Raw genomic sequence first — 55467 nt, 5'->3', positions numbered from 1 at the left:
TCTACACGGGTTCGAATCCCGTCTCCACCTCTGCTACGCAAGGGCGATTAGCTCAGTGGGAGAGCGCTTCCCTGACACGGAAGAGGTCACTGGTTCAATCCCAGTATCGCCCACCAGTTGTGCAGCGCCTGTCCGGCTTCTCGCGGACAGGCGCTTTTTGGTTTCCTCCGGCCGCAGATCCAGCGTTGAGTGCGGGACAAAACCCCACACTCGACGTCGACTGCGGGATAAAGTCCCGCACTCGACGAAAACCCACCCCCCCCGCCGACCAAGATCAACCACGCTGCCGCGGCGCACGAATTCCGGCATACTGTGCCACCAGGACGGTCACCAAACAGCCAGCGGAACAACAGACCAAACGATGTCCGATTTGGACTAGACCGAATTGCCGGCGACAGTCTAATCTCGACCGCTAACGGGGCCTGGCGGAGTTCCTGCGAAAGGTGGAGGGACCGATGACCGTGCCGGCGCCTTCCTCGGCCGCTGCCCTTGACCTTGATGTGGCGGTGTCGCAGTCCGGCTGGAGCCTTCGCGAGGTGTTGTCCCGGTTGTCGTGTGTCAGCGGGACTTTCGACCGGGTAGCGGACCTGCCCGGCGGGCTGACGAACCGGAATTTTCGGGTCACCGGCGCGGATTTCGATCTGGTGGTGCGGGTCTCGCCGGCGGACGACTCACCGCTGCCGATCGACCGGCAAGCCGAGCACCGGAACAGCCGGCTCGCAGCGGCCACCGGCGTCGGCGCTCAGGTGCTGGAATATCTGCCGGGCGAAGGGATCATGGCCGTCTCGTACATTCCAGGACGGACCCTCACCGAGGACGACATTCGCGGCGGTGCGTACGCCGAAAGGATCGCGGCGGCCTGTCAGCGGCTGCATGCGGGCGAGCGTTTTGTCAATGACTTTGACATGTTCGTGGTGCAGGCGGACTATCTCCGCATCATCCAGGAACGCGGTTTCGCGATCCCGGACGACTATCTGAGTTTCGCGCCGGCGGTCGAGCGCATCCGGGCCGCACTGGCCGCGCATCCGGTACCGACGGTGCCGTGTAACAACGACCTGCTGGCTGGCAACATGATCGACGACGGCACCTCGATCCGGCTGATCGACTACGAGTACGGCGGGAACAACGACCCCTGCTTCGAGCTCGGCAACATTTGGAGCGAGTCTGCTCTGGACCTGGAACAACTGGACCGGCTGGTGACCGCCTACTACCAGGGCCACCAACCGGACAAGGTGGCAAGGGCCCGGCTGCTCGGGCTGATGTCGAAGTACGGCTGGACGCTGTGGGCCGCGATCCAGCATGCCAGCTCAGATCTCGACTTCGATTTCTGGTCCTGGGGAATGGAAAAGTACGAACGGGCGCGACAGGAGTTCACTCGCGACGGATTTGACCGGCTGCTCGACCAAGCGGCACGCAGGACCTGACCACCGGAGGCGACATGCCGGATCCGACCAGCACCGACACCGACGACCTGGCCGGTTTCGGCTATCACCAACGGTTGTCCCGTACGTTGGGCAGCTTTTCCTCGTTCGCGGCCGGATTCAGCTACATCTCGATCCTCACCGGGATGTTCCAGCTGTTCGGCTTCGGGTACGGGTTCGGCGGCCCTGGGCTGTTCTGGACCTGGCTTTTCGTGCTGGCTGGCCAGTTCGCGGTAGCGCTGTGCTTCGCCGAGCTTGGCGCGAGGTTCCCGATCGCCGGTTCGGTCTACCAGTGGTCGAAACAGCTCGCCGGCCGGGCCGGCGCGTGGATGGCCGGCTGGGCGATGCTGGTCGGATCGATCGTGACGGTCGCGGCGGTTTCCATCGCACTGCAGATCGTGCTGCCGCCGATCTGGTCCGGTTTCCAGGTTTTCACCGACAACACCGTCAACGCGGTGTTTCTCGGCTGCTGCCTGTTGATTGTCACCACGATCATCAACATCCTCGGCGTGAAAGTGATCTCGAGGGTCAACAACATCGGGGTCTTCGTCGACTGGTCGGCGCGGTCGCCATCATCGTGCTGTTGCTGTTCTCTGCCCGCCGCGGCCCGGATGTCGTGCTGCACACCCAAAACGCTGGTCAGGGGCTCCCCGGCTACGGTGTTTTCGGCTATGGGGCGGCACTTGTCGTCGCGGTCATCATGCCGGCGTACGTGATGTTCGGCTTCGACACCGCGTCCTCCTTGGCTGAGGAGACCAAAGAACCCCGCCGCCGGGTGCCGCGGGCGATCCTCAACGCGCTTGCCGCGGCCGGGATAGCCGGCGCGCTGCTGCTGCTTTTCGCGCTGATGGCCTCCCCCACCCTGGATCTGGCCGCGCTGCAAAAGGGCGGGCTGCCGCTGGTGCTGGAATCGGCGCTCGGCCCGACCGTCGCCAAGCTGCTGCTGGTAGACGTGGCCATCGCGATTTCGGTGTGTACGCTCGCGATCCACACCGCGAGCATCCGGATCATCTTCTCCATGGCGCGAGACAACAACCTGCCGTTCTCAGCGGGGCTGGCGCACGTTTCCGCACACCGACGGTCGCCGGTCGTGCCGGCGATCGTGGTCGGCGTGGTCGCGGCGCTGATCCTGCTGGTGAACATCGGCACTCCGCAGATCTTCACGCTGGTCACCAGCGTCTCGATCGTCATCGTCTATGTCGCCTACCTGCTGGTAACCGTGCCATTGCTCAGAAAACGGCTCCGTGGTTGGCCGCCGGACGGCCCGGCAAGCGGGCTTTTCGGCCTCGGCAGGTTCGGGCTGGCGATCAACATCGTCGCGGTCTGCTATGGCGCCTTCATGGCGGTCAACCTGGTTTGGCCGCGAGAAGCCATTTATGGCGCCGGTGGGTACGCCTGGGGTGGCTTGATCTTCGTCGTCGTCGTGCTCGGCGTGGGCGCCATCTACTACTTCACCGTCCAACGCCGCCGCACTTTCACCGTACTGACCGAACATCGCGCTGTCGCCGGCGCGTTGCCCATCGCTGCCGAAGACTAGAACCGAAGGAGTTCGCGCGTGCCGCAGGACCAGTCCTTTCCGTCCGCTGCCCGGATCGTCATCATCGGCGGCGGGGTCGGGGGGGCGCGAGCGTCGCGTACCACCTCGCCCAGCTCGGCGAGCGCGATGTGGTGGTGGTCGATCGCGACGAGCTGACCAGCGGGTCGACTTTCCATTCGGCCGGGCTGATAGGGCAGTTACGGGCGGATCCGACGCTGACCCGGATGAACATGTATTCGGTGGAGCTGTACCGGAAACTGCAGCAGTCCGAGCAGCCGCCGGGTTTCGTGGAATGCGGCGGTATCAAGCTCGCGTCCACCCCGGAACGGCTGGAGGAGATCCGCCGGCAGATCGGGTGGGCCCGGACTTTTGACTTGCCGCTCACTGAGATCTCCGCGCGGGAGGCCCAGGAGCTGTTCCCGTTGATGAACACCAGCGGGGTGGTGGGCGCCGCCTACCTGCCGACCGACGGGTACATCGACCCCTCCCAGCTGACTTACTCGCTGATGGCCGGCGCCCGGGCGGGTGGCGTTCAGGTGCACACGCACACCCGGGTTCTGGGCATTGACACCGAAAAACAGCGGGTCTGCCGAGTGCGTACGGACCGCGGCGACATCGAGACCGAGATCGTGGTCGACTGCGGCGGAATGTTCGCCGCCGAGATCGCCCGAATGGTCGGCGTCCGGGTGCCGATCGTGCCGATGTCCCACCAGTATCTCGTGACCGAAGGTTTTCGTGAACGTACCGGCAAACCGCTGCCCACCCTGCGCGATCCGGATCTGCTGATCTATTTCCGTGCGGAAGTCGACGGGCTGATCATGGGTGGGTACGAGCGCGACGCCCGGCCGTTCGCGTTGGACCCGTCCACATTGGACGCCGTGCCGGCCGACTTCAACGGCAAGCTGCTGACCGAGGACTGGCCGCGGTTCGAGGAAATCATGGAGAACGCGCAGACCCGGCTGCCCAGCGTCGGAGACGTGGGGATCCGCAAGCTGCTCAAACGGGCCGGAGGAGCCTTCACCCCCGACAACGAGTTCTGCCTGGGCCAGACCGCGGTCGGTGGGTTCTTCGTGGCCGCCGGCTTCTGCGCGCACGGCATCGCCGGCGCCGGCGGCATCGGCCGGGTGATGGCCGAATGGATCGTCGAGGGCGAGCCGTCGTACGACGTGTGGCACATGGACATTCGCCGGTTCGGCCGGCATTACGAGTCACCGTCATACACTTTGGCTCGTACGCTAGAAAACTACGAAACCTACTACGACATCCGGTATCCGAACCACGAGCGCTCCGCGGGCCGGCCGCTGCGCACCTCGCCGGCCTATTCCTGGCACGTCGAGAAAGACGCGTTCTTCGGCGAGAAATCGGGCTGGGAGCGGGTGAACTACTACAACTCGAACGCGGCACAGGGCGACGAGACGCTGCGCCCGCGGGGCTGGGCCGGCCAGCACTGGTCGCCGGCCATTGGCGCCGAACACCTCGGCACCCGCCGAGCCGCCGGGCTCTTCGACGAGTCGTCGTTCTCGAAAATTCAGGTCACCGGGTCCGGTGCGGCTGAATTGATGGAATGGGTCTGCGACAACCGGGTCGCCCGCGAGATCGGCGCGGTGACGTACACGCAGGCGCTCAACAAACGCGGTGGCATCGAATGCGACTTCACCGTGACCCGAGTCGCCGAGCAGGAGTTCCTGGTCGTCACCGGCACCGCCTTCGGCACTCACGACGCGGCCTGGATCCGCCGGCAGGCGCAGCGGGATCCATCCGTACGGGTCACCGACGTGACCGGCCAGTGGGCCTGTTTCGCCTTGTGGGGGCCCCAAGCGCGAGACATCCTGAGCAGCCTTACGCCGGCCGACCTGGATGCTTTTCCTTTCATGACCATGCAGGAAATCCCGGTCGGGTCGGTGCCGGTACGAGCGTTGCGCGTCACTTTCGTTGGCGAGCTGGGTTGGGAGCTTTACTGTCCCAGCGAGTACGGCGCCACGCTCTGGCGGACGCTGTGGGCGGCCGGCCAGGAACACGGCCTGGTAGCCGGCGGCTATCGGGCGATTGACAGTATGCGGCTGGAAAAGGGCTACCGGGTGTGGGGCGCGGACATCGGACCGGCCCGCAACCCGTACGAGGCCGGCCTTGGTTTCTGCGTCAAGCTGGACAAACCCGGTGGCTTCCTGGGCAGGGACGCGATCGCTGAGGTGCGTGACCAGCGCATCAACTCTCCCCTGCAGGGCGAGCGGCTGCGCTGCCTGACGCTGGCGGACAAACGCGCGGTCGCCCTGGGCAACGAACCGGTCAGCATTGGCGACGCCGTCGTTGGCCGCATCACGTCCGGTGGTTTCGGCTACACAGTGGGGAAATCGATCGCGTACGCGTATTTGCCGACCGATCTTTCCAAGCCTGGCACGCCGGTCACCGTGGAGATTTTCGGTGAGGCGGTGGCCGGCGAGGTGGTCGCGGAGCCACTTTTCGACCCGCACGGCGAACGTATCCGGGCCTGACGTGTCAAAACCGACGGACGCGGCGACCACCATCGTCGGTGCCGGCGCGGTGGGATGCGCGGTGGCCTTGCACCTCGCCCGCGCCGGCTGGAAAGACGTGCAGGTGATCGAGTCCCACGATGTCGCCGAGGCGACCACTGGGCAGGCCGCCGGGTTGGTCGGCCAGGTGAGGTCCACTGTGGACCGGACCCGGTTGGCGATGGCTTCTGTCAACTTGTTTTCCCGGTTGGAGAAGGAGACTGGTTATCCACCGGATTGGCGGCAGACCGGCAGCATCCGGATCGCCTTGACCGCCGACCGGGCCGCCGAGTTCGAGCGGATGGCGGCGATCGCGCGGTCGGCCGGGCTGGAAACGGAATTCCTGTCCAACGCCCAGGTCACCGACCGGTTTCCCTTGCTGGACACCACCGCCATCCGCGCGGCACTGTGGTGTCCAACCGATGGCTATCTCCAGCCACACAGTTTGACCACCGCGTACGCAAGAGCCGCCCGCGATCTCGGCGTCACGTTCTGTCCACACAACGACAGTGACCGGTGTAGACGTACGAGACGGGGTCGTCGAAGGATTGCGTACGAGCGCGGGCGACATTCGGACCGACCTGGTGATCAACGCGGCCGGGCCATGGGCCGCCGGACTCGCCGCCATGATCGGCGTCGACCTGCCGATTATCCCAGTCCGGCACGAATACTTCGTCAGTACGCCGACACCCGGTTGGTCGCCGGACCTGCCGGTCCTGCGGATTCCGGACCTTCACTTGTACGTAAGAGCCGAGTTGCGGTCAGTTTTGTGTGGTGGGTGGGAAGCGCGGGCGCTCAGCCGTGACCCGCGACGAGATCCGGTCGTCCCGATCGAGCCCGACTGGGACGTGTTGACCGGCTTCGCCACCGACCTCGAGACGGTCGTGCCGGGCGCTTCGCAGCTCAGGGTGGCCGAGGTTTTCCGCGGCTGGCCAGCGTTCGCGCCGGACGGCCGCTTCGTCGTCGGCCCGGTGCCGGGCGTACGAGGCTTCGTGATGGCGGCCGCCTGCAACGCCCACGGCGTCTCCGGATCGGCGGGTTTAGCGGAATACGTCATGGAAAGCATGCGGCCAGACCCGTCACCGTACGTGCAATCCCTTAGCCCGGCCCGATTCCTGCCCAACACCTTCGACTGGACCGATGCGCAGACCAAGGCACGCGCGGTCTACGAGAATTACTACGCCTTGACTTCATGAACTTGACGTTTTGGTAGTCATCAATCGGCGACTACCACCTTGTCGAGTTCGAGAAGGGGTTAGGTCCTTGCCCGCCGGTTTGTATAGTCCTCTACCGAGGCGGGTGGCGGTAGCGATGCTCAGTTTGGGAAGCGTAGTTCCTTGATATCGGCGAGATTGATGTGGTGTCGTGCGTATACCTTGACGGTGTTTTCGCCGGTGAGTTGTTCCTCGCCGATTGCCAGCTTGCGGGCAGTAGCAATGACTTCTTCGGGTGAGGTGCTCTCGATTTCGAGGTATGGCGGGATGAGTGGCCATTGGTCGATTTCGAGTTGGGCGTGGCCGAAGGCGAAGCTTGTGCGGCGGTTTTCTTGATACGACTTGGCGTTGAATCCGAGCTTCTCCAGCAGGAGGTTCGTGGTGGCGAAGTCGTTGACCACGATTTCGGTTTCATCGGTGCCGTCGATGTTGTCGTTGCGGATTTCTTTGACTGTGAGCGTTGTCTGGTTTCCGTTGTCACGTAGGCGGATCCATCGGGTGGCGTCGGTGGGATCGATGTCGTAGACGTAGCGTCGCATGGTGGTGATGGCTCGCGTCAGGGTTCCGCCGGCAACCAGGATGCGCGCGGTCATCTCGTCTGGGTCGATGTCGAGGACCTTGGCTTCGAACTCGGTGGCCATGCACTGTCTCCCGGGTGTGGTGAGTGTCTGGTCCATGAGGTGTATTCGTCTTGTCGCAGGGTCATGATCTCATCGCGCAGGCTGCTGGTCGCGAACTGTTCGACGCGCATGCAGAGGTCCATCCGCTGGATACAGACGCCCACTTGGAATCCGCCGGCGCGGTCTCGGTAGAGCCGGACACCGTAGTAGCCCTCCTGACAGTCGGTCGGGTTGTTGAATCGGCATCCGGTGCATGTCTGCGGCAGCCGTACGGATCGGATTCGCTTCACCCAGATCGCCCTGCCGGTTGGCAGCCGGTATCGCGTGCGCCACCCCGACGCGCCCGCGGTGACGTAATGCGCTTCGGGTTCTGCATGCACCTGGTCAAGGACCGCGTCGATGGCCTGCAAAGATTTGGTGCCGGCGTCCAGGGAGTTCAGCAGCCGCACGGAGAGCCGTTCGGAGTAGTCGCACAGCAGCCTCAGTACGCGCGGGATATGGGTGGAGTCCGGTACGACGATGTTGGCTCGGGCGTCGATGCCCGCGCTGAGTGCTGTCTCGATGGAGCGGCGGAGCGCGTGGATCTTGCGTTCGGCACGGGTGGCGTCACGGTATCGATCGTCCTGGACCTGCGCCAACTCCACTGCGGTGGTGCCGAAGATCGAGAAGTTCACCCGTTTCAGGCCCGCCGCCGCACACGCCGGCAGCACTCGGGCCCCGTTCTCGCCGTTGGAGGTCATCGCCACCCCGAAGCCGACCTCGCGAGCGAGCGACGTGATGACCTGGTCCAAGCCGGGATGCAGCGTGGGTTCCCCGCCGGTGAGATGAAGCTCGCGAAGGTCCAACCTGTCACGCAGCACCCCCCCAGAGCGGTCGCGAACTCCCGCGTCGGCCCGACCGTCGCTGGCAGGAAACGCGCCCCGTTGGACCCGAGATAGATCGACCGCCGGCCCGACCTGCCACCGTCAGTAAAGGCGCCGGTGCGGTTGCCGAGATTGTCGGCGACCACCGGTGTTCCCTCGTTGTGGCAGAACGTGCACGTCAAGCCGCATGCGTCGATCACCTTGACACGAAGTGTGCGGTCCACGTCGACATGTACGGGTAAGTCGTCCACAGGTTCACCATCCCTAGCGATGACCGCACGCAAGCCTGGAGAACCGACTCACGTCAGATGCAATAGATGTAGCTCTATTGCATCATCATGGATAAGTGAAGTCAATAGAGCTAGCTGTATATGCTGGTCGGCGTGGCACACATGGGTTACAGGTATCGTTATCTGGTTAAATGAGTTGGGTAGATAAGGGGATGCAGTGGCCACGGGCTACCGGGAGCTCGCGCAGACGTTGCGCGGCAGGATTCTCAACGGCGAATACGAGCCAGGAGCGACGCTGCCCAAGCAGGAGGAGTTGGCGTTGAGGTTCGGCGTCAACATCGGCACGGTACGCAAGGCCGTCGGGCTGCTGGAGGCTGAAGGTCTAGTGACGCCCGTCCGGCGCCGAGGCACTGTCGTACGCGATCGGCCGCCAATGCGCAGGCTTGGCGTTGAACGCTACGCCAAACACAAGTGGAAGTTCGGCGACGTTGTTGCTTTCGCCGCTGATCGCGAGGCGTCCGGGCGCACCTGGCGACCAACTGACCAGACCCAGACTGTCCACCAGGTCGAAGCCGACGCCGAGGTGGCCGCCGCGTTCGCGATCCCGCCGGGCTCCCCGGTGTACGAGCGAGCGCGACTCATCCTCGACGACGGATCACCCACCCACACGCTCACCAGCTACTACCTTCCCGCACACGTCGAAGGAACACCACTGGTGAACCCGACACCAGGACCAGCGGGACGCGGCGGCGGCTTCGCAGTGCTCACATTGCAGGGGCTAGAACCACACCACATCACCGAAAGCCTGCACGCGCGCATGCCAGTTCCCAGCGAGGGCGAACAACTCAAACTCCCCGCAGGGGAACCGGTGGTCGTCCTGGAACGACGCACGTACACCATCGACGATCAGATCATCGAATTCGCCCGCGGAATCCACGCGGCCAGCCGATTCTCCTGGACGTACAACTTTCAACTCCCCGACTGACCGCCGCGAGGACATCCATCGCCATGCCAGCACCCGAGCTGACCGCCGAGCAGTACGCCGACGTGGAAACCCTGTGGGACTACCACCAACTCGGCCACCAGCTGCGACCCGCCGACATCGCCATCGGACTGGGCAGCCATGACCTCGGCGTCGCCACCCACACCGCGCAACTGTTCGACCAGGGACTGTTCCCGCGGATCGTCTTCACCGGCGCCAACGCCCCGACAACCATCGAACGATTCCCGCGCGGCGAAGCCGTCCACTACCGCGAACACGCACTGGAACTCGGCGTACCCGACAACGCCATCCTCATCGAAACCAAAGCCCGCAACACCGGCGAGAACTTCACCCTAACCCGTGCTCTGCTGAAACAACTGGATATCCAGGTCCGCTCGGCGATCGTGGTCAGCCGGCCCTACCAACAACGCCGCGCCTACGCCACTGCGAAAAGACAATGGTCCGGGCTGGACATCATCTGCTCATCCGAGAAAATGCCGCTCACCGACTACATCGCGGCCATCGGGGACACCAAACGCGTCATCGACATGCTCGTCGGCGACACCCAACGCATCATCACCGTCCACGCCCATCAAGGATTCGCAGTCGCCCAGGACATTCCCGAGCACGTCCAAGCGGCTTACGAGCGCCTTCGCGACGCCGGCTTCACCAGCCGAATCCTGCCCTAGCCCAGGTGTTTCGTGCCGACTGCGGGCCACCGGCGTGTAATGCACGGGATTGCCTGTCCTGTAAGGGAAACTGAGCTTGTCGAGGTTCTTCAGCGCCGGCACATCCAGGTCTTCAGCGCCTTCCCTGGCCGTCACCCTGACTTCGGGGGCTCGGCACTCCCTTTACCCACCCCAAAGGGCTTTCGACACTGGGCTTCGACCAGACCCGTTTCCAGACCCAGCCACCAGTCTGCTATCGGGCCACCTGGCAGCTACCCGGACCGGACTCACACCGGCAAGCGACGACGAGCCGACAACCACAGATCACCTACACACGACAACCGCCAGCCTGCTGGTCGCACGAAAGAGGGAGGTTAGGCGCCGAAGATGTCCTCCACCGCGCGGCGGGCGCGGCGGGGCGGGGTGGTGCGAGGTAGGAGTCGACGAAGGACTGAGGATCGTCGGTTTCCCGGTCGACGACCCACGCCACGCCGGCCAGATCGGGCCCATAGCGCGGAAGTTGGTCGGACGGGCGGCCGCGGACCAGCATCAGAGCGTTGCGTACGCGAGTGGCCAGCCGCCAGGCGGTGATCATGTCGGCGGCGCAGTGGTGCGCGATCAGGCCGGCTTCGGCGGCGGCCTGTAGAGCGTCCAATGTGGACGTTGAGCGCAGGTCGTGGACCGCGCGGGCATGCTGCATCTGGACGAGCTGGATGGTCCACTCGATGTCGCCCAGGCCACCCCGGCCGAGTTTGGTGTGGGTGGTCGGATCGGCGCCGCGGGGCAGCCGCTCGGCATTGACTCGGGCCTTCAGCCTGCGAATTTCGGTGACACCGGCCTGATCCAGGCCTCCGACCGGGTAACGCAAATCGTCGGCGATCCACAGCAGTCGCTCGCCGACTTCGGCATCGCCGGCGGCGACCGGGCACGCAACAGCGCCTGCGCCTCCCAGACGCTGGACCAGCGGCGGTAATAGGCCTCGTACGACGCGAGGCTCCGCGACAACGGGCCCTGCCGGCCTTCCGGTCGCAAGCCCGCGTCGACGGTCAGCGGTGGATCGACCGAGCGGGCCGCGAGCAGCCGCTGCACCCGTTCCGCGACAGCGATCGCGGCGCGAGCCGCGTCCGCGTCGGCCACGCCCTCGTCCGGCTCGTGCACGAAAAGCACGTCGGCGTCGGACGAATATCCGATTTCCTGCCCGCCGAGGCGGCCGAGCGCGATGATCGCGATCCGGGCTGGCAACGGCTCACCGCGCTCGGCGGTCACGCCGCGGATCGCCGCCTGCAAGGTGGCCGCCAACACCGCGTCCGAAACGTCCGAGAGCGCCTGCCCGACTTCCCGGACATCGAGCAACCGCAACACATCCGCGCACGCGATCCGCAGCAGCTCACGGCGCCGGAGCGTACGCACCGCGGCGGCACACCGCGGCCACCGGCTCGACCGACCGGGCGGCCGCACCGGTCATCGAGGTCAGCAATGTTTCGAAGCTGCGCGGCTTCAGCTCGTTGTCGTCGGCCAGCAGCTGCAGGGCCTCCGGGTCGCGGGACAGCAGATCCGCCACATACCGGCTGGCGCCGAGCAGTTGCGCGGTCCGCTGCGCCACCGGGCCGCTGTCCCGCAGCAGCCGCAGATACCACGGCGTACGGCCCAGCAACTCGGACACTTTCCGGTACGCGAGCAGACCGGCGTCCGGGTCGGGCGAGTCCGCGAAGGTGAAGAGCATCGCCGGCAGCAGGGTCCGCTGGATCGCGGCCGTCCGGCTGACGCCGGTGGTCAGCGCCTCGACGTGCCGCAACGCACCGGCTGGGTCAGTGAAACCGAGCACGCCGAGCCGGTCGCGGGCCGCCTCCGGGCTCAGCCTGTACGCGTCCGACGGCACCCGCGCGACCGCCTCCAGCAACGGCCGGTAGAACAGTTTTTCGGCAGTTGGCGGACCAGCCTGGCCACCTGCGCCCACTGCGCGAGGAAGGCCTCAACCGGTCCCTTCTCGGCCGAGCCCATGATGCCCAGCGACCGGGCCAGCCAGCGCACGCCATCGTCGTCGTCCGGGATCCGGTGGGTACGCCGAAGCCGCTGCAACTGCAGCCGGTGCTCGACGGTCCGGAGGAACCTGTAGGCCTCCCCCATCGCGGTCCCGTCGGCCAGCCCGACATAGCCGCCCGCACGCAGCTTGGCCAGCGCTTCCAACGTGTTGCCACTGCGGATTTCCGGGTCCGTACGACCGTGCACCAGCTGCAGCAACTGAACGGCGAACTCAATGTCCCGCAACCCGCCGGGGCCGAGCTTGATCTCCTTGGCGGCCTCCGCGCTGGGCAGGTGATCGACGACCCGGCGGCGCATCGCCCGCACGTCCGCGACCACCCCGTCCGCATCCGCCGCCTTCCAGACCAGCGGCGACACGATGCCCAGCCACTCGCCGCCCAGCGCCAGGTCACCGGCCGCCGGCCGGGCCTTCAGCAGCGCCTGGAACTCCCACGTGCGGGCCCATTTCTGGTAATAGGCCTGGTGGCTCGCGAGCGTACGCACCAGCGGGCCGTCCTTGCCCTCTGGCCGCAGCGCCGCGTCCACCGGCCAGGCGGCCTGCTGGCAGATCCGCATCATGCTGCTGGCCAGCGTGGTCGCGGTCCGCAGCGCGCCCTCGCAGTCGCCGTCCGGATCGGCTGGCTCGGCAACGAAAAGCACGTCGACGTCACTGACGTAGTTGAGCTCGAGGCCGCCGCATTTGCCCATCGCCACCACCGCCAGCCGGGCCGGCGGCCGACCGGCCGGCAGGGTGGGTGGCGGCGGCAACCGACAAGGCGGCCTGCAACAACGCGTCGGCGAGGTCCGCGAGCTCCGCCGACACCTCGTCCATGCTGGAGGCGCCGGTGATGTCCCGAGCGGCCAGACAGAGCAGCCGGCGCTGGTATTCGTTGCGCAGAGCCAGGCACCGCGGCCGGCCCGATCACAGTGGCATGCGCACCACTCGTACCGGTGGTCGGTCCGTCGGCGATCTTCGCGCCCACCGCCCCGAGCAGACCGGCAACGAGCTCGCCAGTGGCTGGGCGGTGTGCGTACGCGCCGGGGTCGGTCAGCTCGTGCCAGAGCTGCGGGCGGGCCGCGATCAGGTCACCGAAGGCCGAAGACGCCCCCAGCACACCCAACAGCCGGCGGCGCAATCCCGCGCCCTCGCGAAGCGCCGGCAGCACGGCCGGATCCTCGGTGGCGAGCCGGTGCAACGACAGCAGCGCGAGGTCCGGATCGCCGACCCCGCCGAGCGCGACGACGAGGATCTCCTCAGCCGGGCTGTCCACGACGGCGCCGGCCTCCCACAAACCCAACGGCACACCGGTCAGGAGGTCGGCAGCTCGGTCCGTACGCAACAGCCCATATCTGGCAAGTCGCGCCGCTCCACCTCCGCGCACCGCGGTCGCCTAGTGGTCCGCGCCCGAATCGGCAGGCCGGGCCGGCCGGCCGTCAGCTCGCCGCGGACCACCGCGGCGAACCGCTCGGCGAACGGCTGCCACGCCTCCTGCACGTCATCGAGCACGCTGACGAACCGTTCCAGCAACTCGTCCGGCTCCCAGCCAATCGCGGCAACCCGCTCGGCGTCTTCGGCGATCCAGCCGGCCAGCATCTCCTTGTCGCATTCGATATGAAACTGCAGCCCCCACACCCGGTCACCGACTCGGAAAGCCTCGTGCGGGCAGCGCGGCGAGGCGGCCAGCAGCACCGCGTCCGGCGGGAGCAGCACCACTTCGTCGGTGTGGAACTGCAGCACGTCCGGGGCCAGCGGCATCGGACCGAACAGCGGGTCGCTCTCAGCCCGGTCGCGCTTGCCGACCAGCCGCGGCCCAATGTCGCCGCCGTTCTCGGCGCGGGCCACCCGGCCGCCAAACGCGCGCGCGACCAGCTGGCCGCCCAGACACACTCCCAGCACTGGCCGACGGTCCTGCCGGGCCGTCCGCATCAGCGCCGACAGCTCCGGGAACCACTGCGTTTTCGTGGCCGGATCAGGGGTCGCGAAGGCGTCCTGCGCGCCACCGAGCACCAGCATCCCGCTGTGTGCGGCCAGATCCGCGGGCAGCGGATCGCCGGCGTGCGGGCGTACGAGATCGAGCTCCAGCCCGGCGCCGGTCAACCAGTCACCGAGCCGGCCGGGGCCGTCGCTCGGGTCGTTCTCCACCACCAGCAGCGGGGGCTCGTCGTCACGCATCCAACCCTACTTCCCGCGCCGAGGTCAGAACCGGCCACCGCCAGATCGCCAGAGCAGCCAGCGCCGCACTCGGTTGACGATGGCCAGGAACGACAGGGCGAAGACGCCGAGCACGGCCGCTCCGCCGAGACAGACCTCGTGCAGGTCGTCGGCGGCGAAGTTCAGCTCTCCGACGAACAGGTGGGTCCCGTAGTAGGTGCCAAGGAACAATCTGGTCACGTAGTAGTAGCCGCCGATGAAGAAACCCACCACCATCGCGAGGGAGAAAAACGCCCAGAGAGGGCCCCGCCGCGAGTGGTCCGCCGGTTGGCTGCCGCGCCCCGGTTGTTGGCCTGTGCCATCACCTGGCTGAACGGCATCATGCCTGGCTGCGGTGGCGGGTTCGGCTGGAAGCCGCCCGGCGGCTGCGCATAGCCGGCGGACGGGTCGGCCGGATACGGCTGTGCCCCGAAAGCCGGGTAGTTCGGGTCCTGCTCAGGAAAGTTCGGCTGCGACATCTGGCATCCAAGGAGTGAGGGAAACCCGCAACGGTTTGACGGTCATCGCATCTGCTGCCGGTATCGGCGCAGCGTGTCCCGGACGTGGAAAAAGCCGAACACGGCCATGCCGCTGAAACCGAGCACCATCGAGCCGATAGGTCCGTACTGAAGCACCGCTTCCGGGCCCAAGTTCTGCTGCTTCGCCCACCAGGCCCCGCCGAGATAGCCTGCTGCGAAGCACGCAAGGACCGTGACCAGGCTGAACACCACCCAGAGCGCGTATTTGACGCCGCGCGGCTTAGCGGGAACGTACGGAATGATCTGGCCGGACGCCCCAAGGATGTCCGGCTGTGAGAAGCCGCCTGGCTGGTGGAAACCGGCCGGCGGCTGCGCGAACCCGGCCGGCTGTCCATGCTGCTGATACTGCGTGCCCGCGGGTGGGTAGCCGGGACCAGGTGGCGGAAAAGTTTGGTTGCGACATCTGACATCCACGGGAGTTGGAGGGGCGGTCTGGCCACCGTAGTTGACCTTCCCGCCCACACCCATGACCAGCGCAAATCCCTGACCGGGAGGCCCGCGAAGCTGCCCGTACGGGAGTCGGTCAGCGGGTGAACCGCCGGATGGCCGCTCCCCCGAACCCGATGGCGAGCCCCAGCACCATAAGTATCGGAAGCCGCACCGCAGACCCGCCTCGAATGTCCCATGTCAGCCACACATACCCGCCGAACAGGACGAGCGTGATGGGCACCGACACCAGATAGAACACCACTCGCAAACGGGCCTTGGCCGGGCTGCCCGGCCGCACGCCCACCTGCATGAACTGCAACCACGGTGACAGCGGCCGCTGCCCGTACGGCCGCGGACCATAGCCCTGCCGCGAATAACCAGCCGGCGGCTGGCCGTAACCCTGCTGCCCGTACGGCGGAGGGCCATAACCTGGCTGCGGGTATCCGGGCGGCGGCTGCGGTTGGGCGTACGGCTGTGGGTAGCCCGGAGCCGCTGCTGACCGTCCGGCGGTGGCGCGGAGCCGTACTGCTGAGCTGGCGGGCCGTACTGCCGCGGCGCAGGGCCTGCCGGCGGTGGGTATGCCGGCGGCGGACGGTACGACTGGGCCGGCGGCGGTGGCAGCGGGACCGGTGGTGGCCCAGCCTGATCTGGCCAGTGCTGCTGTGACATGGAAATCCCCGTGGTTGACGCGCATCGCCGGCAACTGCCCGTGATGTTGCTGCCACGCTAGGGGGTCGAACGCGTAGACCGCAATGGGGTTCGTTGAACCCACCGGCCGCGAACGTCTAGAGCGAGGGCAGGTAGCGCATTCGCTCGTACGGGGTGACCTGGCTGCGGAAGTCTTCCCACTCGGCGCGCTTGTTCTTCAGGAAGAAGTCGAAAACGTGCTCGCCGAGCGTCTCGGCGATCAGCTCGCTGGTCTCCATCACCCGCAGCGCGTCGGACAGATTGTGCGGGAGGTCGGTGAAACCCATCGCCCGCCGCTCGGCCTCGGTCAGCGCCGACACGTCGTCCTCGGCGCCAGCTGGCAGCTCATAACCCTTTTCGATGCCGCGGAGGCCCGCGGCCAGCAGCACCGCGAAGGTCAGATACGGGTTGCAGGCGGAGTCAATCGAGCGGACCTCGACGCGGGCCGAGTTCGCTTTCCCGTACGCGGGCACCCTGACCAGCGCGGACCTGTTCAGGTGGCCCCAGCAGACGTACGCCGGCGACTCAGTGATGCGACCGTCCAGCGGAGCGCCGAAGAGGCGCTTGTACGAGTTGACCCACTGGTTAGTGACCGCGGTGAACTCCCGCGCGTGCACCAGCAGGCCGGCGATGAACTGGCGGCCGACCGTCGACAGCTTCATCCCGTCGGTCGGGTCGTGGAACGCGTTGTTTTTCGCCGGTGAACAGCGAAAGATGGGTGTGCATGCCGGAGCCGGGCTGGTCCGAGAACGGCTTGGGCATGAAGGTCGCGTAGACGCCCTGCGACAGCGCGACCTCCTTCACCACATGCCGGAAGGTCATCACGTTGTCGGCGGTCGCGAGCGCGTCCGCATATCGCAGATCGATCTCCTGCTGGCCGGGCGCGACCTCGTGGTGGCTGAACTCCACCGAGATGCCGATCCGTTCCAGCGCCAACACGGCCTGCCGGCGAAAGTCGCGGGCGGCCGAGTGGGTGGTGTGGTCGAAATAGCCGCCGCTGTCCACCGGGATGGGCGGCGAGCCGTCCGCCGGCACCTCGTCCATCAGATAGAACTCGATCTCGGGTGGGTGTAGAAGCTGAAACCCTTTTCCGAGGCCCGGTCCAGCGCGCGCCGGAGCACGTGCCGCGGGTCAGCCCAGGAAGGCGACCCGTCCGGCATCTTGATGTCGCAGAACATCCGCGCGCTCTCGCCGTGCAGCCCGCCCTCGAACGGAACGAAGACCTGGAAGCTGGACGGGTCTGGCATGGCGACCATGTCGGACTCGTACACCCGGGCGAAGCCCTCGATCGCGGACCCGTCGAAGCCGATGCCCTCCTCGAACGCGGACTCCAGCTCGGCCGGCGCCACCGACACCGACTTGAGGGTGCCGAGGATGTCGGTGAACCAGAGCCGGACGAACCGGATGTCGCGCTCTTCCAGGGTTCGCAACACGAACTCCTGCTGGCGGTCCACCATCTATCCCCCTGTCGACGCCGTCAACCGGCCCGCGGCTCACTCTGTCCCGTTCAGACAACTATCCAACAGGGCAGAGTGTGCCGCCGACGTGTTTCGGGCTCGTTACAGGGGCGGCCGACACGGCGTGTCTCACCGGCGAAAGCGGTTGCCCCCACGAATGATCCGCATGCCGATCCGAAACACCCAGAGGGCGATCAGCACCGGGAACAGGAAGATCAGGGCGATCGGGTTGTCCTGGCTGACCACTCGTACGACGACGGTGAGGATGACACCGAAGATGATCAGGACGATCGGCGCCACGTAGAACAGCCACGGCGGCAGCGACGAGACCCAGCCCATGAAGCCGGCCTGGCGCTGCGGCTGGTACGGAGACGGGCCGCCGAACGGCTGGGCGCCGTACTGCGGCTGGCCCTGGAACGGCTGCTGGCCGTAGCCCTGCGGCGCGGGCTGCTGGTAGCCCTGTTGTGGGGGCTGCTGGTAGCCCTGCTGGGGCTGGCCGTAGCCCTGCTGGGGCTGGCCATATCCGGGTTGGGGCTGGCCGTAGCCCTGCTGCGGCTGCTGACCGTACGCCTGCTGGGGGTCATAACTGGGCTGCTGTCCGTACGCCGGTGGCACCGGGGGTGCGTCCTGCGGTTGCTGTTGCCCGTACGGCTGGTCGGCTGGTGGGTAGCCAGGTTGACTCATGTTCTTCGCCTTCTTAGAAATGCCGCGGGTGGCCGGTGTCGAAATAGTGACATGCCCATGCCACCAAAGGCGGACCTTTTACCCCGTCATGACCAACCGCTGCCTGAACGGGCGGCCGTACGGACGAGCGTCACGTCGGCCACACCCGCGGTGCGGTTCGGCCGGCAACCTGGAGAATATGGCTATGCCCAAGCTGCGTGTGGCCCTGGCCCAGCTCGACCCGGTGGTCGGCGACATCGCCGGCAACGCGAACCTCGTCCTCGACGCGGCCCGGCGCGCGCACGCGGCCGGCGCCGGGATCGTCGCGGTCGGCGAGATGTTCCTGACCGGCTATCCCGCCGAGGACCTGCTCTACCGGGATTCCTTCGCGGACGCGAGCCGCGCCGAGCTGGCCCGGCTTGCCACCCGACTGCGGGCCGAAGGGCTCGGCGAGATCGCGGTCGTCACCGGCTACTACGACCTGGACGGGCCGCTGACCCGCGGCCCGGACGACGGCACCGGCGGCGGCCCCCGCAACGCCGCCGCACTGCTTTACGACGGCCAGGTCGTCACCAAGTATTTCAAGCACTACTTGCCAAACTACGGCGTCTTCGACGAAGACCGGTATTTCAACCGCGGTGACCGGCTGCCGATCATCCGGTTGGGGCTGCCGGACGGCGATGTCGACCTCGCGATCGTCATCTGCGAGGACATGTGGGCCACCGGTGGCCCGGTCACCGCCGCCGGCGAGGCCGGCGTCAACCTGGTGCTGAGCATCAACGCGTCGCCGTACGAGCAGACCAAGAGCGACGGCCGGCTGGAGCTCTGCCAGCGACGGGCCCGCGAGGCCGGTGCCCCGCTGGCGTACGTGAACATCCTCGGTGGGCAGGACGAGCTGGTCTTCGACGGTGACTCGCTGGTCGTGGACGCCCATGGCGAGCTGCTGGCGCGGGCCGCGCAGTTCGCCGAAGAGCTGCTCGTGGTCGATCTCGATCTCGAGCCGGCGAGGTCCACTGTGGATGGTGAGCTGGCCGCAATGGCCGTCGAGCGGCTCCGGCTGGAGCTGCCGGCCGTGCCGCCGATCACGTCGCCCGCGCTCGTACGGGTGGCTGAGCGACTGTCCGCCGACGGCGAGGTGTGGTCGGCGCTGGTGCTCGGACTTCAGGACTACATCAAGAAAAACGGCTTCCGCTCGGTGGTGTTGGGGCTGTCCGGCGGCATCGACTCCAGCATCGTGGCGGCGATCGCGGCCGACGCGATCGGGCCCGCGAACGTGGTCGGCGTCTCGATGCCGACCAAATACTCCTCGGACCATTCGCAAAGCGACGCGGCCGACCTGGCCAAGCGGATCGGGCTGGACTTTCGGATCGTGCCGATCGCCGGCTTCGTCGAGGCCATCAACGGCGAACTCGGTTTCACCGGCCTCGCCGAGGAGAACCTGCAGGCCAGGTTGCGCGGCGCGATCGTCCTGATGGGACTGTCCAATTCCGAAGGCCATCTCGTGCTGACCACTGGCAACAAGAGTGAGCTGGCGATGGGTTATTCCACCCTCTACGGCGATTCATGCGGCGGCTTCAACCCGATCAAGGACGTACTGAAGACAACGGTGTGGCGACTTTCCCGCTGGCGCAACGAAGAAGCCGTCCGCCGTGGCCAAACCCCGCCGATCCCGGAAAACGCGATCAGCAAACCGCCGTCCGCCGAGCTGCGGCCCGGCCAGCTGGACACCGATTCGCTGCCCCCGTACGAACAACTGGACGCGATCCTGTCCGGCTACGTCGACGGCGACCTGGGCCGCGCCGACCTGCTGGCGGCCGGCCACGACCCGGCGATCGTCGACCGGGTCGTACGCTCGGTCGACCTCGCCGAATACAAGCGCCGGCAGTCCGCCCCCCTGGGCCAAAAATCACCGGAAAGGCCTTCGGCCGCGACCGCCGCCTCCCGAATGACCAACGGCTGGCGCGAACACGGCTGAATGCCTACGGGACCGCGGCCTTCGCCAGCGCAAACGTCGAGTTCGCCAGCTGGGCGTAAGGGATCTGGGTTTTCTCCAGGGGATCGACTTAGTGTCCTGCGCTCGCGCGAGTCAGCTCGCGGAGGGTGACAGCCACCGCTGGGCGCTGGTCGGAGCCGCGCCGGAAGGTGACGTGCACCTTTCGGAAGATCGGCGGGCGCAGCGCGACGAACCGGACACCCCCGGGCGGATCGGTCGTACGACCGAGGTTCGGCAGCAGGGCGATGCCGAGGCCGGCGCTGGCGAGTGCTTCCTGGACCCTGAATTCGCGAGCCCGGTGGGCGATCAGCGGCTCGAAGCCGGCGGCCCGGCAGGCGCGCTGGACGAGCAGGCCGAAAGCGGTGCCCACCAGACCCGCGATCCACCTCTCGCCGGACAGGTCCGCGATGGCGATCGACTCCGCGGCGGCCAGTCGATGGCCGGCCGGCAACGCGACCACGACCGGGTCGTCGAGGAGGTGGACCGAGATCGTGCCGCCGTCGGACAGCGGCGTCAGCAGGTCGTACTCGTACGTGACCAGAATGTCGAGCGCTCCGGAACGCAGCAGCCGCAGGCCGTCCGCCGGGTCCGTCTCCAGGATGCCGAGGCTGACCGCCGGGAACCGCTTCGCGATCACCTGACCGGCCGGCACGACCAGCGCGGTAGCGGCGGACGGGAAGGCGCCGACCCGGACCTCGCCCTCGACCGTCGTACGCGCCGCGTGCAGCTCCGCGGCGGCCGCGTCGAGGTCGTCGACGATTCGTTGGCCGCGCTCCACCAATGCCCGTGCCGCCGGCGTCAGCAGCAACACCCGGCGGCCGTCGCGTTCCAGCAGCTGGACGCCGGTCTCCCGTTCCAGGGCTGACAGCTGCTGCGACACCGCCGACGGCGTGAAAGCCCAGAACCCGGGCGGTGGCCGCGATGGTGCCGCAACGGCTGAGCTCGCACAGCACGCGCACCCGTCGCAGATCCAACATCGTTAGCAGATCTTACGCCGGGGCACGCCGAGTTTCACTGGACGTACCGAAGAGGCCGCGGTGATGCTGGTCGGATGCTGCTCGATTTCTTGGTGTCCGGCAAAAACCGGGCCAGACTGGCCATCCTTCCGACCCCGATGCACCCGCTCAAGCGATTGTCCGGACGGCTCGGCGGCCCGGAGCTCTGGATCAAACGGGACGACCTGACCGGCCTCGCCGGCGGCGGCAACAAGACCCGCAAGCTGGAGTTCCTGGTCGGCGACGCGATCGCGCAGGGCGCCGACACGCTGGTGACGGTCGGCGCCATCCATCCAGTCCAACCACACCCGGCAGACCGCCGCGGCCGCCGCCCGGACCGGGCTGCACTGCGCGCTGCTGCACAACGGCTGGACAGCGGAGCCGGGCAAGGCCTATCGGGCGGCCGGGAACCCGCTGCTCAGCGAACTGCTCGGCGCTGAGCTCTACTACTCGACGAAACCGTCCGGGGCCTCGGTGAGCACGGGCAGCTCGAGGCGCTCGCCGATCATCTGCGCGCGCAGGGCCGCCGGCCGTACGTCATTCCCCGGGGCGGCTCGGATCACCCGCTCGGCGGCCTCGGCTATGTGCTCTGCGCCTCCGAGATCGCCATTCAAAGCGCCGAGTGGGGAGTGGAGTTCGACACCGTGCTGCACTGCACGGGAAGCAGTGGCACGCAGGCAGGCCTGCTCGCCGGGTTTGCCGCGCTGGACGCCGACACGCGGGTCATCGGCGTCTCCGATGACGGCCACCAGACGCGCAAGCGCGAACGCGTCCTACGGCTGGCCAACGCGACCCTCGCCGAACTCGGCCTGCCAAACAGGATTGGTCCGGAGCGGGTCGAGATCGTGGTCGCGGACGAATCGCCATACGGCGTGGCCAGCGACGCCGTCCTCGCCGCCGTCCGACTCTTCGCCACCACCGAAGGCCTGGTCGCCGACCCGGTCTACGAGGGTCGACGATCCGCGGCCTGATCGACCTGGCCGCCGGCCCGACGCTCGGCCGGCGCGTCCTTGTCCTGCACCTGGGCGGCTCGCCCGCCATCCACGGTTACGCCGACCAGCTTTGGCGCGACGGGCTGCAGCCGCTCCCGCCAACCGCTAGTCCCACGTGACCAGGGACGGCGACAGGTCCACGCATCGGCATGGACGGGCGCCGGGCATCCTCGGATTCGGTTACCGCCAGCCGCACACCCGGGAGCCGTGCGAACAGTGATCGCCAGCGACTTCGCCCACCAGCTGGCAGATCACCGGGATGGGCAGCGGAAAGGCGACGTTCTGCACCAGTCCAACGACGAAGTCACGCCTACGGCTGGTCGGCGAGCCGCCCGAGCAGCGCACGCGGCACCACCGTCACCGGATATGGCCGGTCCGTTGAAAACGTCTCATCCCCGCTGATCTTGGCCACCAATTCGTACGCACCTTCGCTGGTCAGCTTGAAAACTGTCAGCTCGATGGGGGTCGGATTGACCACCCAGTAGGAGGTCACGCCCATCCGGGCATATGCCGCCTTCTTTGTGTTCAGGTCGTTCAGAGCTGTGCTCGGCGACAGCACCTCGACCGCCAGCAGCGGTGCCACTGGCAAGTTCTTCTCGGTGAAGTCGTCAAAACGACCGACCAGCACGTCAGGCTGCAACTCGGTCGAATACGACGGCTGGACCGCGAAAGGCCCGACCACCACGTCGCACTCCGGCGGGCAGGCCGCTTCCAGGAGGCCGTACAGCTTGCCGATGATCTTCTGATGCCGCCTGCCTGGCGCGGGGCTCACCATGAGCATCCCGTCAATGAGCTCGTACCGATGACCATCAGCCGGCATTGCCTCCAAGTCACGCACCGCGAAAGGGCGTCCCGAGGTCGAGCCGGTGAAAGCCTCTTGTGTCATGACCACCATCGTGCCCTCCTTCCCTGTCAAGAGGAAGTCGACCAGCCCGGTGCGACAGAAACGCGCCGCACGCACCTTCCAGCGAGCAGGACTCACAGCCGTTCCCCTCTTCTGCGACCCAGGCGGGGCCGCTAGAGTCTGTTCACATAGCGAATTTCTGTTCGCCATGCGAACATCGACATGCTGGGAGACTCGATGAGCGCTACCGAAACGACCACCAGACGAGGATGGGTGCTGCCGCTGTGTTGGACGGCGGTGTTGCTCGACGGGTTCGACCTGGTGGTGCTCGGCACGGTGCTGCCGGTGCTGCTGGCCGGCCATATCTGGGGCCTCACGCCAGCGACCGCGACACTGATCTCGACGGTGGGGCTGGTCGGGATGACGTTTGGCGCGATGCTGATCGGTACGGTCACCGATCTGATCGGGCGGCGTCGCGCGGTGATCATTTCGGTGATCACCTTCTCGACTTTTACGCTGCTGTGCGCTTTCGCGCCGTCGGCACCGATCTTCGGACTGTTGCGGCTGCTCGCCGGGATCGGCCTTGGCGGCTGCCTGCCCACCGCTATCACGCTGACTTCTGAGCATTACGCGCGTACCGGCAAGGCAAGCACCGCAACGACGGTGATCATGACCGGCTATCACGTCGGCGCGATGGCGACGGCACTGCTGGGCATCCTGTTCATCAAGACGCTCGGCTGGCAGGCGCTCTTCGTTTTCGGCGCCCTGCCCTGCCTTGTGCTGGTGCCGCTGATGATCCGCTACCTGCCTGACTCGCCGGTCACGGCCGAGGCGAAGCCGACCCTGCGAGCCGCGATCGCCACACTGTTCTCCGGCAAGCTGGTCTGGCGGACGATCGCGTTCTGGGTCACGTCCTTCCTGGGCCTGATTTTGGTGTACGGGCTGAATACCTGGCTGCCGGAAATCATGCGTCAGGCCGGCTACGAACTCGGCGCCGCGCTGGGTCTGCTGCTGACCCTCAACTTCGGTGGCGTCATCGGGCTTCTGGTTGCCGGCTATGTCGCCGACCGGATCGGCATCAGCCGCTCGACCATCAGTTGGTTCGCCGTCGGCGCGGTTTTCCTCGCGCTGCTGAGCGTCAACATCCCGGCGGTCGGCCTCTACATCGCGGTTTTCCTCGCCGGCGGCTTCGTGTTCAGCGCGCAGGTCCTGGTTTACGCGTACGTCACCCGTACCTATCCCTCGCACGCCCGCGCGACCGGTCTCGGCTGGACCGCCGGCGTCGGCCGGATCGGCGCGATCTGTGGTCCGCTGATCGGCGGCGCGCTGCTCACCGCGGGCATCGCCTATCCGTGGGGTTTCTACATCTTCGCCGCGATCGCGCTGTTCGCGGCGATCGCCGTGTCGACCGTAGGCGGCACAACTGTCAAGGAACCGGTCCGTCAATAGGTGACGGCCGCGCGAGTTCCCGGGTCAGTCGGCCAACTGGCCGAGCAACGCGCGTGGCACCACCGTCACCGGATATGGCTTGTCCGCCTGGAAAATCTCATCCCCACTGACCTTGGCCAGCAACTCGTACGCACCTTCGCTGGTCAGCTCGAAAACGGTCAGCGTCACCGAGACCGGGTCGATGACCCAATAGGAGGCGACGCCCATTCGCGCATACGCGGCCTTCTTGTAGTTGAGATCGTTCAGTGCCGTGCTGGGCGACAGCACCTCGACCACCAGCAGCGGCGCCACTGGCAAATTCTTCTCGGTGAAGTCGTCAAAACGACCGACCAGCACATCAGGCTGCAACTCGGTCGAATCCGACGGCTGGACCGCGAAGGGCGCGGCCACCACCACGAACCCGTCCGGGCGCGCCGCCCGGAGGACGACAAACAGCTCACCGGCGACCGTTTGGTGCCGCCAACCCGGCGCGGGGCTCACGATGAGCGTCCCGTCGATGAGTTCGTACCGGTGGCCGTCATCCGGCATCGCCTCCAGGTCGCGCACCGTGAAGGCGCGGCCCGAGGTCAAGCCGGTGAAAGCTTCCGCAGTCATGACGCCCATGGTGCACTCCTTCCTCGCCGAGAGGAAGTCGACCAGCCGGCACTGACAGAAATGCGCCGCACCGCTTGCTGTGAAATGTTTCTCAGCGCGGCCGCGACGCCGGCGTGCCACGCTGGTCACTAACCCGGGGACGCGGGATATCCGCGCTTCGAGGCACACTCCAAAGGAGACTGCGATGGCTCAGAATCCATCCACCGAACCCAGCCTGTACGGCGGCGCGGTCCATCGGCGGGTACGCATTCGCGACCTGCACACGGCCAAGGAGCACGGCGAGCGCTGGCCGATGCTGACCAGCTACGACCAGTACACGGCGATCATCTTCGACGAGGCCGGCATCCCCGTACTGCTGGTCGGCGACTCGGCGTCGAACAACGTGTTCGGCTACGACACCACTCTTCCGGTCACCGTCGACGACCTGTTGCCGCTGGTCAGAGCGGTCGTACGAAGCACCCAGCGGGCGCTGGTCATCGCCGACCTGCCGTTCGGCTCGTTCGAGGCGTCCGCCGAGCAGGCACTGGGCACGGCGGTGAGGTTCATGAAAGCCGGCGCGCAGGCCGTCAAGCTGGAGGGCGGCCGACGGGTAGCGCCGCAGGTGGAGGCACTGACCGGAGCCGGCATCCCGGTGATGGCGCACATCGGCTTCACCCCGCAGCACGAGCACACCCTCGGCGGCTACCGCGTACAAGGCCGTGGCAGCGACGGCGACCGGCTGGTGCACGACGCGATCTGCCTGGCCGAAGCCGGCGCCTTCGCGGTCGTCCTGGAAATGGTGCCGTCCGAGGTGGCCAAGCGGATCACCGGCGAGCTACGGATTCCGACGGTCGGCATCGGCGCGGGCCCGAACTGCGACGCGCAGGTGCTGGTCTGGCAGGACATGGCCGGCCTGCGCGGCGGAAAGCTGCCGCGGTTCGTCAAGCAGTACGCCGACATGCGTACGGTCCTGAACGACGCCGTCGCGCACTACGCCGACGAGGTACGTACGGGCCAGTTCCCCACCGACGCCCACTCCTTCGAATAGCCACTCTCGGTAATCCCCACCCAACTGGAGTGGCTCCCCGCAACGGGGGGTCCCTCGTCGAGTGCGGGACTTTATCCCGCACTCGACGTCGAGTGCGGGATAAAGTCCCGCACTCGACGGAAATCCAGCCCCATGCACGCTTGGGGTTAGAGAGCGCGCAGCAGCGGGAGGACGTCCTCGGAGAACTGGGTGAGGAAGCGGTTCTGGTCAGCGCCGGGGCCGTGCATCACGAGGTGGTTGAGGCCGGCGTCCACGTACTGCTTGATCTGGGCAACGGCGTCCTCGGGGTTGGACGCGACGATCCAGCGCTTGGCGACCTGATCGATCGGAAGCTCGTCGGCGAGCCGCTCCATCTCCTGTGCGGAGCCAACCGAGTGCTTCTGCTCCGGAGTGAGGGATAGCGGCGCCCAGAAGCGGGTGTTTTCCAACGCCACCTCGGGATCGCGGTCGTACGAGATCTTGATCTCGATCATCCGGTCGACCTGCGCCGGGTCCCGATCGGCGGCGGCCGCGCCCTCGGCGACGGCCGGCATCAGCTTGTCGGTGTAAAAAGCTCCATGCCCTTGCCGGACGTGCAGATGATGCCCTCGCCGGCGCGACCGGCGTATTTCGCGACCACCGGGCCGCCGGCGGCCACGTAGACCGGTACGGGCGTCTTGGGCCGGTCATAGATCTGCGCATTGACGAGCTTGTAGTAATCGCCGTCGAAGTCGACCGAGTCCTGCGTCCACAGCGCACGAATGAGCTGCACTGCCTCGCGCAGCCGGGCGAACCGCTCCTTGAACTCCGGCCACTCCCGGCCGGAGACGGCGATCTCGTTCAGCGCCTCACCAGTGCCCACCCCGAGCATGATCCGGTCGTTGTAAAGGACCGCCATGGTCGCGAAGGCCTGTGCGATGACCGCCGGGTTGTAGCGGAAGGTCGGGGTCAGCACGCTGGTGCCGATCTGTACGCGGCTCGTACGCTCCCCCACCGCCGCCATCCAGGTCAGCGCGAACGGGGCGTGTCCGCCCTCGTGCCGCCAGGGCAGGAAGTGGTCCGAGACGACCACGCTGTCCAGGCCCACTTCCTCGGCTCGTACGGCATATTCCACCAGGTCACGCGGCCCGAACTGCTCCGCCGACGCCTTGTAGCCAACTTTCAGCCCCACGAATGCTCCCTGTCTCGTCTTACCTGTCTCAGTCCCAACACCGGACCACGCCCAACACATACCGGATCTAGTGTCCTGCGCCCGAAGTTCGCTACTTTCTCCGGCGCCCAGACGGCGACTGAGAGCACCGGAGAATCGCCCACATACCACCAGTATGAGGACGATCCTCCGGCGCACTCAGGCCACCGTCTGGATCACCGAATAAAGCAACGAACTTCGGACCCAGGACACTAGATCGCTTCGCCACCGGAGGCTCGGCTCGTACGCACCGGCAGGTCCGCCAGCGCGGCCGGTGGCTCCCGCCAGAGGGCGGGCAGCGTGCCCGACCGCGCGGCCGAGATCGCCGACCAGACCCGTTGCGGGGTGCACGGCATGTCGATGTGCCGGACGCCCAGATGGCCAGCCAGCGCGTCGACCACCGCGTTCTGTACGGCCGGCGTCGACCCGATCGTGGCGGACTCGCCGATTCCCTTGGCGCCCAACGGATTCAGCGGCGTCGGGGTTTCGGTGTTGGCGGTCTGCAACGGCGGCAGGTCGGCCGCGGTCGGAATCGTGTAGTCGACCAGCGTGCCGGTCTGCGGGTTGCCGTCCTCGTCGTAGACGAACTGCTCCCAGAGCGCCTGCGCGATGCCCTGCGCCATCCCGCCGTGCTGTTGTCCCTGCACGATAAGCGGGTTCAGGATCCGCCCGCAGTCGTCGACCGCGAGGTGCCGGAGCGGCTTGACGAAGCCGGTTTCGGTGTCCACCTCGACCACCGAAAGATGGGCTCCGAACGGGAAAGTTCCGTCCGCCTGCTGGAAATCCAACGCCGCTTCCAGCGGTCCGCCGTCGGCCTGGGCCGCCACGGCCAGCTCCGACCAGCTCACCGTGGCGGTGGGTACGCCCCGAACGCCCAGTCCACCGCCTTCGGCCAGCATCACGTCGTCGACATTCGCCTCCAGCAGATTCGCCGCCAGATCCCGCGCCCGCCGCAGCACCGCTCCAGCGGCCAGGTTCACCGCGTTTCCGCCCACCTGCAGCGATCGCGAGCCGCCGGTGCCGCCGCCGCGTGGCACCAAAGCGGTGTCCGACTGTACGAACGTGATCTGGTCCATCGGGATGCCGAGCGCGTCCGACACCAGCATCGAGAACGAAGTCGGGTGCCCCTGCCCGTGCCCGGACGTGCCCACCGCGATGGTCGCCGAGCCGTCGTCATGCACGGTGACAGCGCCGTATTCCTGCCCGCCACCACCGCTGGTGACCTCGACATACACACCAAGGCCAAGGCCCAGCTGACGTACGTCCCCATTCGCCCGCCGCTTCGCCTGCTCGGCCCGCAACGCCGGATAGTCCGCCAGCTCCAGCAGTTTTTTTTCAGCGGAGCCGCATAATCTCCGGAGTCGTACGTCGTACCGACCACTGTCCTGTACGGGAAGATATCTCCCTCCAGGAGATTGTGCCGACGCAGCTCAACCGGGTCGATGTCCAACTCGGCGGCGGCGATGTCCATGATCCGCTCAAGGAAAGCAGCCGCTTCCGGTCTGCCAGCACCGCGGAAAGCGCCAACTGTCGTCGTATTGGTCAGTACGGCAGCGGCTGAATAGGAAATCTTGGGAATTTTGTAGACGCCCTGAGCCATCGCATACGTCGTCTGCATCGGCAGCACACCACCGAAACCCGCGTACGCACCGGTGTCGCCGATCATCCGGCAGCGCAGACCGGTAATGATGCCGTCCCGCTTGAGCCCCATCTCGACGTACTGCACCTGAGCGCGCCCGTGCGGCATCGCGATCAGGTTCTCCGACCGCGTCTCGATCCATTTCACCGGCCGGCCGATCTTGCGGGCGGCCGCGATCGTGACACTGTGCTCGGCGACCAAACCTGCCTTGCCGCCAAAACCGCCACCGACATGCGGCGCGATCACCCGCACCCGATCTGCCGGCATGTCGGGGAATACTCCTGTTACCAGTGACTGAAAAGCGTGCGGCATCTGGGTCGAGACATAGATGGTCGTCTCGAATTCGCCGGCCACCTCGGTTCCCTCAGCTGGCGCTCCACCGGCCGGAATGACCGCGATCGCGTTGCCCTCCATCGGCACCACCGCCATCCGCTGGTTGTCGATTCGCGCGCGTACGACAACCTCGGCGTCAGCGAGTACGTCCGTGTCGTCGGCTTCCCGTTCTCCAGCGGCGATGTTCGACCCCAACTCCTGGAACTGCAGCGGCGCGTCGGGAGCCAGCGCGAGCTCAGGATCGGTCACCGACGGCAGCGGGTCGTAGTCGACGTCGACCAACTCGACCGCGTCGACGGCCGCCGCCTTGGTCTCGGCCACCACCACCGCGACCATGTCCCCGACGAACCTGACCTTGTCCAGCGCCAGCGGCGGCCGCTTGCACGCCGCGTTGACCGGCAGGAACGTGTCATGGGCCGGGATTCCCAGGTCCTTGGCGACAAAAACGGCGACCACCCCAGGCGCGGCAACCGCGTCGGAGGTGTCAATCCGGGTGATCGTGGCGTGCGGGAACGGCGATCGTACGAACGCCAGGTGCAGCAGTCCGTCGATGCGCAGGTTGTCGATATACGTCGCTCGCCCCCTGGATCAGATCAGGGTCCTCGACGCGTACGACAGCATTCCCAAGAATCGATCCAGGCATACCACGACCCTATGTCATTCGACGGTTCAACTGCGCACCCAAAACCTGCGGCGCGGTGGCCAGCGTCCAGCGTCGGGCCGTACCAGGTCAGGAACCTGCCATCCACCAGCGCACAATCGGTGTCCGGAAAGGCCTCTGGGCCGTCCTCGGCGGTGAACTCGTACGGTTCGTTGGGCAGGATCACCAGTTCCGCGCCCGATGTCTGGATCTCCGCCAGCTTCGGCCTCGGAAACCGCTCGCCGCTGAAGACGTTGACATATCCCAGCCGCGCCAGGAGATCGCTGGAGAACGTCGCACCGCCCAGCAGCACCCACGGCCGTCGCCAGACCGGGATCGCGACGCGTACCGTCTCCGTCTTTTCCGGCAGCGAGGCCCACACGGTTTCAGCGTCGGTCAGCCACGCCGGCTTGCCGAGACCGCACATCCGCAGCATTCGGCCTAACGACACCAAAGCCTGCGGGACCGTACGCGGGTTCACCACCCAGACCGGCACACCAGCGTTGCGCAGCATGAGCACATCGTCCTTGCGGTTCTCATCCATGTCGGCCAGCACGAGATCGGGCTCGCACGCGAGCACGTCGGCCACCCGGGGATATTTGCTGCCGCCGACCCGCGCGACCGCCAGATCCGTTGGGTGCGTACAAAAATCCGTCGCTCCGACCAGCAAATCGCGACCGGTCACCGCGACGCTCTGGGTCAGGGACGGCACCAGCGACACGATCCGCCGCGGCCGGCCGGCGAGCGTGACTTCCTCGCCCAGATCGTCTTTCATCCGGTCAGGTAACGCTGCAGGGTCGGGCCGAGCCAGTGCACGACCTCTTCTTTGGTGAGCGCGACGACCGGCGGGAATTTGAGGATATAGCGGGTCAACACCAAGCCGAGCACCTGCGAGGAAATCAACCCGGCCCGTTTCGCCGCCTCCTCCTCGTTCGGGCAGACCGACCTGAGCACCGGACCCAGCTGGGTGGCGAAAATCCTGCGCGCCGTTTCGGCCACCGGGTCATTCGTGACAGCCGCGCGCAACAGCGCCATCAGCGTCTCGTCGCCGTCCCAGAGCCGGATGACGTGACTGGCCAGTCTGGCGCCCATCTCGTCCAACGGCCGTCCGTCCTCCAGACCGGTCAGCTCGAGGTTGAACTCGGCCGCGGCGGCGAAAAGCTTCTCCTTGTTGCCGTAGTACCGCATCACCATCGACGGATCGATGTCGGCGTCGGCGGCGATCGCGCGGATGGTGGCGCGCTCGTACCCGTCCTCGGAGAACCGCTGCCGGGCGGCCGCGAGGATCGCTGCCCGGGTGCCATCGGACCGCCGGGTCCCACTGGGTGAGGTCATGTCAACGACTGTAGGCCAACAAGTGTTGACATGCACGCGAATCTCCATCTACTGTTGTCAACAGTCGTTGGCCAACAATTGTTGGCAACCTTGACGAGGAGGAACAAAATGCCTTCCACCAGCACAGATGTCCTGATCGTCGGCGCCGGCCCGGCCGGCCTGCTGCTCGCCGGCGACCTCGCGGCCGCCGGGGTGCGTACGACCATCCTGGAACGCCGCGACACCGAGTCGAACCTCAGCCGGGCTTTCGCGGTGCATGCGCGCACCCTCGAGGTGCTCGACGCCCGCGGTGTCGCCGACGAGCTGATCGGCATGGGCCAGAAGCTCTCCGCGTTGCAGCTCTTCGGACGCACTGAAGTCCATCTCGACCAGCTGCCGGCACGCTTCCCGTACTTGCTGGTCACCGCCCAATACAACGTCGAGCACGTGCTGCTGCGGCGGGCGGTCGCGGCCGGCGCACAGCTGGTCCGCGGCGCCGAGGTCGTCGCACTCCGGCAGGACGCGGACGGCGTCGAGGTGGACGTACGGTCCGGCGAAACGTACCGGAGCCGCTACCTGGTCGGCACGGACGGCGTCCAGAGCACCATTCGGCAGGCCCTCGGGCTGCCCTTCCCCGGCCGCTCGGCGGTGCGGTCGATGATGCTCGCGGACGTACGGCTGACCGAGCAACCAGCCGCGCTGCTGGCCGTCAACGGCAACGCGAACGGGTTCGTTTTCATCGCGCCGTTCGGGGACGGCTGGTATCGGGTGATGGCCTGGAACAAGCACAACCAGGTGCCGGACAGCGCGCCGGTCGACCTGGCCGAGGTGGCCGCGGTGACCAAGCAGACGCACGGCACCGACTACGGTATGCACGACCCGCGGTTCCTGTCACGCTTCCACAGTGACGAACGACAGGTCCCGCACTACCGGATCGGCCGGGTGTTCCTGGCTGGCGACGCGGCACACGTCCACTCGCCGGCCGGTGGGCAGGGCATGAACACCGGTCTTCAAGACGCCGCCAACCTGAGCTGGAAGCTCGCCGCGGCTGTCCATGGCTGGGCGCCGGACGGCCTCTTGGACACGTACGAATCCGAACGGCACCCGGTCGGCCGCGCAGTGCTGCGGACCAGCGGCCTGCTGCTGCGGTTGGCGAGGTCGACGACCGTCCCGCAGCGGCTCCTGCGCCGAGCGTTGGGAACCGTGATCGGGCTTGTGCCGGCGATCAGGAACCAGGTGGCACAGACTGTTTCGGCGATCGGCGTGCACTACGCGGCGGCGCGCGGCGCGGACCGGCTGGTCGGCCACCGAGTGCCGGACCTGGCCGTGACCGGCTCCGACCGGCGGCTCTACCGGACGCTGGGTGAGGGCAAGTTCGTGCTGCTCACACCCGGTGACTCAGATGTCGCCGCCGAATGGGCCGATCGAGTGGTGACAGCCGTGCCAGTACGCGCACCCCGCCCGTACATCCTGGTCCGCCCGGATGGTTACGTAGCCTGGGCCGGCATCGACGCTCGCGGCCTCACCGCCGCCCTCGAATCCTGGTGCGGCACCGCCTCCCAGCTGAGCGGTGCTCACTCCTAGTTCGGGTGCCGCCCGCCCGTTTTGGCCGCGAGTGCCTACTCACCGGTTGAAACTGCGGGATGCCTCGGCGGTGCGGCGCCGGTACGGCTGGCCCGTTTTGACATGATCAGGGGGAACCGCAGCAACCCCCGGGAGGATCCGATGGCGCCGACTCCGCAGCGCTGGGCCGCGGCGGCGTTGGCTGGCCTCTGCTTGGTCGCCGTCAGTATGCCGGCGGCTGCCGCGCCGTCGCCCAGCCCATCCACGTCACCATCGCCGTCCACGTCGGCGGGTCCGTCCGTACGGCCGTCGGCCAGTGCGCAGCCCAGCGACGCGACCGCCGGTGAGCAGCCCGGTCCGACGAACTCGATCACCGATGTCAGTGGCATCGCGGTCGGGTCGTACCAGCGCACCGACGGCGACTACCTGACCGGTACGACCGTGGTGCACGCCGTCCATGGCGCGGTCGGCGGGGTCGACCAGCGTGGCGGGGCGCCGGGCACTCGGGAGACCGACCTGCTCAGCCCCCTCAACTCCAATCCCTCTGTCAACGCGGTGCTGCTGACCGGCGGCAGCGCGTACGGGCTGGACGCGGCCGGTGGCGTGATGAGCTGGCTGGAACAGCATCACGAAGGCGTCGCAGTCGGCCCGTCGGCGGAGCAGGTGGTGCCGATCGTGCCGGGAGCGGTGATCTTCGACCTCGGCCGCGGCGGCGGTTTCGGGGCCCGGCCGACAGCCGACTTCGGGACCCGCGCGATCACCACCTCGACCACCGGCCCGGTGCTTTCCGGGACCGTCGGCGGCGGCACCGGCGCCCGGGCCGGTGGCCTGAAGGGCGGTCTCGGTACGGCCAGCGTGAAGCTCGCGAACGGCGACGTGGTCGGCGCGATCGTCATCGTCAACGCCGCCGGGTCCACTGTGGACCCCGCTGATTGTTCGCTCTACGGTGTAAAAGAAGGCCTGCCCAGCGAGTTCGGCGACCTGCGTACGCCAACCGCTGCGCAGTGCCATCCTCAGTCCGCCGGCGGTCAGTCGCTGAACACCACCATCGCGGTCATCGCGACCAGCGCGCCGCTGGACAAGGCCGGCGCGGCCCGAATGGCGGGCGCCGGCCAGGACGGCATGGCGCGCGCGGTCAACCCGTCGCACAGCCTGGTCGACGGTGACACGGTCTTCGCACTGTCCACTGGCACCGGCAACAAGCTTTCGCCGTCCGACCCGACCGCCACCGACCGCCTCGACGGCTTGTACGCGGCCGCCGCGAGCACGCTGACCCGGGCCATCGCGCACGCCATGCTCGCCGCGACCTCCGCGAAGTCGATCGTCAGCTACTGCGACAAATACCCATCTGCCTGCGCGAACGTCCCCACCGGCGAGTACGGTCGGGCCGCCGGGCGGTCGTCGTCGCGACCGCCCCGGCGAGCGCCTCGGCGTCCCCGTCGGCCGGCACCACGGCCGCGCCGGCACCACCCGGCAGCCTCCCGCCGGTCGCCAGCGCCTCCTCGAACCGCGCGGTCGCCTGGATCAGCATCGGCATCGCCGGTGTCGGCATCCTGCTCGCCCTGCTGCTCATCTCGGCCCGAATTGGCCCTCGCCGAGGCCGACTGTAAGTCGCTTTTGTCCCGTATAGTGCCCACATGCAACGAATGTGGGCGTTAGCCGCCACTGCTGTCCTGTGGGCTGTGTCGGGAGCACCGGCCAGCGCCGCTCCGCCTCCCCCGTTGACCTGCAACGGCAACATCAACGGGCACGTCAGCGCGTCGTACACCGGGACGACCTTGACCAGCACGACTTCCAACTACGACGCGACGATGGTGTGTACGCGCGGGTTGCACGGCGAGCCGATGACCTCTCTGCAGGAGACGGCGTTGGTCTATCTCAACGGTTCCGTCGTCCGCACCGGAGTGTTGGGTCAGTGCGCTGGCTCGCAGCCATGTCTTTCGGTGGAGTCCAAAGGGAACTATGTCTGTTCGTCGACCTGTGGCGGGGATTACCGGATGGCCCATCGGGCCGTGATGGTGCTGCCGCCGAACCACGAGTGGGGCACCCCGCCGGCCGGCTGCACGAAAATCGACACACGGAAACTGCAGTGCCTGTGGTTCAGCGGGACCGTGCACGTACAGCCGGTTCTAGGCTGAGAGGAAATCCGCCAGCGCCGGAACAAGCACTCCAGGTTTCACCAGGTGGGTCTGACCAGGCAACGTCCGATATAGCGCGTCCGGCAGCAGATCGGCGAGAGATTTCACGCCCGTACGCATCCATCCGGGACTTTTCCCGCCATCCATCACCAAAGTGCGGATGGTCAGCGAATCCCACCGGGATTCGGGCAGCGGCCGGCAGCTTTGGTTCGGATGCATGACGGTGATGTCATACGGCAAAGTGTGCGCGACAGCCTGCAGTTTCGACCACACGGACCGCATGACGGGCATGATCGCGACGAAAAACGCTGGGGTGTCGACGATGCGCATGAACGCCTTGACCGCGTCACCGGGGCGGCCAGCGTCGATCATCATACGGAGTTGCTCGTCGAAGTCGTCCGGCACCGGTCGGCGGCTGGTGTCGACGATGAAAGGCGGCTCGTAGAGGGCAAGTTTGCTGATCGGGAGACCGCTGTTCGCGGCTTCCAGCGCGAGCACCGCCCCGGACGACTGGCCGAACAAGTACGCCGAGTCGCCGATTTCCCTGACCAGGGCGGCAATATCTTCGATCTCCCGGCGCACCTCGTACGGGCCGTGGTTACCGCTCTCGCCGCGGCCCCGCCGCCGGTCATACGTGTAGACGGTGAAATCGGACGCCAGTTGCTCCGCGATTTTCGGGGTCGGCCCGAACTCCCGATAGCACAGCGCGCCGTCGACCAGGATCAGCCCAGGACCGCTGCCGGTTCGCGAGAACCCAATCGGGGTGCCGTCGGCGGAAGTGACCATGCTCATGGGATTTTCCTTTCGGCCAAGCGAGAATGGCTCATGACACGACCTCCGTCAGCCAGGTCCGCCAAGCCTGCTCGGCGCGCATCGGATCGATGTCGGCGAAAAACGTGATGGGCGGCGACCAGTGGTCCACGGAAGCCGCGCATGAAGCGGTAGAGGGCGTCGTCCGTACGGATGCCGACCGTGTCCGGATTGACGAAATAGACGACACCGTCGACGAGTCCATGATCCGGCACTGGAACCCGCACCTGGTCTCCGCTGACGGCGGCCCGGTCCAGGCCGAGCGCTTGGCCCAGCATTGGCCAGACCGCGTCCCAGTTTTCCACCGGTGGACCGAAAGCAGTGACCGGGATGGCTGCGCGACCCGCGAAGTGGGTGACATATTCCACCAGCGTCCGAAAGAACAGCCGCAAGCCCCGAGTCATCGCCTCGTACTCGTCCGCCCAGTCGTCGCCGGGCAGGAAGCCGCTGGCGACCATCCGGACGACGGTGCTGCCCTGCTCGCGACCCTCGAGCAGGAATTCGTACGCGACGAACCGGCCGTCCTGCGCGGTCTCGGTGCGGTGCGCGAGCCGCTGGTTCGGCTCCCAGCCGGTGACGGTCGACTCCGGCGCGTACGCACCGAAGGCCGTTCGTATCACACCGCCCGCACCCGCCAGCACGTCCGTACGACCCATGAACCACGAGTTGATGCCCGGGCCGGTGGCGATCGCCGCCCAGATCTGCTCGGGGGTCGGGGCGACCTCCTGCTCACTGACCGTCTCGAACTCGCGGCCCATCTCAGCACTCCCTTGTCTCGAACTCCGGTCACCGACAGCGTCTCAGCTGTGGTCGACGCTGCGACCAGCGGATCCACCCTCGCCACATAGCTAACCGTAGACAAGGTCAACCGTCAAGACAAGAAAGTTTGTCTGCAGAGGGATTCTCGAGGATCGCTCGCGCGGTTTCCGCCGAATTTTGGATAATTACCCTCGAAAGCGCCAGACTTTGGCCTGTCTTGGCACATACCAGGATTTCTGCTTACCGAAGCGGCATTTGGTTGATAGCGTGCCTGCGCTCCCCCCCGACCCCAGCCCGGAGGATCCCTCATGCCGTTAAGACCCCGATCCGGCCTCGTCGCCTGTTTGGTCAGCGCCTTGGCCGCCACCATGGCGATGGCGCCGGCCGTCGCCCCGGCCAGCGCCGCACCCGCGAAAACGGCGACCACGGTCAGTGACCCAGCGCAGTACGTGAACGCATATGTCGGCAGCAAGCCGGGCGCCACCGACTTCGGCAACGGTGGCGGCGCCGGGAACACCTTTCCAGGCGCGGACGCGCCTTTCGGCATGTTGCAGTGGAGCCCCGACACGGTCACCTACCAGCACGGCGGCTATTCGTACGACGACAACAGAATCCGCGGCTTCAGCCTGACGCACATCTCCGGCGCCGGCTGCGGCGACTACGGCAACATCCCGTTCATGCCGACGCTGGGCACCGGCCTGGTGTCGTCGTACACGTTCTCGCACGCCAACGAGAAAATCGCGCCGGGAGCGTACGGCGTGACCTTCGACAACGGCCTCAAGACCGAACTCGCGGTGAGTAAGCGTGCCGGCGTCGCCCGTTTCACTTACCCGGGCACCGACACCGCCTCGCTGCTCATCGACGTGGCGAAGGCATTCAACAACGCGATGGGTGCCTACACCATCGGCACGAACAGCATCACCGGTTATGAGGACGGCGGCGGTTTCTGCGGCGCCGGCAACAAATACCGGGTGTATTTCACCGCCACCTTCGACCACACGATCACTGGCGTCGACAAGCCGACCCAGACCCAGCCCATCCTGCATTTCGACACCTCAAGCGGTCGTACGGTGACCGCGCGGGTGGGAATTTCGTTCGTCAGCATCGCGAACGCGCAGACGAACCTGTCCACCGAGCAGGGCAGCAAGACGTTCGAGCAGGTCCGGGACGGCACCCGCGCGGACTGGAACGCGCTGCTGGGGCGGATCTCGGTGGCCGGCGGTACGGCCGCGCAGACGACCACGTTCTACACCGCGCTTTATCACTCGCTGCTGTTTCCGGAGACCTTCTCCGACGTGAACGGGCAGTATATTGGCTTCGACAAAGCGATCCACACGACCGCCTCGGGCCACACCGAATACGCCACCTTCTCCGGCTGGGACGTCTACCGGTCACAGGTGCAGCTGATCGCCTTCCTGGATCCCGGAATCGCCTCTGACATTGGGCAAACCATCGACGACCAGGCCGCGCAGGCCGGCTATCTGGACCGGTGGACGCTCGCGAACGGCGGCACCGGCGTGATGAACGGCGACCCGCTGCCGACCATCGCGGCGAACATGTATGCCTTTGGTGGCACCGGATTCAACGCCTCCGACCTGCTCGGCAAGGCGGTCGCCGGCACCGCGAACGGCTCCCAGCGGCCCGGCTACGCACAATACAACGCGCAGGGCTACATCCCCGAAGGCGTGACGGCGTCTGGGGCTCGACGGCCAGCAGCCTGGAATACTACTCAAGCGACTTCGCGATTTCCCAGCTCGCCGGCCGGTTGGGCAACACCTCGGTGGCCAACAACTACCTGCTGCGCTCGCAGGGCTGGCGAAACCTGCTGCATGACAACTACCTCCAACCGCGCAACAGCGACGGTAGCTGGATTTCCTTCAACCCCAGCTCCGGCACGTCGTACGTGGAGGGCAACGGCGCTCAGTACACCTGGATGGTCCCGTTCAACTACCAGGGACTTTTCGCCGGTATGGGCGGAAACTCGGCCGTGCTGCCCAGGTTGGACAGCTTCTTCTCGGACCTCAACGCGGGACCGGACAAGCCGAACGCGTACCTGGGCAATGAGCCGACCTCGGAAACGCCGTGGGCCTACGCCTTCGCGGGTGCGCCGTACAAGACGCAGGACGTGGTCCGGCGCGCGGTGACTACGATCTACAAGCCCACCCCGGACGGCGAGGTCGGCAACGACGACCTCGGGCAGATGTCGTCGTGGGCCGTGTGGGCGTCGCTGGGCATGTATCCGGAAATCCCGGGCCGCTCGGAACTGGTGCTGGCCAGCCCGCTTTTCAGCCAGATCACCATCACCCGCGGCAACGGCGCGACGATCACCATCACCGCCCCCGAACGCCTCCGAAAGCGTCAAATACGTCCAGTCGCTGAACGTCAACGGGCAGGCTTCCACGAAGCCGTGGCTCAGCGAGGCTTTCGTCGCCTCCGGCGGAAATCTCGACTTCACCATGGGCGCGACCCCGAACACCACCTGGGGTACGGCCGCCGCCGACGCACCGCCGTCGTTCGACTACACCGTGCAAAATGGTGCGACTGGGCCGATCAAGGGCCTCGCGAGCAAATGCGTGGACGTGGCCAACGGCGGGACCGCGAACGGCACCGCCGTGCAGCTCTACACCTGCAACGCCTCGACCTCGCAGAACTGGACCCTGCGCTCTGACAACAGCATCGGCGCGTTGGGTAAGTGCCTCGACATTTCCAACAGTGGCACCGGCAACGGCGCGCTCGTACAACTCTGGGAATGCAACCGCAGCAACGCCCAGGTCTGGCAACACCAGTCCAACGGCGCGCTGCGCAAACCCGAATTCGGGGCGCTGCCTGGACGTACCCAACTCCGCCACCGCGGACGGCACCCGGCTGCAGATCTACGACTGCAACGGCACCGGCGCGCAAACCTGGACGCTGCCCAGCTAGCTAGCTCACAGGGTGTTCGGGGGCAGCGAAACTGTCCCCGAACACCTTTTCTACAAGCCGAAAATCGCCGCGACCGCGGCGGTCAGGTCATTTTCGCTCATCGAGCCGTCCACCTCGATGGCATTCAACCCAAGCTCTTTGGTCTCTTCGCGCAAGCGTTCGGTAAACATCGCGTCCCGCTCCAACAGATTGCTCAGGGCCTTCTCGGGATCACTGGTTCTGCCGGCGATCTCCCACAACGATCCCCTGCTGTGGAATGCCTGGCCCGGAAATGTGGTGTCGGGAGAAGCCAGACGGCGTGCGTACGCTCATCCAAGTGCGGCTTCACCAGTCGCGGCAACAGCCGAAAACCCTCCACGATCACCTCGGTCGACAGCTCTTGGACGATCAACTCGAAACCCTCACCACGGAACCAGTGGAACGTGTCCAGCATGACCTGCGGCGAGCGGTTCAGCCATCGCTCGTCCATGTCCATGGCGAGGAACTCAGCCACGTACGGACAGTCACCACAGCGACTGGCGTGATCGGCCATCGCGTCATCGGTCGCGTAATGCCCGAGGCCATACTCACCGGCCAGCCGGCGAGCGATGGTCGACTTCCCGGCGCCGCTGCCGCCGCCGATCCAGTAGACAGTCACGGTCCTCCTGGAGGGACGGACGAGTTGGTGCGTAGGCCGGGTTCTGTGGCCGGGGCGCCTCGCGGCACTGCCCCGGCCGGCGACCATCCATCTCGACCTGCCGTCGCCGGCAGGCTCTAGCGGTCTACCCCGCAGGCTCGGACGGGCCGCCCTCAACGCCTGCGCAAGCGCCCATGTCGCGACGCCCTCTTGACCTTGCTCCGGGTGGGGTTTACCAAGCCGTCCCGGTCACCCGGGGCGCTGGTGGTCTCTTACACCACCGTTTCACCCTTACCGGCGCGGGAAATCCCGCGCCGGCGGTCTGTTTTCTGTGGCACTGTCCCGCGAGTCACCCCGGGTTGCCGTTAACAACCACCCTGCCCTGAGGAGCCCGGACCTTCCTCGACCGTGCGCAGGTGCGCACCGCCGCGGCCGCCCGACCAACTCGTCCGTCCACCAGCAAATCCTAGTCGCCCACTAGTTAGGTGGCCTTGACGCCCTCCACCAGCCCCGGCACGTCGCGTACGCCCAAGTCGCCGGCCTCGACCTCATAGTCGCGTGGCTTGGTCGCGTCGACGCCGTCCGGCGCCTTCAGGGCCTTGCAGATGAAGGTCGCGATGACGCCGACCAGGATGTTCACCACGACGGCGAGAAGCCGACGTAGATCTGCACCTTGCTGTGCAGCCCGAAGTTGGCCAGGCTGTACGCCGAGCCGCCGAAGTGCAGGTGCCCGGTGGCCGGGTTCGGGATCTGATAAAGCATCACCAGGCCGACCAGCATGCCGGCCACCCAGCCGGCGACCAGGCCCCAACGGTGGAACCACCGGGTGTAGAGGCCCAACGCCACCGACGGCAGCGTCTGCAGGATGATGATGCCGCCGATCAGCTGCAGGTCGATCGCGAACTGGGTGTTCAGGATCAGGATGAAGCCGACCGCGCCGATCTTGACCACCAGCGAGGCCAGCTTGCTGACCTGCGCCTGTTCCTTAGACGAGGCGTCCCGGCGGAAGAACTCCTTGTAGATGTTGCGAGTGAACAGGTTGGCCGCGCCGATCGACATGATCGCCGCCGGCACCAGCGCGCCGATCGCCACCGCGGCGAACGCGATGCCGGTGAACCAGCTCGGGAACATCTTGTCGAACAGCACCGGCACGATCGTCGTGCTGTCGCCCTTGATCGGCTTGATGCCGGCCGCGAGCGCCATGAAGCCCAGCAACGCGATCAACGCCAGGACCAGGCTGTACGCCGGCAGGGCGGCCATGTTCCGCTTGATCGTCTTGCGGCTGTTGGAGGCCAGTACACCGGTCAACGAGTGCGGGTAGAGGAACAACGCCAACGCCGAACCGAGCGCCCATGTCACGTACTGCAACTGGTTGTTGCCGTTCAGCAACAGGCTGCCCTTGGCCGCGTGGGTGAGCGGGTTGATCGTCGCCAGCGCCTTCTCGGCGCCGCCGAACACCATGTCCCAGCCGCCCAGTTTCACCGGAATGACGATCACCGCGACGATGATCACCAGGTAGACCAGGGCGTCCTTGACGAAGGCGATCAGCGCCGGCGCGCGCAGGCCGGAGCTGTACGTGTAGAGGGCGAGGATCAGGAACGCCACGATCAGCGGAATCTGCCCGGGCACGCCCATCGCGGTCAGCACGCCTCGATGCCGACCAGCTGAAGCGCGATATATGGCATGGTGGCCACGATGCCGGTGATCGCCACCAGCAGGGCCAGCGTGGACGAGCCGAACCTGGCTCGTACGAAGTCCGCCGGCGTCACAAAACCGTGCGTGTGGCTGACCGACCACATCCGGCACAGCGGCAGCATGACCAGCGGGAATGCGATGATCGTGTACGGGATCGCGTAGAAGCCGAGGGCGCCGCTCGCGTACAGCAGCGCGGGAACGGCGACGAACGTGTAGGCGGTGTAGAGGTCGCCGCCGAGCAGGAACCAGGTGATCCAGGGGCCGAAGCTGCGACCGCCCAGCCCCCACTCGTCGAGGTGGTCCAGGCTGCCGACCCGCCGCCACCGAGCGGCCACGAAGCCCATCCCGGACACCAGCACGAACAGCACGATGACGATCGTCAGCTGCACCCAGTGATCAGCGAGCTGTGGCATCTCAACTCCTCCGCTTCGTCAGGTGGTAGACCGCGACGGTGACGATCACCAGGACGGGCAGCAGGAGCAGCTGGAACCAGTAGAAGAAGGGGAACCCGAACAGCTCCGGATCCTTGGTGTTGAACAGGAACGGACACAGCGGGAGCACGATCGGGATCAACAACAAGAGGTTCCAGAGGCGGCCAGGGTCCCTGACCACCGGATCCTGATCCGGCTTTCCCTGCATATCGGGCACCGCGACCTCCCTCTTACGCCAACACGCCGAAACCGGCGCGGGTGAGAACCTAATACCCCGGACCGACAATGCGAAGCACTTCACACCAACTGGCTCAGCGAATCTTTACGTAGTGAGTCGCGTACGGTTCAGGCCGTGTCAGCCACGGTGTCGATCTTGCTGCTCGTGGCGACCCTCGCGGTAGCGATCGCGGCACCCCGGCGGGTCCCGGAGGCAGCGGTCGCGGTTCCGGCAGCGGCGGTCGCGGTGCTCGCGGGCCTGCTCCCGGCGACCGCGGCCTGGACCGAGACGCTGCGGCTCGCGCCACCGTCGGTTTCCTCGTGGCCATCCTTCTGCTGGCCCATCTCAGCGACACCGAAGGCATCTTTCGGTGGGCCGGCGCCGCCATGTCGCGGATCGCCGCTGGCCGTCCGCAACGGCTGCTGGCCGTCGTCTTCGGCGTCGCCGCGCTGACCACCGCCGTCCTCAGCCTGGATGCCACGGTCGTCCTGCTCACGCCGGTGGTCTTCTCCACCGCCACCCTGATGCGGGCTAGACCGAAGCCGCATGTGTACGCCTGCACGCACCTCGCCAACTCCGCGTCGCTGCTGCTGCCCGTCTCGAACCTGACCAACCTGCTCGCGTACCGCACCAGCGGCCTGTCCTTCGCCGCCTTCGCGGTCCTTATGGCGCTGCCCTGGCTGGTCGTGATCGGCGTCGAATACGCGGTCTTCCGGCGGTTCTTCGACACCGACCTGAGCTCCCCGGCCCGGGCCACCCAGCAACCGGTCGGCCGGCCGCCGGTCTTCGCGATCGTGGTCCTGGGTGGCTGTCTGCTCGGTTTCGCGACCGCGGGTCCGCTCGGCGTCGACCCGGCCATCGTCGCTGGGGCCGGGGCTGTCGTGCTCCTGGTCCGGCGGCTGTTCGTGCGTACCGAGCCGCCGGTACGTACGGTCTGGAAAGCGATCCTTGAGGCGAATCCACTGTTCTGCCTGTTCGTACTGGCCCTGGGCATCGTGGTAGCGGCGGTCAGTCGGCACGGTCTCGGCGCGCTGCTGGCGGCGGTCTTCCCGTCCGGCGACAGCCTGGTCGCGCTGCTCCTCGCCGCCGCGGTCGCGGCCGTACTGGCGAACCTGGTCAACAACCTCCCGGCCGCCCTGCTCCTGATCCCGGTGGCCGCCGGTCATCCCGGTCTGCTGCTCGCGGTGCTGCTCGGCGTCAACGTCGGCCCGAACCTGACCTACGTCGGGTCGCTGGCGACGCTCTTATGGCGCCGCATCCTGCGCGCGCGAGAGGCAGGCCCGGCAATGGGCGAGTTCCTCCGCCTCGGCGCCCTGACCGTGCCCACCGCGCTGGTCGCCGGTGTGTGCGCGCTCTGGCTTTCGCTCCAGTTGACCGGCCTGGGAGGCTGACCGCCATGCGCGTACTGGCCTGGCTCACCGACAACACCTGGGAAGCCTGCGTCGACGCCGTCCGTACGACCAACTCCCCCGACGTCACGCTTCTCTACGTCCAGGCTTCCGATGTCTCAGAAGCAACGCATGGCGCCTTCAGCGGGCTTCTAGGGCGCCACCGCCCCGGTCACGATCCCGGCGATGTCGTACGAGCAGCGTCCGCGGCGACTGGAGACGCCGTGCTCAGCGCCGCCGTCGAACGGCTCGGATTCGACTGCCGGGTTGAGCACCTCGCCGGCGCAGTTGAGCGTGTCGTGGTGGCCACTGCCGCCGATGCCGACTTGTTGGTGGTGGCACGAGACGGAGACCGGTCGCGGCTGGGGCCACGGAGCTTGGGGCATGCGACCCGTTTCGTAGTGGACCATGCGCCCTGCTCAGTGATGCTTATCTGGCCCGAGGAAGCTCCCGATCTGGGCTCCATCCCACCCAAGCCACCCCATCCCCCTCGGCGTTAGGACTGCGTTCTCTAGCGGTCGGCTTTCTCAGAATCCGATGACTGGTCGTTCGAGTCGGTGCGGGCCAGAACGGCTCACGTCGACCGGGCTGAATCCGTGCCGGCGCCAGAACCGGAGGCCGCGAATGTTCGCTGGCGCGACCGCGATCCGCAGTTTCTCAGCGCCTGACTCGATGGCCCAGCGGTCGACGGTCGCGAGCACCCGTGCGCCGACGCCGCGGCTGCGGGCGGCCGGCACCAGGACCAGCAGGCCGATCATCCACGTACGGCGTTGGGGCCAGTCTCGTACGACGTCGAGGACACCGATGTTGGCGGTGCCCAGGCGTACCAGCATGACCGCTTTGTCGCCCGGGTCGCTGCCGGGCGGGACCTTGGCGAGGAGTTTCTCGGCCTCGTCGGGTGGGGCCGGGAAGCCGTCGACCAGCATCGCGAAGTCTTCGGAAGCGTCGAACACGGCCTGAACCTGGGCGGTCTCGGCCGCGGTGACCTGGACCAGGTCGATGGCGGTGGCGACCGGGAGCACGCCGCTGGGCAGGATCGGAGTCGCCGTCATACCGCCCTCGCCGCTGAGGTGTCATTGACCGTTCGTACGCAGACCGAGCCTGGTGAGCCGTTGAACTCCACTTCCGTCACTCCCCAGACGTCCAGGCTCAACCGCTCGATCATCCGGGGCGGTGCTTCCCACCCAACTCGAAGGATATCCGCCACCCGCTCGCGATCCGCAAGGACCACAAAGGTGCCGCCACGGGCCTTAAAACGGGCCAGAAGGGCGTCCGTACGGCCAGCCTCGAGCAGGTCAGGCTCGGTCTCGACCGGCGCCCGGAGGGCGTCGGCGAGCACCTGAGCGGCGTTGGCCACAGTCGGCTGACCAGCGGTCAGAACGGCCTCTGCAGCACCCCGACCGGCGAGGTATTTGGCCAGGTCGTGAGGTACGTCCGCGGCGGCGTCGACAGTGACCAGGAGCAGGGTGGTAGCGACCTGACCACTTGTGGCCATCGGTGCCTCGCCGGTGAGGTCGCGATGGACCGGTATGCCGTCCATGGCCGAATTCGCCAGGGCGTCGGCGGCGGAGTTCTGGGCCCGCGGGATCCATTCGTACGTGACCTTGTCGAAGGCGCGAGCGACCTCTTTGGCCTTCGCTGCCAGCGGCACCATGTCCGGGTGCTTGATCTTCCAACGTCCGGACATCTGCTCGACGACCAGTTTGGAGTCCATCCGGACCGCGACCCGGCGGGCGCCGAGATCGCGGGCGGCGGTCAGGCCGGCGACCAGACCGGAGTATTCGGCGACGTTGTTGGTGGCGAAACCGACGCCCTCGGCGCGCTCGGCGAGCAGGTCGCCCGTACGCGCGTCTCGGACCAGGGCGCCGTAACCGGCGACTCCCGGGTTCCCCCGCGATCCGCCATCGGCCTCCACGACGACAGCGGTGATCTCCTCGCTGTCGCTCACAGGCCTGACATGTCCGTCCTGACGAGGATCCGGCCGCATTCCTCGTGCCGGATCACCTCGTCCGGTGAGGCCTTCTTGATCGCCGCGTAGTCGGAGCCGGCCAGCTCCAGCCGGCAGCCCTCACAGCGCCGAGCCCGCAGTAGCGCGGCGCCGATACCGCTGGTCGACCGGATTCGCTCGTACAGTTTGAGCAGGTCATCGGGCATGTTCGGGACGATTGCCGCGCGCTCGGCACCCCGTTTGTCGGTCTCCGCGTCGATCTCGACGAACGCCGCGTCCCGCCGCTCGGTCGCGGCCACCACCGTGGTGTCCACCGCCGCCTTGGCCGACTCCGCCGCGGCCAGCACGGTCTCGGCCTCCTCGCGCTTCTCCATCAGCTCCAGCTCGTCGTCCTCCAGCGAAGACGCCCGGCGGGCCAGCGAGTCGACCTCGTGCTGTAGCCGCTCCAGCTCCTTGGATGGCAGGCCGCCGGCCTGCATCCGCTGCTGGTCCTTGGTGGCGCGGTTGCGTACCTGCTCGACATCCATCTCCAGCCGGCGTACGTCCCGGCCAAGGTCGTCGACGTCAGCGCGCGCGGCGGCTACCGCGTCGGACAGGCCGGTCAACTGCTTCGTACCGTCGGCGATTTCTGCCAGCTCCGGCAGCGCGCCACGGCGGTGCGCCAGCTGGCCGAGCGCGGTGTCGATCGCCTGCAGGTCCAGAAGCCGGCGTTGGGCGGCGGGGTCAGCCTTCACAGCGGTGGCGGCTCCTTATCGTCGAGCGTGCACGGTCCAGGGGTCAGTGACCCGGTCCGATACAAGGACCTTCACCGTAGCGGCATCGCCGGAGCCACCGACGCGCGCGCCGAAGGTGGCCGATAACCGGGCGGCCAACTGATCCAGCCACGGCCGCTCACTCGACCAGTGCCCCACGTCCAGCAGCGCCGGCCCGCCCGCCGCGAGGTGCTCGGAGACCGGGTGATGACGGAGGTCGGCGGTGACGTACGCATCGACCCCAGCTGCCGTGGCATCGGCCAGGAAGCTGTCACCGGCACCACCGCAGACGGCTACCCGCCGGATCAGCCGGTCCGGATCACCAGCGGCTCGTACGCCCACCGCGCTCGCCGGCAACACTTTGGCGGCCAGCTGGGCAAAATCCCGCAATGGCAGCGGCGCCGGCAGATCCCCCACCCGGCCGTGGCCACCGACCGCGGCCGCTACCAGCGGGCGGGTGTCCCGCAGCTCGAACCGAGCAGCCAGCGCGTCGGACACGCCCGGGTTGGCCACATCGGCGTTGGTGTGCGCGGTGAGCAGCGCGATCCGGTCCGAGATCAGCCGGTGCACCAGGCTGCCCTTCGGGGTGGACGCGGCCACCGAATGGACTCCCCGCAGCAGCAGCGGATGGTGGCTGATCATCAGCTGGACGCCGTTCTCCTTCGCCTCCGCGATGGTCTCGGCGACCGGGTCCACGACCAGCAGGATCCGGTGGACCCTCGCGTCCGGGTCGCCGCAGGACAGCCCAACCGCGTCCCAGGACTCGGCGGTCTCCGGTGGATACCACCCGTGCACGGTGTCGACGACGTCAGCGACTCTCACGTGAGCAGCCTAAGGGCGGTCTTTCCAACGTCGTCAACGGCCGCGATTCAGCGTTTATAAAGAGCCATTCGGCAAGGTGATGTCAGCGGTACCCCATGAGGGAAGGGAAGTGGATTCATGCGCAAGGCAATCTGCACAGCCATCCTCGGCGCGGCGCTGGCCTTCGGGTTTGTCGCGGTGCCCACCGCACCGGTCGCGGCGGCGACCCATCAAGCCACCGCCGTCTCGATCGCCAAGGACATCCAGGCGACCAAGGCGGTCGCACCCTGGAAGGGCGGCAAGGTGCCGTATTCCTGGGGCGGCGGTCACGGCTCGAAATACGGGCCGAGCAAGGGAACCTGCTCCGGCTACACCGGTCCAAAGCCGTGCCGGGCGAACGTCACCACCGGAGTCGACTGCTCCGGCTTCACCCGCTGGGTTTACGCCCGGGCGTGGGGCAAGGACGTGCTGGGCGCCGGCAACACCGACAGCCAGCTGGCCCGGATGCACAAGGTGAGCAAGGCGAACGCGGTGGCCGGCGACCTGGTTTTCTTCGGTACGCTGAGCAACACGCATCACGTCGGGCTGTATATCGGTGGCGGCAAGATGATCAATGCCTCGCACACCGGCACCTTTATCCGTACCGACTCACTCGGCAGCGACCTGGTCGGCTACTACCACTACAGCTGACCAGGTCCTGTCTGGTTATTGCGGTGGGATGAGAGTGGCTCGATGCCGAGCGACTCCCGAATGTCCGCCGCCTGCCGAGCCGTCCGCTCAGCGACGGCGGGCATGGCACGCTGACGGCAGATTTCGGCTAGTACGACCAAAGTCTCGGCCAGCGCGTACGGGGTGCCCAGGCTTTCCCAGATGCGTACGGCCGAACGGGCCGCCACCTCGGCCCCGGCCGCCGCGTCGCCAGCAGCCAGCCGGGCACCGGCGATGCTGTGCCAGGTCATGCCCAGCCCGAAAGTGTGGCCCTTCTCCCCGTACACCCGCAGGCAACCGTCCAAGATGGACAGTGCGACCGCCGGCTCGCCGTTGCGGGTCCGGGCCTCGGCCAGCCAGCGCCGCGAATGGGTGGCGTCCACCGCGCCGAGTTTCGCGCCGGCCTCGCTCGCGGCGGTCAGCGTCTCGATGGCCGGCGCGATTTCGCGGCGGGCCAACTGAATCGCGCCGAGACCACGCAGGCACTGGGTGAGACCATGTAAATACAGTGGCTCCCGGCAGTGCGCGAGGGACGCCTGCAGGCATCGCTCGGCCTGGTCGAGCCGGCCCTGTTCCCGGTGAATCGTGGCGATGCCCTGCTGTGCGTAGACCAGACCGCTGCGGTTTCCGGTCGCCAAGCAGATGTCACTGGCCGCCGCGAAAGACCGGACGGCCTCGTCGTACCGGCCGAGGATCCGGAAAAGATAGCCGAGCCCGGACAGTGCGGCGCCCTGGTAGTCGGAGTTTTCCAGCCGTACGGCGATCGCCAGCGCCGACTCGAAATAGCCGACCGCCTTCACGTACCGGTCCTCAATGGTGTGCAGTTCGCCGAGATTGCGCAGCAACGCCATTTCCACCACGAGATCGGTGGTGGCCTCGGTGCTCGCCGGCCCGGCGATCGCCAGCGCCGCGAGCGCCGTTTCGTGGGTCCGCCGCCAATCGTCGTAGAAAGCGTTGATTTCGCAGTAGTTGGCCAACGCGCCGGCGAGAGCGCCAGCCAGCCAGCACCGCTGGTTCCAGGTCACCGCCATTTCGACGGCGTCGGCCAGCAGCCGGAAATCCGCACCGAACCAGCCGGCCGGATCAGCCAGGATCCGATCCCGTGCGGCCGGCGGCAGCTGCCATCGCACCGCCGGATCCGCTGGTATGTCCACGAAACCCAGGTCCATCCGGGTATCCGCGGTCCGAGCCAGGTCCAGGCAGGCCCAGACCAGCCGGAGCGCGGCCATCCGGCGCCGCTGCGCGCTGATCGTCGCGGCCGCTCGCTCTCGAGCGAAAAAAGCCGTACGAGATCATGCAAATGATAGGAGTCGGCCTCGACGAGGTGCACGTCCACCAGCGCGTCGAGCAGCTCGGCGGCCTCGGCCGCGCTGGTGTCCAGCAGCGGCGCGAGCACCCAACTGGGAAAGGCCCCGACCGGCAGCAGTCCCAGTGTGGCGAAGGCTTCCCGTACCCGCTCGGGCAGTCCGCGCAAGCTCAGCTCGACACTCGCCCGGACGGCCAGATCGCCGGTCGCCAGCACGTCCAGCCGGCTGTGCTCGTCAGCCAACGCGTCCGCCAGCCGTTGCAGTGTCCAATGTGGACGGGCGGCCAGCCGGGCGCCGGCGATCCGGACGGCTAGCGGCAAATATCCACACTGCGCGACTATCTCTCTGGGCCGCGGCCGTTTCGGCGGCAAGCCGATCGGCGCCGACGAGACCGGCCAGCATCGCGAGCGCGTCCGGTTGGGCGAGCATCCCCAGCGCGATCCGTTTTCCAGCCACCGCTGGAATCTCCGCACGGGCGGTGATCAGCACGCCACAACTTCCGGTGCCTGGCAACAATGCCTGCACCTGGGTGGCACCCGACGCGTCGTCGAGAACGACCAGCACCCGGCGGTCCGCGAGCGCCGAGCGGGCCAGCCGGGAGCGTTCGTCGGTATCGTCCGGGATGGACGCCGGTGGCACCCCCAGCGCCCGCAGGAATCCAGCAAGCACCGCCGACGGGTCAGCTGGCTGCTCTGTGCCGCGGAGGTTGGCATAGAGCACGCCGTCCGGATAGTCGTCTCGTACTTGATGGGCCAGGTGCACCGCGAAGGCCGACTTGCCGGCGCCAGCCGGCCCGACCATCACCACCGTGGGTGGCGCCGGGCCATCGCGGCGCAGGGCTTCGGCGGCTTCGCGTACCTGCTCGGTGCGGCCGACGAAAACACCGAGGTCGGCGGCCGGAGCTGGTTGGGCCGCGGCACCGCGGACTGCCGCGGGCGTTTGGTGGGGATTTTCGCGCCACACCAGCGGTGCACGTACAGGTCGGTGGTTCCGCCGGCGAGCACGGTCCGCTCCAGGTCCCGCAGTTGCTCGCCCGGCTCGATGCCGAGTTCGGCCACCAGCGCGCCCCTCGTCGCCCGGTAGACGGCGAGCGCGTCGGCGACCCGCCCGGTGCCCTGCAGCGCGACCATCAGTCTGGCCGCGAGGCCCTCGTTCAGCGGGTGGTCGGCGACCAGCGATCGCAGCTCGAACACCAGGTCGGCGTGCCGGCCGAGGGCGAGGTCCGCGCTGATCCGCAGGCACAGCGCAGCCATCCGGCGCTCCTCCAGCTGCGCCGCCGCGGCGGCCGCGAACGGCGCGTCCACCCCGCCTAGGGCCGGCCCCCGCCACAGCGCGAGCCCGTCCTGGAGGTGGCGTACGGCAGCAGCCGTCTGCCCGTCCGCGAGCCGCCCCTCGGCCTCGGTCACCCGTACCGCGAACCGGTCGATGTCCCGGCTGCCGGCCGGCAGGCGCAGGCGATAGCCGGCCGGGTCCGTACGGATCACCTCGTCCGGCAAGCCAGCCGCTGCGAACACCCTTCGCAGCGCCGAAACGTACACCTGGATCTGGTTGCGCACCCCCCGCCGGCGGCTCGCCCTCCCACAACGCCTCGACCAGCCTGGACACCGACAGCACCTGGCCGCCGTGCAGCGCGAGACAGCCGAGCAGGGCACGGCGTTTCCCGGCCCCCACCGGCACCTGCCGCCCGTCCACGCTCACCTGCAGCGGACCGAGCAGCCGTACATCCAGACGGCGCGCTGGCATGCGGCAATGATGGCATTTGCCCGCAACACTCTGGCCGCGAATCACGCAAGCTTCACCTTGCGTGACCAACTGTGGCTTTTGTCATATATTCTCGGTTATCCGCCCCCTCGGGGGTTTGACCCACTCGCCAAAACTGTCGGCGGCGTGCGATTGGCTCGTTCGGGGGCGGCATTTTCCCGGCCCCCCGTACGGCGGCTGCACAATCGGATTCCGATTGTGCAGCTCCACATAGGGTGCGGCGCGAAACTGTCGTACCGACGTGAAATTTTGAGCCCCCGCCCTTTCAGAAGGGTGGGGGGTGGGTGGCGGGCTTTCATTACGTAAGTAGACGCGCGCGCGACAAGCATCCAGTGCGGGACTTTATCCCGCACTCGGCGTCGAGTGCGGGATAAAGTACGGCACTCAAGCCGGCTCGACGTACCTGTCGGCCCCACCGAGGAAGCTGGAGTTCGGGAGCGGCAAGTTTCGTCGAGCGGGTTCTGAACGGTGTTGGTCAGGTCAGGGAGGCACTACGTAAGGCTGCATAACGGAGTTGTGTCCGGGACGGGACTTTGGACCTCGGTCGTTCGTGCCAGAGTCGTTGAATCATCAGCCAACTTGGGTTCGGGGTGGCCGCCAGGATCCATACTTGTCGTACTACAAGCTTCCGATCCGCACGAACGACGGAAAGGAGTGCGCACCATGTCCCGAGCCACTGTCTCTCCCCAGATCAACGCGACGCGTGGCGTCAGCCTCGGCTGACGCGTTCCGGCGACACGCGATCCGAGATCGTGGGATTCGTCACACAATGTGAAGAGTGTCTGATCGTGTCAGTTGGGTATGACGCAAACTCAGACCTCCTCGCGAGGAATCGCCATCCGGACCGCTGGTGTGGCGTCCGGGCTGCGGATGTCGGCCGCCGCGACCCCTTTTACCGAGAACGAAATTCTCGGCCTCCGCAGCGTTGTTCCCACCGGTGGCACCTGTTTCGATATTGGTGCCGCCTATGGTATGTACACGTTCCCGTTGGCGCATCTGGTCGGAAAAACCGGCTCGGTGCACAGTTTTGAGCCACTCACCGGATCGTACCGGTTACTCGCGCTGACCAAACGTTTGGTTGGCGGCAAGAACATCCAGCTGCATCGGTCCGCGGTCGGGCGGGAATCGGGCTGGCAGCCGCTCACGGTGCCGCGGCAATGGGGATTTCCCATCCGTGGCAGGGCCTTCCTGGCACAGGACGCGACCAGTCTCGGCCCGAACGAACGAACGGTTCACCTCACACCAGGAGGTGGGCGTGCCGGTGACAACTGTCGACGAGACCTGCCGGAACGCCGGTGTCGGGCAGGTGGATTTCCTGAAAATCGACGTGGAAGGCGCCGAGCTGGCCGTCCTGGAAGGAGCCAGCGAGACCATCGCGGCGCATTCCCCGGCGCTGTTGCTGGAAATCGAGGACCGACACGTCGGAAAGTACGGGCTGCGGGCAACCGACCTGGTCGACTACCTCACCAGCCGTGGCTATCGCATGTACGTGTGGAAAAACCGGGAATGGACCGAGACCGATCGGGTGACCGTGGCGGTACGCAATTACCTCTTCAGTGTGGCGCTGGACCGATCGCGGTCGAAGATTCCCGCACTGGCTGGCCAATGGGCCGGCTAGCCGGACGAATCGCGAAGGCCTCCCGCAGCCGCCGCCCGAAAAGCATCATCGCGGCGGCCGCGGCGAGGGCCACGATGCCCTGACCAAGATAGTAATAGTCGGGTGGCAACGCGTCGCCGAGACGTACGGCCTGGGCGCCCAGACCCGCGCCAAGCGCGCTGAAAAGCCACACCAACCCGATCACCCGGCCGACATACTCCCGGGGAGCGACCTCGGCGGCCGCGCTCATGGCCACCGGACCGATCACCACTTCCCCGCACGCCTGCAGGAAGAACACCGCCACCAGCCACAACGGTGAGACGAGGACGCCGGTGCCGGCCATCGCCGCAGCCACGCTCATCATCAAAGAAAAACTCGCGCCTGCGAAAAACAGACCCAGCGCGAACTTCCCCGGCGTGCTCAGCCGTGCGCCCAGGCGTACCCAGGCGTACGCGAAAATCGGCGCCACCAGCAACATGAAGAACGGGATGGCGGACTGGAACCAGCTGGCCGGCAAGGTAAACCCGAGGAAGCCCCGGTCGGTCGACTGCTTCGCGAAGAGGGGCAGCATCGAGCCAGCCTGGCCGACCATCGTCCAGAACAGCGAGACCGCCAACAATAGCCAGAAAAACGCGCGCAACCGGACCATCTGGACGGCCCCACCGGCGGCCGCGGATCAGCACAAAGAAATAGGCAAATGGCAAGATCAGTGTCACGATCCCAAAAGCGACCACCACGTGCATCGGCGAGAAAGAGCCGGAAACCACGTCCAACACCACGGCCACCGCCATGACCGCGAGCACCGCTGTCGCGGTCAGCCCAGCCTTGCGTCGCTCGGTGCGAAGAAGGGGTTGGCCGGCCGACCTGCCGGCCTCGCCGAAGCTGCGCCATCCCAGCAAAAACTGTGCGATTCCCAGCACCATGCCCACGCCGGCCGCGGCGAACCCGAGGTGCCAGTTGACTCCTTCGCCCAGCCAGCCCATGATCAGCGGCGCGAGCAGGGCGCTGACCTGGCCGGTGACGTAGAAGAGCGAGATCGCGCCGGCCCGCTGGGCCGCCTCGTCGTCCCGATAGAACCGGCCTAGCAAAGCGACGATATTCGGTTTGAGCAAACCGGTGCCGACCGCGATGAGAATCAGGCCGACGTACGACAACGCCGGAACAGCCGCCGCCAGGCTGAAATGTCCGGCCGCGATGACGACCCCCGCCGAGCAGGATGGCACGGCGTTCCCCGAGAATCCGGTCTCCCACCCAGCTGCCCGGCATGGACAGGACGAAGACCGATCCAAGGTAGACGCCGAACAGCGCGGCAGCCTCGCCGGCAGGAAGGCCCAGCCCGCCGGAAGCGGTCGGCGTCACCGCGTAAAGCACCAGAATCGCCTGCATGCCGTAGAAACTCAGCCGTTCCCACGAGTCGACCAGCAGGATGGTGGACAGCCAGCGCGGATAGCCAAAGCGGCCACGCTGGATCCGGTCAGCGGAGATCGAGGACATCGGAGACCAGCGAGGTCGTGTGTTTCGCGTCCCTGAAAAGGAATTTCCCAGCATCTCGCGGAGGAAGCCAGTCGTGGTACGAATCCCGTGCCCGCTGATCCGGAACTCGTCCAGCGCCCGCTCCATCCGGGCGATCGCCTGCTCGCGATCCGGTGCCCACACGATCACCTTCGCCAGCAGCGAGTCATAGTCCGCGGTCACCCGCAAACCGGCCGCGCCATGAGTGTCCACCCTGGTAAACGGGCCGCCCGGCGGCACGAACTCGTCCACGAGCCCGGCGGTGGGGAGGAAATCCCGGTCCGGGTCCTCCGCGTTGACCCGGCATTCCAGCGCTACTCCGCGCGGCACCACGTCCTGCTGCCGGAAGGACAGCGGGCTGCCGGAGGCCACTCGCAGCTGCTCGGCGACAATGTCGATGCCGGTGGCCATCTCGGTGACCGGATGTTCCACCTGGATCCGGGAATTCACCTCGATGAAGTAAAAATCTCCCTTGTCGTCGACCAGAAATTCGAACGTACCGGCGCCGACATAGCCGCAGGCGCGAGCACCGCGGACGGCTGCCGCGCAAATGTTCTCGGCCAGCCCCGCCGGCAGCCCGGTGGCCGGCGTCTCCTCGATCAGCTTCTGCCGGCGGCGTTGCACCGAACAGTCCCGCTCCCCCAAGCTGACCACATTCCCGTGGTGATCGGCCAGAATCTGCACCTCGACATGCCGAGTGCTCTCCAGGAAACGTTCGACATAGACGCGACCATCGCCAAATGTCGCCTGCGCCGCGGCACGGGTAGTCGCGTACGCACGGGCCAACTCACGGCCAGCGCGCACGACCGCCATTCCCCGCCCGCCACCGCCGGCAATCGCCTTGATGATGACCGGATATCCGATCCGCTCAGCGATTTCCTTGGCCTCCAAACCATTTTCGACAGCCCGCGAGCTACCCGGCAGCACCGGCAGGCCGGCCGCCGAGGCCACCTCGCGGGCCTGCGCCTTGTCGCCCAGCCGGCTCATCACGTGTGCGGGCGGGCCGATGAAAATGAGTCCCTGCGCCTCGCACATCTCGGCGAAATCGGGATCCTCGGAGAGGAAGCCGTAGCCGGGATGGATCGCGTCGACGCCGGTCCGCAACGCGGCTTCCAGAATAGCCGGAGGGTAAAGATAGCTGCGCCGGGACGGCGCGGGTCCAATGTGGACACACTCGTCGGCGAGACGCAGCGCGGGCGAGTCGCGATCAGCGGTGGAATGCACCATCACCGTACGTACGCCCAGCTCACGGCAGGCACGGGCGACCCGCAACGCGATCTCACCGCGATTGGCGATCAGAACAGCCGAGAACATTGTCATCCTCCAGAGGGAAATCAGGCCGCCGGAGCGATCACGAACAGCGGCTGGCCGTATTCGACGGACTCCCCGTAGGGACCACCAGGACCCGGAACACCCGGAGCCGGACCGAGCTCCGCCTCGGATCGGGTTCATCAGCTTCACTCGCCTCAACAGGATGCGCCACCAGTGGCCCTCCGCCACATGAGTCGCCCTCTCGAACGA

54 protein-coding genes, 2 tRNA genes, 1 other RNA gene and 12 pseudogenes (1 of these 69 only partly in view) are annotated in these 55467 nt (G+C 67.0%); 26 read left to right on the top strand and 43 right to left on the bottom strand.

Features of this window, described 5'->3' with window-relative positions:
- From GNX96_RS26545 to GNX96_RS26515, 8 genes and pseudogenes are all read left to right on the top strand, one after another.
- A tRNA-Cys gene (locus GNX96_RS26545) sits at positions 1 to 30 on the top strand (it extends 41 nt beyond the left edge of the window).
- Between the two features lie 11 nt (positions 31 to 41).
- Positions 42 to 116, top strand: a tRNA-Val gene (locus tag GNX96_RS26540).
- Between the two features lie 339 nt (positions 117 to 455).
- Positions 456 to 1424 carry a choline kinase family protein gene (locus GNX96_RS26535; RefSeq protein WP_163570237.1) on the top strand — a complete coding sequence of 323 codons (969 nt, stop codon included), beginning with the start codon at positions 456 to 458 and terminating at the stop codon, positions 1422 to 1424.
- 14 nt (positions 1425 to 1438) lie between these two features.
- Positions 1439 to 2958: pseudogene (locus tag GNX96_RS64905) on the top strand (amino acid permease).
- A gap of 18 nt (positions 2959 to 2976) precedes the next feature.
- On the top strand, positions 2977 to 3114 hold the full coding sequence (locus GNX96_RS55415; protein ID WP_279581557.1) for a hypothetical protein: 138 nt from the start codon (positions 2977 to 2979) through the stop codon (positions 3112 to 3114).
- Positions 3093 to 5450, top strand: a complete 2358-nt coding sequence (locus tag GNX96_RS26525) for a GcvT family protein (protein WP_279581556.1) — start codon at positions 3093 to 3095, stop codon at positions 5448 to 5450. The genes GNX96_RS55415 and GNX96_RS26525 overlap by 22 nt, the downstream gene beginning before the upstream one ends.
- A pseudogene (locus tag GNX96_RS64900) lies at positions 5380 to 5958 on the top strand (NAD(P)/FAD-dependent oxidoreductase); the annotation flags it as partial. The gene GNX96_RS26525 and the pseudogene GNX96_RS64900, both read left to right, overlap by 71 nt.
- 19 nt (positions 5959 to 5977) lie before the next feature.
- A complete protein-coding gene (locus GNX96_RS26515) occupies positions 5978 to 6664 on the top strand; it encodes an NAD(P)/FAD-dependent oxidoreductase (RefSeq protein ID WP_163570232.1) in 687 nt (228 codons plus the stop codon).
- A 119-nt stretch (positions 6665 to 6783) separates the two neighbouring features.
- On the opposite strand, the gene GNX96_RS26510 is transcribed toward GNX96_RS26515, so the two are convergent.
- On the bottom strand, positions 6784 to 7323 hold the full coding sequence (locus tag GNX96_RS26510) for a class IV adenylate cyclase (protein ID WP_163570231.1): 540 nt from the start codon (positions 7321 to 7323) through the stop codon (positions 6784 to 6786).
- Positions 7272 to 8162, bottom strand: a complete 891-nt coding sequence (locus GNX96_RS26505; protein ID WP_279581554.1) for a radical SAM protein — start codon at positions 8160 to 8162, stop codon at positions 7272 to 7274. Before GNX96_RS26505 ends, GNX96_RS26510 begins: the two co-directional genes overlap by 52 nt.
- 450 nt (positions 8163 to 8612) lie before the next feature.
- On the opposite strand from GNX96_RS26505, the gene GNX96_RS26500 reads away from it, so the two are divergent.
- Together GNX96_RS26500 and GNX96_RS26495 are read left to right on the top strand one after the other, a co-directional pair.
- On the top strand, positions 8613 to 9380 hold the full coding sequence (locus GNX96_RS26500; protein ID WP_163570230.1) for a GntR family transcriptional regulator: 768 nt from the start codon (positions 8613 to 8615) through the stop codon (positions 9378 to 9380).
- 23 nt (positions 9381 to 9403) lie between these two features.
- The gene (locus GNX96_RS26495; RefSeq protein WP_163570228.1) at positions 9404 to 10066 is read left to right on the top strand and encodes a YdcF family protein; all 663 of its coding nucleotides are present in this window, start codon (positions 9404 to 9406) and stop codon (positions 10064 to 10066) included.
- A 307-nt stretch (positions 10067 to 10373) separates the two neighbouring features.
- On the opposite strand, the gene GNX96_RS55405 is transcribed toward GNX96_RS26495, so the two are convergent.
- From GNX96_RS55405 to GNX96_RS26455, 12 genes and pseudogenes are all read right to left on the bottom strand, one after another.
- On the bottom strand, positions 10374 to 10913 hold the full coding sequence (locus tag GNX96_RS55405) for a [protein-PII] uridylyltransferase family protein (RefSeq protein ID WP_279581553.1): 540 nt from the start codon (positions 10911 to 10913) through the stop codon (positions 10374 to 10376).
- Entirely contained in the window at positions 10856 to 11455 is a 600-nt protein-coding gene (locus GNX96_RS55400; RefSeq protein ID WP_279581552.1) for a DUF294 nucleotidyltransferase-like domain-containing protein, read from the bottom strand. The genes GNX96_RS55405 and GNX96_RS55400 overlap by 58 nt, the downstream gene beginning before the upstream one ends.
- Positions 11433 to 11924 (bottom strand): hypothetical protein, encoded by a 492-nt coding sequence (locus GNX96_RS55395; RefSeq protein ID WP_279581551.1) that lies wholly within the window; start codon positions 11922 to 11924, stop codon positions 11433 to 11435. The genes GNX96_RS55400 and GNX96_RS55395 overlap by 23 nt, the downstream gene beginning before the upstream one ends.
- On the bottom strand, positions 11900 to 12775 hold the full coding sequence (locus GNX96_RS55390) for a [protein-PII] uridylyltransferase family protein (protein WP_279581550.1): 876 nt from the start codon (positions 12773 to 12775) through the stop codon (positions 11900 to 11902). The genes GNX96_RS55395 and GNX96_RS55390 overlap by 25 nt, the downstream gene beginning before the upstream one ends.
- Positions 12735 to 12917: a hypothetical protein gene (locus GNX96_RS55385; RefSeq protein ID WP_279581578.1), complete on the bottom strand. Its 183-nt coding sequence runs from the start codon at positions 12915 to 12917 to the stop codon at positions 12735 to 12737. Before GNX96_RS55385 ends, GNX96_RS55390 begins: the two co-directional genes overlap by 41 nt.
- Positions 12918 to 13376: 459 nt before the next feature.
- Entirely contained in the window at positions 13377 to 14240 is an 864-nt protein-coding gene (locus GNX96_RS26485; protein ID WP_163570226.1) for a type 1 glutamine amidotransferase, read from the bottom strand.
- A gap of 24 nt (positions 14241 to 14264) precedes the next feature.
- Positions 14265 to 14489, bottom strand: a complete 225-nt coding sequence (locus GNX96_RS26480; protein WP_163570224.1) for a hypothetical protein — start codon at positions 14487 to 14489, stop codon at positions 14265 to 14267.
- Positions 14456 to 14737: a hypothetical protein gene (locus GNX96_RS26475; RefSeq protein WP_163570222.1), complete on the bottom strand. Its 282-nt coding sequence runs from the start codon at positions 14735 to 14737 to the stop codon at positions 14456 to 14458. Before GNX96_RS26475 ends, GNX96_RS26480 begins: the two co-directional genes overlap by 34 nt.
- Positions 14738 to 14779: 42 nt before the next feature.
- Positions 14780 to 15259 (bottom strand): hypothetical protein, encoded by a 480-nt coding sequence (locus GNX96_RS26470; protein ID WP_163570221.1) that lies wholly within the window; start codon positions 15257 to 15259, stop codon positions 14780 to 14782.
- A gap of 61 nt (positions 15260 to 15320) precedes the next feature.
- Positions 15321 to 15920 carry a hypothetical protein gene (locus GNX96_RS55380; RefSeq protein ID WP_279581549.1) on the bottom strand — a complete coding sequence of 200 codons (600 nt, stop codon included), beginning with the start codon at positions 15918 to 15920 and terminating at the stop codon, positions 15321 to 15323.
- Positions 15921 to 16011: 91 nt separating this feature from the next.
- A pseudogene (gene glnA, locus GNX96_RS26460) lies at positions 16012 to 17367 on the bottom strand (type I glutamate--ammonia ligase).
- Positions 17368 to 17499: 132 nt separating this feature from the next.
- A complete protein-coding gene (locus tag GNX96_RS26455) occupies positions 17500 to 18054 on the bottom strand; it encodes a hypothetical protein (RefSeq protein WP_163570181.1) in 555 nt (184 codons plus the stop codon).
- Positions 18055 to 18238: 184 nt separating this feature from the next.
- Between GNX96_RS26455 and GNX96_RS26450 the strand changes: the two genes are divergently transcribed.
- Complete coding sequence (locus GNX96_RS26450; protein ID WP_279581548.1) at positions 18239 to 20008, top strand: NAD+ synthase; 1770 nt, start codon at positions 18239 to 18241, stop codon at positions 20006 to 20008.
- An 88-nt stretch (positions 20009 to 20096) separates the two neighbouring features.
- On the opposite strand, the gene GNX96_RS26445 is transcribed toward GNX96_RS26450, so the two are convergent.
- Positions 20097 to 20906, bottom strand: a complete 810-nt coding sequence (locus GNX96_RS26445) for a LysR family transcriptional regulator (RefSeq protein WP_163570297.1) — start codon at positions 20904 to 20906, stop codon at positions 20097 to 20099.
- A 171-nt stretch (positions 20907 to 21077) separates the two neighbouring features.
- Here GNX96_RS26445 and GNX96_RS55375 point away from each other — a divergent pair, with 171 nt between their 5' ends.
- Both GNX96_RS55375 and GNX96_RS55370 read left to right on the top strand, forming a co-directional pair.
- Entirely contained in the window at positions 21078 to 21461 is a 384-nt protein-coding gene (locus GNX96_RS55375; RefSeq protein WP_279581547.1) for a pyridoxal-phosphate dependent enzyme, read from the top strand.
- Positions 21462 to 21530: 69 nt separating this feature from the next.
- Positions 21531 to 21992 (top strand): pyridoxal-phosphate dependent enzyme, encoded by a 462-nt coding sequence (locus GNX96_RS55370; RefSeq protein ID WP_279581577.1) that lies wholly within the window; start codon positions 21531 to 21533, stop codon positions 21990 to 21992.
- A 331-nt stretch (positions 21993 to 22323) separates the two neighbouring features.
- Here the strand turns inward: GNX96_RS55370 and GNX96_RS26435 are convergent, their stop codons facing one another.
- Positions 22324 to 22908 (bottom strand): Uma2 family endonuclease, encoded by a 585-nt coding sequence (locus GNX96_RS26435; protein WP_163570219.1) that lies wholly within the window; start codon positions 22906 to 22908, stop codon positions 22324 to 22326.
- A 186-nt stretch (positions 22909 to 23094) separates the two neighbouring features.
- Between GNX96_RS26435 and GNX96_RS26430 the strand changes: the two genes are divergently transcribed.
- Positions 23095 to 24306, top strand: a complete 1212-nt coding sequence (locus GNX96_RS26430; RefSeq protein ID WP_163570217.1) for an MFS transporter — start codon at positions 23095 to 23097, stop codon at positions 24304 to 24306.
- Positions 24307 to 24330: 24 nt separating this feature from the next.
- Here GNX96_RS26430 and GNX96_RS26425 read toward each other — a convergent pair whose 3' ends face one another.
- The gene (locus tag GNX96_RS26425; RefSeq protein ID WP_279581546.1) at positions 24331 to 24909 is read right to left on the bottom strand and encodes a Uma2 family endonuclease; all 579 of its coding nucleotides are present in this window, start codon (positions 24907 to 24909) and stop codon (positions 24331 to 24333) included.
- Between the two features lie 175 nt (positions 24910 to 25084).
- Here GNX96_RS26425 and panB point away from each other — a divergent pair, with 175 nt between their 5' ends.
- Positions 25085 to 25927 carry a 3-methyl-2-oxobutanoate hydroxymethyltransferase gene (gene panB, locus GNX96_RS26420; RefSeq protein ID WP_163570215.1) on the top strand — a complete coding sequence of 281 codons (843 nt, stop codon included), beginning with the start codon at positions 25085 to 25087 and terminating at the stop codon, positions 25925 to 25927.
- Between the two features lie 146 nt (positions 25928 to 26073).
- Here the strand turns inward: panB and fgd are convergent.
- The 5 genes and pseudogenes from fgd to GNX96_RS26400 form a co-directional block, all read right to left on the bottom strand.
- Positions 26074 to 27077: pseudogene (gene fgd, locus GNX96_RS26415) on the bottom strand (glucose-6-phosphate dehydrogenase (coenzyme-F420)).
- A 230-nt stretch (positions 27078 to 27307) separates the two neighbouring features.
- Positions 27308 to 28396 carry a xanthine dehydrogenase family protein molybdopterin-binding subunit gene (locus tag GNX96_RS55365; RefSeq protein WP_279581545.1) on the bottom strand — a complete coding sequence of 363 codons (1089 nt, stop codon included), beginning with the start codon at positions 28394 to 28396 and terminating at the stop codon, positions 27308 to 27310.
- 122 nt (positions 28397 to 28518) lie between these two features.
- Positions 28519 to 29637, bottom strand: a pseudogene (locus tag GNX96_RS55360) (xanthine dehydrogenase family protein molybdopterin-binding subunit); the annotation flags it as partial.
- A 23-nt stretch (positions 29638 to 29660) separates the two neighbouring features.
- Positions 29661 to 30482 (bottom strand): helical backbone metal receptor, encoded by an 822-nt coding sequence (locus GNX96_RS26405; protein WP_279581544.1) that lies wholly within the window; start codon positions 30480 to 30482, stop codon positions 29661 to 29663.
- The gene (locus tag GNX96_RS26400; RefSeq protein WP_163570214.1) at positions 30479 to 31042 is read right to left on the bottom strand and encodes a TetR/AcrR family transcriptional regulator; all 564 of its coding nucleotides are present in this window, start codon (positions 31040 to 31042) and stop codon (positions 30479 to 30481) included. Before GNX96_RS26400 ends, GNX96_RS26405 begins: the two co-directional genes overlap by 4 nt.
- Positions 31043 to 31150: 108 nt before the next feature.
- Between GNX96_RS26400 and GNX96_RS26395 the strand changes: the two genes are divergently transcribed.
- The 3 genes and pseudogenes from GNX96_RS26395 (at position 31151) to GNX96_RS26385 (ending at position 34722) form a co-directional block, all read left to right on the top strand.
- The gene (locus GNX96_RS26395) at positions 31151 to 32605 is read left to right on the top strand and encodes an FAD-dependent monooxygenase (protein WP_163570212.1); all 1455 of its coding nucleotides are present in this window, start codon (positions 31151 to 31153) and stop codon (positions 32603 to 32605) included.
- A gap of 348 nt (positions 32606 to 32953) precedes the next feature.
- Positions 32954 to 33937: pseudogene (locus GNX96_RS26390) on the top strand (P1 family peptidase); the annotation flags it as partial.
- Positions 33938 to 34305: 368 nt separating this feature from the next.
- The gene (locus GNX96_RS26385; RefSeq protein WP_163570210.1) at positions 34306 to 34722 is read left to right on the top strand and encodes a hypothetical protein; all 417 of its coding nucleotides are present in this window, start codon (positions 34306 to 34308) and stop codon (positions 34720 to 34722) included.
- On the opposite strand, the gene GNX96_RS26380 is transcribed toward GNX96_RS26385, so the two are convergent.
- Both GNX96_RS26380 and GNX96_RS26375 read right to left on the bottom strand, forming a co-directional pair.
- Entirely contained in the window at positions 34714 to 35514 is an 801-nt protein-coding gene (locus GNX96_RS26380) for an alpha/beta fold hydrolase (RefSeq protein WP_163570208.1), read from the bottom strand. The two genes, GNX96_RS26385 and GNX96_RS26380, sit on opposite strands and share 9 nt — an antisense overlap.
- On the bottom strand, positions 35511 to 36290 hold the full coding sequence (locus GNX96_RS26375; protein WP_279581543.1) for an SRPBCC family protein: 780 nt from the start codon (positions 36288 to 36290) through the stop codon (positions 35511 to 35513). Before GNX96_RS26375 ends, GNX96_RS26380 begins: the two co-directional genes overlap by 4 nt.
- 309 nt (positions 36291 to 36599) lie before the next feature.
- Here GNX96_RS26375 and GNX96_RS55355 point away from each other — a divergent pair.
- From GNX96_RS55355 to GNX96_RS26365, 3 genes and pseudogenes are all read left to right on the top strand, one after another.
- Positions 36600 to 38578, top strand: a pseudogene (locus tag GNX96_RS55355) (GH92 family glycosyl hydrolase); the annotation flags it as partial.
- Between the two features lie 169 nt (positions 38579 to 38747).
- A pseudogene (locus GNX96_RS64895) lies at positions 38748 to 39044 on the top strand (ricin-type beta-trefoil lectin domain protein); the annotation flags it as partial.
- Positions 39004 to 39213, top strand: coding sequence for an RICIN domain-containing protein (locus GNX96_RS26365; protein ID WP_163570207.1), 210 nt, complete (start codon positions 39004 to 39006; stop codon positions 39211 to 39213). The pseudogene GNX96_RS64895 and the gene GNX96_RS26365, both read left to right, overlap by 41 nt.
- A 50-nt stretch (positions 39214 to 39263) precedes the next feature.
- Here GNX96_RS26365 and GNX96_RS55345 read toward each other — a convergent pair whose 3' ends face one another.
- The 7 genes from GNX96_RS55345 to GNX96_RS26345 form a co-directional block, all read right to left on the bottom strand.
- Entirely contained in the window at positions 39264 to 39398 is a 135-nt protein-coding gene (locus tag GNX96_RS55345; protein WP_279581542.1) for a hypothetical protein, read from the bottom strand.
- A gap of 8 nt (positions 39399 to 39406) precedes the next feature.
- Positions 39407 to 39850 (bottom strand): hypothetical protein, encoded by a 444-nt coding sequence (locus GNX96_RS26360; RefSeq protein WP_279581541.1) that lies wholly within the window; start codon positions 39848 to 39850, stop codon positions 39407 to 39409.
- Positions 39851 to 39866: 16 nt separating this feature from the next.
- An RNA gene (gene rnpB / locus GNX96_RS26355) (RNase P RNA component class A) lies at positions 39867 to 40277 on the bottom strand.
- A 33-nt stretch (positions 40278 to 40310) separates the two neighbouring features.
- On the bottom strand, positions 40311 to 40469 hold the full coding sequence (locus GNX96_RS55340) for a hypothetical protein (protein WP_279581540.1): 159 nt from the start codon (positions 40467 to 40469) through the stop codon (positions 40311 to 40313).
- Positions 40466 to 41476, bottom strand: a complete 1011-nt coding sequence (locus GNX96_RS55335) for a sodium:solute symporter family protein (RefSeq protein ID WP_279581539.1) — start codon at positions 41474 to 41476, stop codon at positions 40466 to 40468. Before GNX96_RS55335 ends, GNX96_RS55340 begins: the two co-directional genes overlap by 4 nt.
- A complete protein-coding gene (locus tag GNX96_RS55330; protein WP_279581538.1) occupies positions 41470 to 41937 on the bottom strand; it encodes a sodium:solute symporter family transporter in 468 nt (155 codons plus the stop codon). The genes GNX96_RS55335 and GNX96_RS55330 overlap by 7 nt, the downstream gene beginning before the upstream one ends.
- Position 41938: 1 nt before the next feature.
- Positions 41939 to 42163 carry a DUF3311 domain-containing protein gene (locus tag GNX96_RS26345; protein ID WP_163570291.1) on the bottom strand — a complete coding sequence of 75 codons (225 nt, stop codon included), beginning with the start codon at positions 42161 to 42163 and terminating at the stop codon, positions 41939 to 41941.
- Between the two features lie 144 nt (positions 42164 to 42307).
- On the opposite strand from GNX96_RS26345, the pseudogene GNX96_RS26340 reads away from it, so the two are divergent.
- A pseudogene (locus GNX96_RS26340) lies at positions 42308 to 43563 on the top strand (ArsB/NhaD family transporter).
- Between the two features lie 5 nt (positions 43564 to 43568).
- Positions 43569 to 44060: a universal stress protein gene (locus GNX96_RS26335; RefSeq protein WP_163570206.1), complete on the top strand. Its 492-nt coding sequence runs from the start codon at positions 43569 to 43571 to the stop codon at positions 44058 to 44060.
- A gap of 27 nt (positions 44061 to 44087) precedes the next feature.
- Here GNX96_RS26335 and GNX96_RS26330 read toward each other — a convergent pair whose 3' ends face one another.
- From GNX96_RS26330 to GNX96_RS26315, 4 genes are read right to left on the bottom strand one after another with little or no spacing between them, the layout of a single operon-like run.
- Positions 44088 to 44612 (bottom strand): GNAT family N-acetyltransferase, encoded by a 525-nt coding sequence (locus tag GNX96_RS26330; RefSeq protein ID WP_163570204.1) that lies wholly within the window; start codon positions 44610 to 44612, stop codon positions 44088 to 44090.
- Complete coding sequence (locus GNX96_RS26325) at positions 44609 to 45508, bottom strand: reverse transcriptase-like protein (protein WP_390624159.1); 900 nt, start codon at positions 45506 to 45508, stop codon at positions 44609 to 44611. The genes GNX96_RS26330 and GNX96_RS26325 overlap by 4 nt, the downstream gene beginning before the upstream one ends.
- Positions 45505 to 46242, bottom strand: coding sequence for a zinc ribbon domain-containing protein (locus tag GNX96_RS26320; RefSeq protein ID WP_163570199.1), 738 nt, complete (start codon positions 46240 to 46242; stop codon positions 45505 to 45507). The genes GNX96_RS26325 and GNX96_RS26320 overlap by 4 nt, the downstream gene beginning before the upstream one ends.
- A gap of 15 nt (positions 46243 to 46257) precedes the next feature.
- Entirely contained in the window at positions 46258 to 47082 is an 825-nt protein-coding gene (locus tag GNX96_RS26315; RefSeq protein ID WP_163570198.1) for a Nif3-like dinuclear metal center hexameric protein, read from the bottom strand.
- 117 nt (positions 47083 to 47199) lie between these two features.
- Here GNX96_RS26315 and GNX96_RS26310 point away from each other — a divergent pair, with 117 nt between their 5' ends.
- The gene (locus tag GNX96_RS26310) at positions 47200 to 47751 is read left to right on the top strand and encodes a C40 family peptidase (RefSeq protein ID WP_163570192.1); all 552 of its coding nucleotides are present in this window, start codon (positions 47200 to 47202) and stop codon (positions 47749 to 47751) included.
- On the opposite strand, the gene GNX96_RS26305 is transcribed toward GNX96_RS26310, so the two are convergent.
- From GNX96_RS26305 to GNX96_RS55325, 5 genes are all read right to left on the bottom strand, one after another.
- A complete protein-coding gene (locus GNX96_RS26305) occupies positions 47742 to 48899 on the bottom strand; it encodes a tetratricopeptide repeat protein (protein ID WP_163570191.1) in 1158 nt (385 codons plus the stop codon). The two genes, GNX96_RS26310 and GNX96_RS26305, sit on opposite strands and share 10 nt — an antisense overlap.
- Positions 48791 to 49318, bottom strand: coding sequence for a hypothetical protein (locus tag GNX96_RS26300; RefSeq protein ID WP_279581537.1), 528 nt, complete (start codon positions 49316 to 49318; stop codon positions 48791 to 48793). The genes GNX96_RS26305 and GNX96_RS26300 overlap by 109 nt, the downstream gene beginning before the upstream one ends.
- Positions 49311 to 49877, bottom strand: a complete 567-nt coding sequence (locus GNX96_RS26295; protein ID WP_163570187.1) for an AAA family ATPase — start codon at positions 49875 to 49877, stop codon at positions 49311 to 49313. The genes GNX96_RS26300 and GNX96_RS26295 overlap by 8 nt, the downstream gene beginning before the upstream one ends.
- Complete coding sequence (locus GNX96_RS26290) at positions 49877 to 50632, bottom strand: AfsR/SARP family transcriptional regulator (protein WP_163570186.1); 756 nt, start codon at positions 50630 to 50632, stop codon at positions 49877 to 49879. Before GNX96_RS26290 ends, GNX96_RS26295 begins: the two co-directional genes overlap by 1 nt.
- A 1017-nt stretch (positions 50633 to 51649) precedes the next feature.
- Positions 51650 to 51772, bottom strand: coding sequence for a hypothetical protein (locus GNX96_RS55325; RefSeq protein ID WP_279581536.1), 123 nt, complete (start codon positions 51770 to 51772; stop codon positions 51650 to 51652).
- Between GNX96_RS55325 and GNX96_RS64890 the strand changes: the two are divergent.
- Both GNX96_RS64890 and GNX96_RS26280 read left to right on the top strand, forming a co-directional pair.
- A pseudogene (locus tag GNX96_RS64890) lies at positions 51744 to 51983 on the top strand (FkbM family methyltransferase); the annotation flags it as partial. The gene GNX96_RS55325 and the pseudogene GNX96_RS64890 sit on opposite strands and share 29 nt — an antisense overlap.
- 28 nt (positions 51984 to 52011) lie before the next feature.
- Positions 52012 to 52455 (top strand): FkbM family methyltransferase, encoded by a 444-nt coding sequence (locus tag GNX96_RS26280; RefSeq protein ID WP_279581535.1) that lies wholly within the window; start codon positions 52012 to 52014, stop codon positions 52453 to 52455.
- Here the strand turns inward: GNX96_RS26280 and GNX96_RS26275 are convergent.
- From GNX96_RS26275 to GNX96_RS26265, 3 genes and pseudogenes are all read right to left on the bottom strand, one after another.
- Positions 52391 to 53026: a POT-type proton-dependent oligopeptide transporter gene (locus tag GNX96_RS26275; protein WP_279581534.1), complete on the bottom strand. Its 636-nt coding sequence runs from the start codon at positions 53024 to 53026 to the stop codon at positions 52391 to 52393. The genes GNX96_RS26280 and GNX96_RS26275 overlap by 65 nt on opposite strands.
- A gap of 319 nt (positions 53027 to 53345) precedes the next feature.
- Positions 53346 to 53657: pseudogene (locus GNX96_RS64885) on the bottom strand (POT-type proton-dependent oligopeptide transporter); the annotation flags it as partial.
- 370 nt (positions 53658 to 54027) lie between these two features.
- A pseudogene (locus GNX96_RS26265) lies at positions 54028 to 55260 on the bottom strand (acetyl-CoA carboxylase biotin carboxylase subunit); the annotation flags it as partial.
- Between the last annotated feature and the right edge of the window lie 207 nt (positions 55261 to 55467).

Source organism: Fodinicola feengrottensis, from assembly GCF_010993775.1.
GTDB lineage: Bacteria > Actinomycetota > Actinomycetes > Mycobacteriales > HKI-0501 > Fodinicola > Fodinicola feengrottensis.
The sequence above is the reverse complement of the archived record's forward strand: the minus strand, read 5'-3'. Positions and strand labels throughout refer to the sequence as shown.

What these genes read in the sequence shown, in the direction of transcription:
- GNX96_RS26535 (WP_163570237.1), top strand. Translation starts at nt 456, where the DNA reads ATGACCGTGCCGGCGCCTTCCTCGGCCGCTGCCCTTGACCTTGATGTG.
- GNX96_RS26510 (WP_163570231.1), bottom strand. Translation starts at nt 7,323, where the DNA reads ATGGCCACCGAGTTCGAAGCCAAGGTCCTCGACATCGACCCAGACGAG.
- GNX96_RS26495 (WP_163570228.1), top strand. Translation starts at nt 9,404, where the DNA reads ATGCCAGCACCCGAGCTGACCGCCGAGCAGTACGCCGACGTGGAAACC.
- GNX96_RS55390 (WP_279581550.1), bottom strand. Translation starts at nt 12,775, where the DNA reads ATGGGCAAATGCGGCGGCCTCGAGCTCAACTACGTCAGTGACGTCGAC.
- GNX96_RS26485 (WP_163570226.1), bottom strand. Translation starts at nt 14,240, where the DNA reads ATGCGTGACGACGAGCCCCCGCTGCTGGTGGTGGAGAACGACCCGAGC.
- GNX96_RS26475 (WP_163570222.1), bottom strand. Translation starts at nt 14,737, where the DNA reads ATGTCGCAGCCGAACTTTCCTGAGCAGGACCCGAACTACCCGGCTTTC.
- GNX96_RS55380 (WP_279581549.1), bottom strand. Translation starts at nt 15,920, where the DNA reads ATGCGCGTCAACCACGGGGATTTCCATGTCACAGCAGCACTGGCCAGA.
- GNX96_RS26455 (WP_163570181.1), bottom strand. Translation starts at nt 18,054, where the DNA reads ATGAGTCAACCTGGCTACCCACCAGCCGACCAGCCGTACGGGCAACAG.
- GNX96_RS26450 (WP_279581548.1), top strand. Translation starts at nt 18,239, where the DNA reads ATGCCCAAGCTGCGTGTGGCCCTGGCCCAGCTCGACCCGGTGGTCGGC.
- GNX96_RS55375 (WP_279581547.1), top strand. Translation starts at nt 21,078, where the DNA reads ATGCTGCTCGATTTCTTGGTGTCCGGCAAAAACCGGGCCAGACTGGCC.
- GNX96_RS26435 (WP_163570219.1), bottom strand. Translation starts at nt 22,908, where the DNA reads ATGGTGGTCATGACACAAGAGGCTTTCACCGGCTCGACCTCGGGACGC.
- GNX96_RS26430 (WP_163570217.1), top strand. Translation starts at nt 23,095, where the DNA reads ATGAGCGCTACCGAAACGACCACCAGACGAGGATGGGTGCTGCCGCTG.
- GNX96_RS26425 (WP_279581546.1), bottom strand. Translation starts at nt 24,909, where the DNA reads ATGGGCGTCATGACTGCGGAAGCTTTCACCGGCTTGACCTCGGGCCGC.
- panB (WP_163570215.1), top strand. Translation starts at nt 25,085, where the DNA reads ATGGCTCAGAATCCATCCACCGAACCCAGCCTGTACGGCGGCGCGGTC.
- GNX96_RS26405 (WP_279581544.1), bottom strand. Translation starts at nt 30,482, where the DNA reads ATGAAAGACGATCTGGGCGAGGAAGTCACGCTCGCCGGCCGGCCGCGG.
- GNX96_RS26400 (WP_163570214.1), bottom strand. Translation starts at nt 31,042, where the DNA reads ATGACCTCACCCAGTGGGACCCGGCGGTCCGATGGCACCCGGGCAGCG.
- GNX96_RS26395 (WP_163570212.1), top strand. Translation starts at nt 31,151, where the DNA reads ATGCCTTCCACCAGCACAGATGTCCTGATCGTCGGCGCCGGCCCGGCC.
- GNX96_RS26380 (WP_163570208.1), bottom strand. Translation starts at nt 35,514, where the DNA reads ATGAGCATGGTCACTTCCGCCGACGGCACCCCGATTGGGTTCTCGCGA.
- GNX96_RS26375 (WP_279581543.1), bottom strand. Translation starts at nt 36,290, where the DNA reads ATGGGCCGCGAGTTCGAGACGGTCAGTGAGCAGGAGGTCGCCCCGACC.
- GNX96_RS55330 (WP_279581538.1), bottom strand. Translation starts at nt 41,937, where the DNA reads ATGCCACAGCTCGCTGATCACTGGGTGCAGCTGACGATCGTCATCGTG.
- GNX96_RS26345 (WP_163570291.1), bottom strand. Translation starts at nt 42,163, where the DNA reads ATGCAGGGAAAGCCGGATCAGGATCCGGTGGTCAGGGACCCTGGCCGC.
- GNX96_RS26335 (WP_163570206.1), top strand. Translation starts at nt 43,569, where the DNA reads ATGCGCGTACTGGCCTGGCTCACCGACAACACCTGGGAAGCCTGCGTC.
- GNX96_RS26330 (WP_163570204.1), bottom strand. Translation starts at nt 44,612, where the DNA reads ATGACGGCGACTCCGATCCTGCCCAGCGGCGTGCTCCCGGTCGCCACC.
- GNX96_RS26310 (WP_163570192.1), top strand. Translation starts at nt 47,200, where the DNA reads ATGCGCAAGGCAATCTGCACAGCCATCCTCGGCGCGGCGCTGGCCTTC.
- GNX96_RS26295 (WP_163570187.1), bottom strand. Translation starts at nt 49,877, where the DNA reads ATGGTCGGGCCGGCTGGCGCCGGCAAGTCGGCCTTCGCGGTGCACCTG.
- GNX96_RS26275 (WP_279581534.1), bottom strand. Translation starts at nt 53,026, where the DNA reads ATGGTCGGCCAGGCTGGCTCGATGCTGCCCCTCTTCGCGAAGCAGTCG.